The 57,293-nt window shown below is 65.3% G+C and carries 48 protein-coding genes (2 of these 48 running past the window's edge); 19 read left to right on the forward strand and 29 right to left on the reverse strand.

Translation table 11 applies throughout. The features are described from left to right. On the forward strand, positions 1–6 hold the end of the coding sequence (locus tag ABDB87_RS16285; protein WP_345928991.1) for a dihydrofolate reductase. It extends 492 nt beyond the left edge of the window; 6 of the gene's 498 nt are visible here — the last part of the coding sequence; the start codon falls outside the window, past its left edge; it ends in the stop codon at positions 4–6. Positions 7–47: 41 nt separating this feature from the next. Here the strand turns inward: ABDB87_RS16285 and phoU are convergent, their stop codons facing one another. Together phoU and rpiA are read right to left on the reverse strand one after the other, a co-directional pair. Beyond that, positions 48–758 carry a phosphate signaling complex protein PhoU gene (gene phoU, locus ABDB87_RS16290; RefSeq protein WP_345928992.1) on the reverse strand — a complete coding sequence of 237 codons (711 nt, stop codon included), beginning with the start codon at positions 756–758 and terminating at the stop codon, positions 48–50. A gap of 63 nt (positions 759–821) precedes the next feature. Then, entirely contained in the window at positions 822–1,487 is a 666-nt protein-coding gene (gene rpiA, locus ABDB87_RS16295) for a ribose-5-phosphate isomerase RpiA (RefSeq protein ID WP_345928993.1), read from the reverse strand. A 103-nt stretch (positions 1,488–1,590) separates the two neighbouring features. Here rpiA and ABDB87_RS16300 point away from each other — a divergent pair, with 103 nt between their 5' ends. Beyond that, positions 1,591–2,007 carry a YidB family protein gene (locus ABDB87_RS16300; protein ID WP_345928995.1) on the forward strand — a complete coding sequence of 139 codons (417 nt, stop codon included), beginning with the start codon at positions 1,591–1,593 and terminating at the stop codon, positions 2,005–2,007. A 66-nt stretch (positions 2,008–2,073) separates the two neighbouring features. Here ABDB87_RS16300 and ABDB87_RS16305 read toward each other — a convergent pair whose 3' ends face one another. The 4 genes from ABDB87_RS16305 to aceE form a co-directional block, all read right to left on the reverse strand. After that, positions 2,074–3,249 carry an acetyl-CoA C-acetyltransferase gene (locus ABDB87_RS16305; RefSeq protein ID WP_345929172.1) on the reverse strand — a complete coding sequence of 392 codons (1,176 nt, stop codon included), beginning with the start codon at positions 3,247–3,249 and terminating at the stop codon, positions 2,074–2,076. Positions 3,250–3,462: 213 nt separating this feature from the next. Beyond that, entirely contained in the window at positions 3,463–5,232 is a 1,770-nt protein-coding gene (gene lpdA, locus ABDB87_RS16310; RefSeq protein ID WP_345928996.1) for a dihydrolipoyl dehydrogenase, read from the reverse strand. 16 nt (positions 5,233–5,248) lie between these two features. Further along, positions 5,249–6,889: a dihydrolipoyllysine-residue acetyltransferase gene (gene aceF / locus ABDB87_RS16315; RefSeq protein WP_345928999.1), complete on the reverse strand. Its 1,641-nt coding sequence runs from the start codon at positions 6,887–6,889 to the stop codon at positions 5,249–5,251. An 80-nt stretch (positions 6,890–6,969) separates the two neighbouring features. Continuing rightward, the gene (aceE, locus tag ABDB87_RS16320; RefSeq protein WP_345929001.1) at positions 6,970–9,642 is read right to left on the reverse strand and encodes a pyruvate dehydrogenase (acetyl-transferring), homodimeric type; all 2,673 of its coding nucleotides are present in this window, start codon (positions 9,640–9,642) and stop codon (positions 6,970–6,972) included. 506 nt (positions 9,643–10,148) lie between these two features. Here aceE and ABDB87_RS16325 point away from each other — a divergent pair. Together ABDB87_RS16325 and ABDB87_RS16330 are read left to right on the forward strand one after the other, a co-directional pair. Then, entirely contained in the window at positions 10,149–12,227 is a 2,079-nt protein-coding gene (locus ABDB87_RS16325; protein ID WP_345929003.1) for a PAS domain-containing sensor histidine kinase, read from the forward strand. Continuing rightward, on the forward strand, positions 12,214–12,846 hold the full coding sequence (locus ABDB87_RS16330; RefSeq protein WP_345929005.1) for a response regulator transcription factor: 633 nt from the start codon (positions 12,214–12,216) through the stop codon (positions 12,844–12,846). Before ABDB87_RS16325 ends, ABDB87_RS16330 begins: the two co-directional genes overlap by 14 nt. Before the next feature lie 67 nt (positions 12,847–12,913). On the opposite strand, the gene trpC is transcribed toward ABDB87_RS16330, so the two are convergent. Continuing rightward, positions 12,914–13,744, reverse strand: coding sequence for an indole-3-glycerol phosphate synthase TrpC (trpC, locus tag ABDB87_RS16335; RefSeq protein WP_345929007.1), 831 nt, complete (start codon positions 13,742–13,744; stop codon positions 12,914–12,916). 117 nt (positions 13,745–13,861) lie between these two features. On the opposite strand from trpC, the gene ABDB87_RS16340 reads away from it, so the two are divergent. Further along, positions 13,862–14,650 carry a hypothetical protein gene (locus ABDB87_RS16340; RefSeq protein WP_345929010.1) on the forward strand — a complete coding sequence of 263 codons (789 nt, stop codon included), beginning with the start codon at positions 13,862–13,864 and terminating at the stop codon, positions 14,648–14,650. 43 nt (positions 14,651–14,693) lie between these two features. On the opposite strand, the gene trpD is transcribed toward ABDB87_RS16340, so the two are convergent. The 4 genes from trpD to ABDB87_RS16360 all read right to left on the reverse strand — a co-directional run bounded on the left by trpD (position 14,694) and on the right by ABDB87_RS16360 (position 17,780). Further along, complete coding sequence (gene trpD, locus ABDB87_RS16345) at positions 14,694–15,719, reverse strand: anthranilate phosphoribosyltransferase (RefSeq protein ID WP_345929012.1); 1,026 nt, start codon at positions 15,717–15,719, stop codon at positions 14,694–14,696. Further along, positions 15,716–16,933 carry a cation:proton antiporter gene (locus ABDB87_RS16350; protein ID WP_345929014.1) on the reverse strand — a complete coding sequence of 406 codons (1,218 nt, stop codon included), beginning with the start codon at positions 16,931–16,933 and terminating at the stop codon, positions 15,716–15,718. The genes trpD and ABDB87_RS16350 overlap by 4 nt, the downstream gene beginning before the upstream one ends. A gap of 36 nt (positions 16,934–16,969) precedes the next feature. After that, positions 16,970–17,533 (reverse strand): aminodeoxychorismate/anthranilate synthase component II, encoded by a 564-nt coding sequence (locus ABDB87_RS16355; RefSeq protein WP_345929016.1) that lies wholly within the window; start codon positions 17,531–17,533, stop codon positions 16,970–16,972. A 115-nt stretch (positions 17,534–17,648) separates the two neighbouring features. Continuing rightward, a complete protein-coding gene (locus ABDB87_RS16360; protein WP_345929018.1) occupies positions 17,649–17,780 on the reverse strand; it encodes a hypothetical protein in 132 nt (43 codons plus the stop codon). A gap of 99 nt (positions 17,781–17,879) precedes the next feature. Here ABDB87_RS16360 and ABDB87_RS16365 point away from each other — a divergent pair, with 99 nt between their 5' ends. Beyond that, entirely contained in the window at positions 17,880–18,296 is a 417-nt protein-coding gene (locus ABDB87_RS16365) for a PKD domain-containing protein (protein WP_345929020.1), read from the forward strand. 47 nt (positions 18,297–18,343) lie between these two features. Here ABDB87_RS16365 and ABDB87_RS16370 read toward each other — a convergent pair whose 3' ends face one another. The 5 genes from ABDB87_RS16370 to rpe form a co-directional block, all read right to left on the reverse strand. Further along, a complete protein-coding gene (locus tag ABDB87_RS16370; protein WP_345929022.1) occupies positions 18,344–19,501 on the reverse strand; it encodes an iron-containing alcohol dehydrogenase in 1,158 nt (385 codons plus the stop codon). Positions 19,502–19,596: 95 nt separating this feature from the next. Next, entirely contained in the window at positions 19,597–21,099 is a 1,503-nt protein-coding gene (gene trpE / locus ABDB87_RS16375) for an anthranilate synthase component I (protein WP_345929174.1), read from the reverse strand. 190 nt (positions 21,100–21,289) lie between these two features. Then, positions 21,290–21,958, reverse strand: coding sequence for a phosphoglycolate phosphatase (locus ABDB87_RS16380; protein ID WP_345929024.1), 669 nt, complete (start codon positions 21,956–21,958; stop codon positions 21,290–21,292). Positions 21,959–21,993: 35 nt separating this feature from the next. Continuing rightward, entirely contained in the window at positions 21,994–22,500 is a 507-nt protein-coding gene (locus tag ABDB87_RS16385) for a TonB family protein (RefSeq protein ID WP_345929026.1), read from the reverse strand. Next, positions 22,497–23,204 (reverse strand): ribulose-phosphate 3-epimerase, encoded by a 708-nt coding sequence (rpe, locus tag ABDB87_RS16390; RefSeq protein ID WP_345929028.1) that lies wholly within the window; start codon positions 23,202–23,204, stop codon positions 22,497–22,499. The genes ABDB87_RS16385 and rpe overlap by 4 nt, the downstream gene beginning before the upstream one ends. A 65-nt stretch (positions 23,205–23,269) precedes the next feature. Here rpe and apaG point away from each other — a divergent pair, with 65 nt between their 5' ends. The 5 genes from apaG (at position 23,270) to ABDB87_RS16415 (ending at position 30,014) form a co-directional block, all read left to right on the forward strand. Next, positions 23,270–23,650, forward strand: a complete 381-nt coding sequence (gene apaG / locus ABDB87_RS16395; RefSeq protein WP_345929030.1) for a Co2+/Mg2+ efflux protein ApaG — start codon at positions 23,270–23,272, stop codon at positions 23,648–23,650. Positions 23,651–23,685: 35 nt separating this feature from the next. Continuing rightward, complete coding sequence (locus tag ABDB87_RS16400; protein WP_345929031.1) at positions 23,686–25,506, forward strand: heparinase II/III domain-containing protein; 1,821 nt, start codon at positions 23,686–23,688, stop codon at positions 25,504–25,506. Positions 25,507–25,595: 89 nt separating this feature from the next. Continuing rightward, positions 25,596–26,852: a DEAD/DEAH box helicase gene (locus ABDB87_RS16405; protein WP_345929032.1), complete on the forward strand. Its 1,257-nt coding sequence runs from the start codon at positions 25,596–25,598 to the stop codon at positions 26,850–26,852. A gap of 184 nt (positions 26,853–27,036) precedes the next feature. Then, on the forward strand, positions 27,037–28,569 hold the full coding sequence (locus ABDB87_RS16410; protein WP_345929034.1) for a pectinesterase family protein: 1,533 nt from the start codon (positions 27,037–27,039) through the stop codon (positions 28,567–28,569). Positions 28,570–28,664: 95 nt separating this feature from the next. Beyond that, on the forward strand, positions 28,665–30,014 hold the full coding sequence (locus tag ABDB87_RS16415) for a pectate lyase family protein (RefSeq protein ID WP_345929036.1): 1,350 nt from the start codon (positions 28,665–28,667) through the stop codon (positions 30,012–30,014). A gap of 226 nt (positions 30,015–30,240) precedes the next feature. Here ABDB87_RS16415 and ABDB87_RS16420 read toward each other — a convergent pair whose 3' ends face one another. From ABDB87_RS16420 to ABDB87_RS16450, 7 genes are all read right to left on the reverse strand, one after another. After that, positions 30,241–31,107 carry a type 2 periplasmic-binding domain-containing protein gene (locus ABDB87_RS16420; RefSeq protein ID WP_345929038.1) on the reverse strand — a complete coding sequence of 289 codons (867 nt, stop codon included), beginning with the start codon at positions 31,105–31,107 and terminating at the stop codon, positions 30,241–30,243. 161 nt (positions 31,108–31,268) lie between these two features. Then, the gene (gene argJ, locus ABDB87_RS16425; RefSeq protein WP_345929040.1) at positions 31,269–32,507 is read right to left on the reverse strand and encodes a bifunctional glutamate N-acetyltransferase/amino-acid acetyltransferase ArgJ; all 1,239 of its coding nucleotides are present in this window, start codon (positions 32,505–32,507) and stop codon (positions 31,269–31,271) included. Between the two features lie 83 nt (positions 32,508–32,590). Continuing rightward, positions 32,591–34,024: an HDOD domain-containing protein gene (locus ABDB87_RS16430; protein WP_345929042.1), complete on the reverse strand. Its 1,434-nt coding sequence runs from the start codon at positions 34,022–34,024 to the stop codon at positions 32,591–32,593. 73 nt (positions 34,025–34,097) lie between these two features. Next, on the reverse strand, positions 34,098–35,987 hold the full coding sequence (locus ABDB87_RS16435) for a potassium transporter Kup (RefSeq protein WP_345929044.1): 1,890 nt from the start codon (positions 35,985–35,987) through the stop codon (positions 34,098–34,100). A 22-nt stretch (positions 35,988–36,009) separates the two neighbouring features. Then, entirely contained in the window at positions 36,010–36,690 is a 681-nt protein-coding gene (locus ABDB87_RS16440; RefSeq protein WP_345929046.1) for a response regulator, read from the reverse strand. Next, on the reverse strand, positions 36,683–38,212 hold the full coding sequence (locus tag ABDB87_RS16445; protein WP_345929048.1) for a DUF4118 domain-containing protein: 1,530 nt from the start codon (positions 38,210–38,212) through the stop codon (positions 36,683–36,685). Before ABDB87_RS16445 ends, ABDB87_RS16440 begins: the two co-directional genes overlap by 8 nt. 46 nt (positions 38,213–38,258) lie before the next feature. Continuing rightward, positions 38,259–39,371: a patatin-like phospholipase family protein gene (locus ABDB87_RS16450; RefSeq protein ID WP_345929050.1), complete on the reverse strand. Its 1,113-nt coding sequence runs from the start codon at positions 39,369–39,371 to the stop codon at positions 38,259–38,261. Positions 39,372–39,481: 110 nt separating this feature from the next. Here ABDB87_RS16450 and nudC point away from each other — a divergent pair, with 110 nt between their 5' ends. Both nudC and dctP read left to right on the forward strand, forming a co-directional pair. After that, entirely contained in the window at positions 39,482–40,303 is an 822-nt protein-coding gene (gene nudC / locus ABDB87_RS16455) for an NAD(+) diphosphatase (RefSeq protein ID WP_345929052.1), read from the forward strand. 119 nt (positions 40,304–40,422) lie between these two features. Continuing rightward, the gene (dctP, locus tag ABDB87_RS16460; protein WP_345929054.1) at positions 40,423–41,400 is read left to right on the forward strand and encodes a TRAP transporter substrate-binding protein DctP; all 978 of its coding nucleotides are present in this window, start codon (positions 40,423–40,425) and stop codon (positions 41,398–41,400) included. A 6-nt stretch (positions 41,401–41,406) separates the two neighbouring features. Here dctP and ABDB87_RS16465 read toward each other — a convergent pair whose 3' ends face one another. Next, positions 41,407–42,807, reverse strand: a complete 1,401-nt coding sequence (locus ABDB87_RS16465) for an MFS transporter (protein ID WP_345929057.1) — start codon at positions 42,805–42,807, stop codon at positions 41,407–41,409. Between the two features lie 130 nt (positions 42,808–42,937). Between ABDB87_RS16465 and ABDB87_RS16470 the strand changes: the two genes are divergently transcribed. The 4 genes from ABDB87_RS16470 to ABDB87_RS16485 all read left to right on the forward strand — a co-directional run bounded on the left by ABDB87_RS16470 (position 42,938) and on the right by ABDB87_RS16485 (position 47,800). Further along, positions 42,938–44,734, forward strand: coding sequence for an ABCB family ABC transporter ATP-binding protein/permease (locus ABDB87_RS16470; RefSeq protein ID WP_345929059.1), 1,797 nt, complete (start codon positions 42,938–42,940; stop codon positions 44,732–44,734). Positions 44,735–44,741: 7 nt separating this feature from the next. After that, the gene (locus tag ABDB87_RS16475; protein ID WP_345929061.1) at positions 44,742–45,947 is read left to right on the forward strand and encodes a GGDEF domain-containing protein; all 1,206 of its coding nucleotides are present in this window, start codon (positions 44,742–44,744) and stop codon (positions 45,945–45,947) included. A 238-nt stretch (positions 45,948–46,185) separates the two neighbouring features. After that, complete coding sequence (locus ABDB87_RS16480) at positions 46,186–47,388, forward strand: ammonium transporter (protein WP_345929063.1); 1,203 nt, start codon at positions 46,186–46,188, stop codon at positions 47,386–47,388. Positions 47,389–47,611: 223 nt separating this feature from the next. Beyond that, positions 47,612–47,800, forward strand: a complete 189-nt coding sequence (locus ABDB87_RS16485) for a hypothetical protein (RefSeq protein WP_345929065.1) — start codon at positions 47,612–47,614, stop codon at positions 47,798–47,800. A gap of 6 nt (positions 47,801–47,806) precedes the next feature. On the opposite strand, the gene ABDB87_RS16490 is transcribed toward ABDB87_RS16485, so the two are convergent. After that, positions 47,807–49,075 carry an EAL domain-containing protein gene (locus ABDB87_RS16490; protein ID WP_345929067.1) on the reverse strand — a complete coding sequence of 423 codons (1,269 nt, stop codon included), beginning with the start codon at positions 49,073–49,075 and terminating at the stop codon, positions 47,807–47,809. 274 nt (positions 49,076–49,349) lie between these two features. On the opposite strand from ABDB87_RS16490, the gene ABDB87_RS16495 reads away from it, so the two are divergent. Beyond that, on the forward strand, positions 49,350–50,651 hold the full coding sequence (locus tag ABDB87_RS16495; RefSeq protein ID WP_345929069.1) for a pectate lyase family protein: 1,302 nt from the start codon (positions 49,350–49,352) through the stop codon (positions 50,649–50,651). 63 nt (positions 50,652–50,714) lie between these two features. Here ABDB87_RS16495 and ABDB87_RS16500 read toward each other — a convergent pair whose 3' ends face one another. The 4 genes from ABDB87_RS16500 to ABDB87_RS16515 are packed head-to-tail and all read right to left on the reverse strand — an operon-like array spanning position 50,715 to position 55,432. Beyond that, positions 50,715–52,280, reverse strand: coding sequence for a DHA2 family efflux MFS transporter permease subunit (locus ABDB87_RS16500; protein WP_345929071.1), 1,566 nt, complete (start codon positions 52,278–52,280; stop codon positions 50,715–50,717). A 9-nt stretch (positions 52,281–52,289) separates the two neighbouring features. Then, positions 52,290–53,465, reverse strand: coding sequence for an HlyD family secretion protein (locus ABDB87_RS16505; protein ID WP_345929074.1), 1,176 nt, complete (start codon positions 53,463–53,465; stop codon positions 52,290–52,292). Positions 53,466–53,489: 24 nt separating this feature from the next. Then, positions 53,490–54,953 (reverse strand): efflux transporter outer membrane subunit, encoded by a 1,464-nt coding sequence (locus ABDB87_RS16510; protein WP_345929076.1) that lies wholly within the window; start codon positions 54,951–54,953, stop codon positions 53,490–53,492. After that, complete coding sequence (locus ABDB87_RS16515; RefSeq protein ID WP_345929078.1) at positions 54,950–55,432, reverse strand: MarR family winged helix-turn-helix transcriptional regulator; 483 nt, start codon at positions 55,430–55,432, stop codon at positions 54,950–54,952. The genes ABDB87_RS16510 and ABDB87_RS16515 overlap by 4 nt, the downstream gene beginning before the upstream one ends. A gap of 539 nt (positions 55,433–55,971) precedes the next feature. Here ABDB87_RS16515 and ABDB87_RS16520 point away from each other — a divergent pair. Next, on the forward strand, positions 55,972–57,293 hold the 5' portion of the coding sequence (locus ABDB87_RS16520) for a circularly permuted type 2 ATP-grasp protein (protein WP_345929176.1). 70 nt of this gene lie beyond the right edge of the window; the window shows 1,322 of its 1,392 coding nt (coding positions 1–1,322); it begins with the start codon at positions 55,972–55,974; its stop codon lies off the right edge, out of view.

The following is a 57,293-nucleotide window of genomic DNA, read 5'->3' on the forward strand; positions in this document are numbered from 1 at the left end:
AAATGAAAAAGGGCGGCCAGGCCGCCCTCTCCAGCTACAGCAGGCGCTCAAACCGGCGGACGGTAGCCAACTTCCTTGAGCACTTCATTCACGCCGATGTAGCGCACGTCACGGCCGCGGACCAGGAAAATCGTGTGTTCGGCAATGTTCTTCGAATGGTCCCCGATGCGCTCGAGCGCCTTGGCTGCGAACACCACGTCGATGCCACGCGAGATCGTGCGCGGGTCTTCCATCATGAAGGTGATCAGCTGACGCATCACGGCCTTGAACTCGGCATCAAGCTCGTGATCGTCCTTGACGACCTCGGCCGCGGCATCCACATCAAGGCGAGCCAGTGCATCCAGCGCCTTGCGCAGCGCATCCACGGCCTGGCGCGCCAGGTGTTTCATCTGTACACGGGGCGGGCCGGCATGCTCATTGGACAGCAAGGAACGGGCGGCCTTGGCGATTTTCTTGGCCTCGTCACCGATACGCTCGAGATCAGTCACCACACGTGACACGCTCATGATCGTGCGCAGATCGTTGGCCGCCGGCTGACGACGCGCAATGATCTGCGTGCAGGACTCATCCAGCTCGACCTGCAACTCGTTGATCTTGTGATCGTTGTCGATCACATGCTCGACAGTGGCGAGATCGCCATCAAACAGGCCATCCATGGCCTGGACCACCTGCTGTTCGACGAAACCGCCCATCTGCAGCACGCGCGTGCGGATGCCGTCGAGCTCTTCGTCGTACTGCTTCACGGTATGTTCAGTCATTGCATTCCTTCTGCCAGCGACAATTAGCGGAGCATTATTCCCGCGGATGATGACAGGAATATGTCAGTTGTAACGAACGGTCGTCACAACACCTTCAGGCGTCCCCAGAAGCAGCACGTCAGCCGGCCGGCGTGCAAACAGGCCGTTGGTCACGACCCCGACGATGTGATTGATCGTGGTTTCGAGCCCGACCGGATCAGTGATTTCCAGACCGTGCACATCAAGAATGACGTTGCCATTGTCGGTCACCACGCCTTCACGCCACACCGGACGGCCGCCCAGCGCTTCAAGCTGCCTTGCCACGCTCGCACGTGCCAGCGGAATCACTTCGACCGGCAGCGGGAAACGGCCGAGCACAGCCACTTTCTTTGAACCGTCAGCAATACACACAAAGCGCTTCGCCACCGAAGCCACGATCTTTTCGCGTGTCAGTGCCGCACCGCCGCCCTTGATCATGGCAAACGAGGCGTCCACTTCGTCTGCGCCATCCACGTAAACAGACAGGCTATCCACCTCATTGAGGTCAAACAGACGGATGCCCTGCGCCTCGAGCCGCTTTGCACTGGCCTCGGAACTTGCTACCGCCCCTTTGATCCTGTCGCGCATGCCAGCGAGGCCATCTATGAAGAAGTTGGCCGTCGAGCCGGTGCCGACGCCGATGATTTCGCCCTCCGGCACGTAGGCCAGAGCAGCCTTGGCAACGGCCTGTTTGAGCAGATCCTGATTCATTCTGTATCAATCCGAAAAGAGAAGCCTCGGTATTGTAGTGGACTGCCGGCCTGCACAGCGGATGAGTCGCGCCGGCCACCAACCATCGGGAAAGGAGAACGTCATGGGCTTACTGGATCAGGTCATCGGATCGCTCGGCAACAGACAAGAGGCCGGCGGCGCAGGCGCGCTGGTCGAGATCGCTGCCAGCCTCCTGCAGCAGCACGGCGGACTGGAGGGCCTGCTCGGCCGCTTCCAGCAGGCCGGGCTCGGAGATCATGCGGCTTCCTGGGTCGGCACCGGGCAGAACATGCCGATCGACGCTACGGAAGTGACCCGCGCGCTGGGCAGTGAGCTGATCGGAACCCTCGCGGGCCGGGCTGGGCTCGATCACTCGGAACTCGCGTCCGGGCTTGCCCGGGCCCTGCCCCAACTCATCGACCAGATAACGCCCCAAGGCACGACTGAGGGTTCCTCAGCACTGCTTCAGCAAGGGCTTTCGGTGCTGGATGGCCTGCTGGGGAGCAGCCCGGCGCGCTGAGTTCCGGATCGGACAAGCGCGTCGCTCAAGCCGGGCGACGCGGCTATCGACAGCCCCTGCAAGACCTCAGCGTTCAACGGTCAGCGCAACTCCCATGCCGCCGCCGATGCACAGCGTCGCGAGACCCTTGCGAACATCGCGCTTCTGCATCTCGTGCAGGAGCGTCACCAGGATGCGGCAGCCGGAGGCGCCAATGGGATGGCCGATCGCGATCGCGCCACCGTTGACATTGATCTTGCCGGCATCCCAGCCCATGTCCTTGTTTACCGCGCAAGCCTGGGCAGCAAAAGCTTCGTTGCCTTCAATGAGATCCAGCTCCTGATGCGTCCAACCGGCTTTTTCGAGCGCGCGCCGCGAAGCCGGCGCCGGACCGATTCCCATATAGGCGGGATCTACCGCGGCAGAGGCGAATGACCGGATCCGGGCCATTGGCTTCAGCCCCAGCGCGGCAGCTTTTTCCTCGCTCATCACCATCACCGCCGCAGCCCCGTCATTGATGCCCGACGCATTCCCGGCGGTCACCGTACCCGCCTTGTCAAAAGCAGGCTTCAGCGCCGCCAGCTGCTCGGCCGTCACGCCCGGCTTGATGAATTCGTCTGTATCGAAAACCACATCACCCTTCTTGGACGGGATGACCACCGGCACGATTTCGTCGCGGAAACGGCCCGAAGCCTGCGCTGCTTCGGCCTTGTTCTGTGATGCCGCCGAGAAAGCATCCTGCTCTTCACGCGAGATTTCGTAGCGCTTGGCCAGATTTTCGGCGGTGATGCCCATGTGGTAGTTGTTGAACGCGTCCCACAAGCCGTCATTCACCATCGTATCAACCAGTTTCGCATCCCCCATGCGGAAGCCATCGCGCGAACCATTGAGCACATGCGGACTGGCCGACATGTTTTCCTGGCCGCCGGCAATCACGATTTCCGCGTCGCCGCACTGAATGGCCTGGGCTGCCAGCATGACGGCCTTGAGCCCCGAACCGCACACCTTGTTGATCGTCATCGCCGGCACGGTTTCGGGCAGCCCGGCGCGGATCACCGCCTGCCGTGCCGGGTTCTGACCTACCCCTGCCGTGAGCACCTGCCCCAGGATGACATCACTGATCTGATCAGGACTGACACCCGTCCTGCCCAGCAAGGCTCGGATCACCGTCGCGCCCAGCTCTGCCGCGGGCACCCTGGCCAAAGAACCGCCGAACTTGCCTACCGCCGTACGCACCGCTGCAACGATCACCACATTTGTCATCATCCGCTCCCGTTGGTTGTACAGATCTCTTGCACCATTACGCAACGGAACACTCCAGCAAGGAGCACGCCCTCGTCCGGTGCCATCCCGTCAGATCTTAATGGCCTCATGTTGCAGCGCCAGAAGGGCATACCCCTTAGACCAGCGTCTGAGCAAAGAATGAAAAAGGGCCGCACAACGGCGGCCCTTTCCCTCTCCGGCATACCGCGCGGATTACTTCTTCTTTTGCGGAGGCAGGTCGGTACACGAACCTTCAAACACTTCCGCCGCCATGCCGATCGATTCGCCCAGGGTCGGGTGCGGATGGATGGTCTTGCCGATATCCACCGGATCGCAGCCCATTTCAATCGCCAGCGTGATTTCACCGATCATGTCGCCGGCATTGGGGCCAACGATGCCGCCACCGATGATGCGATGGGTTTCCTCATCGAAGATCAGCTTGGTGAAACCGTAGTCGCAACCGTTGGCAATCGCGCGGCCCGAAGCGGCCCACGGGAACTTGCCCACGCCGATCTTGCGGCCCTTGGCTTTCGCCTCGGTTTCAGTCACACCGACCCACGCCACTTCCGGCTCGGTATAAGCCACACCCGGAATGACGGAAGCATCGAAGTACGACTTCTGACCGGCGGCCACTTCAGCCGCCACATGCGCTTCATGCACGCCCTTGTGAGCCAGCATCGGCTGGCCGACGATGTCGCCGATGGCGAAGATGTGCGACACGTTGGTGCGCTGTTGCTTGTCGACCTGAATGAAGCCGCGATCCGTCACGATCACGCCAGCCTTCTCGGCACCGATCTTCTTGCCGTTCGGGCTGCGACCGACGGCCACCAGCACCATGTCATATTTCTGCTCGACATCCGGTGCCTGCTCGCCATCGAACTTGACCAGTACTCCATCCGGACGGCAGGTCACGCCCACCGTGCGGGTCTTGAGCATGATCTTGTCGAAGCGATGCAGGTTCTGCTTCTCCCACACCTTCACCAGATCACGGTCAGCACCCGGCATCAGGCCGTCACCCATTTCAACCACATCGATCCGGGCTCCCAGCGTGGAATACACGGTCGCCATTTCGAGACCGATGATGCCGCCGCCGATGACCAGCATGCGCTTGGGAACACTGCGCAGCTCAAGCGCGCCGGTCGAGTCGACAATGCGCGGATCTTCCGGGATGAAGGGCAGATTCACGACCGACGAACCAGCCGCGATGATGCACTTCTGGAACTTGATGACCTTCTTCTCGCCGGTACGGCCCTGGCCTTCACCTGCGGTGAGCTCGACCTCGACGTGATTCGGATCGATGAACATGCCGTAGCCGCGCACGACATCCACCTTGCGCGCCTTGGCCATGCCGGTCAGGCCGGTCGTCAGCTTGTTGATGACCTTCTGCTTGTGCGCACGCAGACGATCGATGTCGATCTTCGGCGCATCAAAGGCCACGCCGACATCCGCAAAATGCGAAGCCTCGTCAATGACGTTGGCAACATGCAGCAGCGCCTTGGAGGGGATGCAGCCCACGTTCAGGCAGACGCCGCCCAGCGTCGCGTAACGCTCGACGAGCACGGTCTTCATGCCGAGGTCGGCCGAACGGAATGCCGCGGAATAACCGCCAGGGCCTGCGCCCAGCACCAGCATCTCGCACTCGATATCTGCAGCGCCGCTGTGGCTGCCTGCCACCGGCGCAGCAGCCGGCGCAGTGGCTGGGGCCGGGGCTTCAGCCTTGGGCGCTGCCGCCGCTCCTGCAGACACGGCATCCAGCATCAGCAGCACGCTGCCTTCGGACACACGATCCCCGACCTTGACCGAGACGGACTTCACCACGCCTGCGGCGGGAGAAGGCACATCCAGCGTGGCCTTGTCGGATTCGAGCGTAGCGATGCTGTCATCAACACCGATGGTGTCACCCGGCTTCACGAACAGCTCGATGACCGGCACATCCTTGAAGTCCCCGATATCGGGAACCTTCACTTCAATCAGTTGGCTCATTGTTCAGTTCCTCGCCTCAGAGCAGCACGCGGCGGAAATCCTGCAGCACGCCGGCAAAGTAGGCATTGAAGCGGGCCGCGGCAGCGCCGTCGATCACGCGGTGATCCCAGGACAGCGACAGCGGCAGCATCAGGCGCGGGGCGAACTGCTTGCCGTCCCAGACCGGGCGGATCTGCGACTTGCACACGCCCATGATCGCGACTTCCGGTGCATTGATGATCGGCGTGAAATACACGCCGCCGATGCCACCCAGCGAGCTGATCGAGAAGCAGCCGCCCTGCATCTGGTCAGGCTTGAGCTTGCCGTCGCGAGCCAGCTTGGCCAGATCGCCCATTTCCTTGGCAATCTCGATGACACCCTTCTTGTCGGCATCCTTGATGACCGGCACGACGAGGCCATTCGGCGTATCTGCAGCGAAACCGATGTGGAAGTATTTCTTCAGCACCAGGTTGTCGCCATCGAGCGAAGCATTGAACTCGGGGAACTTCTTCAGCGCAGCCACCGCAGCCTTGATCATGAAGGCCAGCATGGTGAGCTTGGTGCCGGACTTTTCCAGCTCCTTGTTCATCTGCACGCGGAAGGCTTCCAGTTCGGTAATGTCAGCATCATCATGGTTGGTGACGTGCGGGATAACCACCCAGTTGCGATGCAGGTTGGCACCGGAGATCTTCTTGATGCGCGACAGCGGCTGGGTTTCGACAGCGCCGAACTTGCTGAAGTCGACCTTCGGCCAAGGCAACAGGTTGATACCGCCTACGCCTGCACCGGCGGCGGGCGCCGCTGCCACGGCGCCGGAAGCCACCTGGGCAATCACGCCCTTGATGTAGTTCTGGACGTCTTCCTTGAGGATGCGCCCCTTGGGACCGGTGGCAGCGACCTTGGTGATATCGACACCCAGTTCGCGTGCAAAGCGACGCACGCCCGGGCTGGCATGCGACATGGCGGCCGATGCGGTCGCCGCCACGGCCGAAGCCGCAGCAACAGGAGCAGCGGCGGGCGCCGGAGCAGCGACCGGAGCCGGCGCTGCAGCAGCAGGCGCCGGTGCGGAGGCGGCAGCAGGCGCAGAACCCGCTGCGGCAGCACCTTCGAGGATCGCCAGCACGGCGCCTTCGGCAACACGGTCACCCACCTTGACGAGCACTTCCTCGACCACGCCTGCGGCAACCGCCGGCACTTCCATGGTGGCCTTGTCGGATTCGAGCGTGGCCACCGGAGCGTCCAGCGCAATGGTGTCGCCCACCTTGATGAACACTTCGATGACCGGTACATCCTTGAAGTCGCCGATATCAGGCACCTTCAGTTCGATCTTGCCCACGGCTGCGGGCGCAGCCGGTGCAGCAGCGGGGGCCGGTGCTGCGGCAGGCGCCGGTGCCGGTGCCGGTGCAGCAGCGGCCGGAGCGGGCGCGGCGGCTTCCCCAGCGGCCTCCAGGACGACCACGACTGCGCCTTCGCCGACACGGTCACCCACCTTGACGCGGACTTCCTTGACCACGCCGGCGGCCGAAGACGGCACTTCCATGGTGGCCTTGTCGGACTCCAGGGTCAGCAGCGGATCGTCGATCTTGACGCTGTCACCCGGCTTGACGGACACCTCGATGACCGGGACATCCTTGAAATCGCCGATATCGGGGACTTTGACTTCGATGAGTTGGCTCATTGTTTTCTCCGTGAGAAGGCCGGCCTGCAAGCGGGGAGCCGCGTCATGCGGTCCTCCCCTGCCCGGCCTTCACTGATTCATCAGGCAAACAGCGGGTTCGGCTTGTTGGCGTCGATGCCGTACTTGGCGATGGCTTCCGCCACCTTCGCACGTTCGATCTTGCCTTCTTCGGCCAGTGCAGCCAGAGCGGCCACAGTCACCCAGCGGCGATCCACCTCGAAGTGGTCGCGCAGTGCCTCACGGGTGTCGGAACGACCGAAACCATCGGTTCCCAGCACCACGAACTTGTTCGGCACGTACGGACGGATCTGCTCGGCGTAGAGACGGATGTAGTCGGTCGCCACCACCACCGGGCCCTCGGAGCCCTTGAGCTTGGCTTCGACATGCGACACACGACGCTCTTCGAGCGGGTGCAGCATGTTCCAGCGGGCGGCGGACTGCCCGTCGCGTGCCAGCTCGTTGAAGCTCGGCGCACCCCAGATGTCGGACTCGATACCCCAGTCGGCACGCAGCAGCTCGGCCGCAGCGATCACCTCGCGGAAGATCGTGCCGGAACCCATCAGCTGAACGCGCGGGCCCTTGCTCTTGGCGCCGTCACGGAACTTGTACAGGCCCTTGATGATGTCGGCTTCCGAGCCTTCCGGCATGGCCGGATGCTCGTAGTTTTCGTTCATCACCGTGATGTAGTAGTACACATCTTCCTGCTCGGCATACATGCGGCGCAGGCCGTCCTGGAAGATCACCGCGACTTCGTAGGAGAAGGTCGGGTCATAGCTCACGCAGTTCGGGATGGTGTGAGCCAGCACATGACTGTGACCGTCTTCGTGCTGCAGGCCTTCGCCGTTCAGCGTGGTGCGGCCGGCGGTACCACCGATCAGGAAACCGCGGGCGCGCGAGTCGCCGGCAGCCCAGCACAGATCCATCGTGCGTTGCAGGCCGAACATCGAATAGAAGATGTAGAACGGAATCATCTGCACGCCATGCGCCGAGTAGGCGGTGGCGGAGGCGATCCAGTCGGCCATGGCGCCGGCTTCGTTGATGCCGTCCTGCATGACCTGGCCGTCCTTCGATTCCTTGTAGAACATGAGCTGGTCATGGTCTTGCGGAATGTATTTCTGACCTTCCTGGTTCCAGATGCCGTACTGGCGGAACATGCCTTCCATACCGAAGGTACGCGACTCGTCCACCACGATCGGCACGACGTTCTTGCCGATCGCCTTGTCCTTCAGGATGGTGTTGAACATGCGCACGATGGCCATCGTGGTCGAGAATTCACGCCCTTCGCCGGAAGCCTTGAGTTGGGCGTCGAAAGCGGTCAGTGCCGGCACATCCAGTTTGGCAGCCTTGCGACGGCGTGCCGGCAGATAGCCACCGAGCTCCTGACGACGGGCACGCATGTAGTTCAGTTCGGGCGAGCCCTCCTCGAACTTGATGAAAGGCATCGACTCGAGCTGGTCGTCCGACACCGGAATGTGGAAACGGTCGCGGAAAGCGCGCAGCGAATCCAGCGACATCTTCTTCTGCTGGTGGCTGGTGTTCTGGGCTTCGCCCGACTCACCCATGCCGAAACCCTTGACGGTGTGCGCCAGGATCAGCGTCGGCTGGCCCTTGGTCTCGACAGCGGCCTTGTAGGCCGCGAAGACCTTGAACATGTCGTGGCCGCCACGATTGAGCTTCCAGATATCGTCGTCGGTCCAGTCGGCGACGAGTTCCTTGAGTTCCGGCGTGTTGAAGAAGTGCTCGCGCACCCAGGCGCCGTTCTTCGACTTGTAAGTCTGGTATTCACCATCGACCACTTCAAGCATGCGCTGCTTGAGCAGCCCCTTCTTGTCGCGCTCGAACAGGGCATCCCAGTTGGAGCCCCACATCAGCTTGACAACATTCCAGCCGGCACCGCGGAACTCGGATTCCAGCTCCTGCACGATCTTGCCGTTGCCACGCACCGGGCCGTCCAGACGCTGCAGGTTGCAGTTGATCACGAAGATCAGGTTGTCGAGCTTCTCGCGCGAGGCCAGACCCAGCGCGCCGCGGGACTCGACTTCGTCCATCTCGCCGTCGCCCAGGAAGGCCCAGACCTTGCGGCCTTCGTTGTTCTGGATGCCACGGTCCTGCAGATACTTCATGAAGCGGGCCTGATAGATGGCCTGCAGGGGCCCGAGCCCCATCGACACGGTCGGGAACTGCCAGAAATCCGGCATCAGCCAGGGGTGCGGATAGGACGACAGGCCCTTGCCGCCAGCTTCCTGACGGAAGTTGTCGAGCTGCTCTTCGGTCAGGCGACCAAGCAGGAAGGCACGGGCATAGATGCCGGGAATCGAGTGCCCCTGGAAGTAGATCAGATCGCCTTCCTTGTCGGCCGTCGGCGCCTTCCAGAACCAGTTGAAGCCAACGTCATACAGCGTGGCGGACGAAGCGTAGGAGGCGATGTGGCCGCCGACGTTGGTGTGCTTGTTGGCACGCACGACCATGGCGATGGCATTCCAGCGCAGGTAGGCCTGGATACGCAGTTCGATTTCGGGGTCGCCCGGATAGTTCGGCTGGTCCGCAGTCGGAATGGTGTTCTGGTAGAGGGTGTTGGCACTGTAGGGCAGCACCACGCCGGAATCGCGCAGATCTTCGATCAGACGTTCGATCAGGTAGCGCGCGCGCTCCGGACCTTCATTCTTGACCACGGCATCAAGGGCGTCCAACCATTCCAGGGTCTCCTGCTGATCCGCGTCGGATTGCAGAAGAACGTGCGGCACTACTGCCATGTTTCTCTCCTAACCAGGGGTCGATGAAGCAGCCCGGCAGGAAGCACTCCGGGCAGCCGTTTTATTTGAAGCCTGCGCGAATCACGCACAAACCGAAGCATGAGGAGAGTGCTGAAGGTGGCAGAGATGACACAGGGACAAACCCGGATACCCTCGAAACGCCCGTACAGACAAGCACACGCAGGATTCTTCGATCGGGCAATATAAAAGAAGCCCCAGCCCGGTGCAATGTCAAAGCCCCATCAAATTTGGTTCAGGCCCTATAAAAAAACTTGAATAATCATCGTGTTGCAGCGCACAAGTATTTATTCGTCATCATCTTTCCTGAGCGTAATCAAGGGTCGGCACCTTTTCGGGGCTGAATGAAAACTTGCCGTGAGCGTGGACGCCAAATGTCATCAGCATGGACCGGATGCCCCGCTGTCCGTTTTTCCGGGCACTTGAGCGCCCTCCCCCTGGCGCTGCATGCGCGATAATGGCGGGCACAACCTCCCTGCGGATCAAGAATGGGTACCAAGGACGAATCCCGCCGGCTCGCCGTGCGCTGGCCGAAGTCATTTTCGTCAGCGCTTTCGGTGCTGCTGCTGATTGTTGCCCCGGCTGTCGCATGGCTGGCAACGGGCGGCAGCAACGCGCCGGGCGACTCCGACCGCCTGCGCCTGTTCATCATCGCGCTGATCACGATCGCCGGCTGGGGCCTCATCATCGCCAAGCAGCAGCGGCAGCGCGCGGGGCGCATCGAGGAAGAACGCGACCTGTTCTTCACCCTGTCGCTCGATATCTTCTGCACCATGAATCCGGCCGGGCTGTTCGAGCGGATCAATCCTGCGGTGCTGAACATCCTCGGTCGCAAACCTGACGCGCTCACCGAAGGCGTCTCCCTGCCCGAAATCGTTCACCCCGACGATGCGGGAGCGGTGCGCCAGAGTCTTGCCGAACTCGGCCAGGGCCGCCCGGCGCAGTTCGAAGCTCGCTGCCGATGCGGTGACGGCAGCTGGCGCTGGCTCAGCTGGAGTGCCACCCCTCGCGTCGAGGAAAAGCGGATCTATGCGGTGGCGCACGACATCACCAACCGCAAGTCACGCGAAGAAACCCTGAGAGCAGACTCCGATTTCCGCAAGGCGATGGAGGATTCGGTCCTGACCGGGCTGCAGGCCGTGTCGCCCGATGGCCGCATCCTGTACGTCAACAAGGCTTTCTCGGAGCTTGTCGGCTGGGGCGGCGCCGAGCTCATCGGCCAGATGCCGCCCTATGTGTTCTGGGATGAAAACGAGCGCGAGGAAAACTGGCAGCGCATGCGCGAGAACATGGTCCACGGCGCAAAGACCGAGGGCGTGGAGCTGGCCGTGCGTCGCCGGGACGGGCGGCCGATGGATGTGCGCCAGCACGTCTCGCCCCTGGTCAACAGCCAGGGCGAGCAGACCGGCTGGATGATCGCGATGACCGACATTACCGAGCAACGCCGTGCACGCGCCGAGCTCCAGGCCGCCAACGAACGGATCACCACCGTGCTCGACGGGCTGGACGCGGCGGTGTACGTCGCGGAAGCCGCCAGCGGCGACCTGCTCTACTCCAACCGCGCCTACGACAGCCAGCACCTGCGTGCCGGCACGACCTCGCGTGACGCGATTCCGGAGCGCGAGCTGGGGGACTACCCGGTCGACCCGCGCAGGCTGCGCAGCGCAGACGTTCCGCGGGAACTCTTCGACGGGGAGCTCCAGCACCCGGTCACCGCGCAGTGGTTTCACATCCGTGAGCGCGCCCTGCGCTGGGTGGACGGCCGCATTGTCCGTCTGGTGGTAGCCACCGACATCACCGCCCTCAAGCGCGCGGAAGAACTCAATCGGGAGCAGGAAGAACGGCTTGCCCGCACCTCGCGCCTGATCACCATGGGCGAAATGGCCTCGACCCTCGCCCATGAACTCAACCAGCCGCTCTCGGCCATCTCGAACTACAGCATGGGTTGCGTGAACCGGCTCAAGAGCGGCCAGTTCAGGCTCGAAGATATCGTCGGCGCCATGGAAAAAGCCAGCGTGCAGGCCAACCGCGCCGGCAACATCGTGCGCCGCATCCGCGAATTCGTACGCAAGAGCGAACCCCGGCGCAGCATCATCAGTCTAAGCCAGGTCACCGAAGAGGCCCTTGGCATTGCGGAAATCGAAGCCCGCCGGCTCGGCACCCGGATCGTCACCCATCTTCCCGACGATCTGCCACCCGTTCTGGCTGACCGCATCATGATCGAACAGGTGCTGATGAACCTCGTCAAGAACGCCGCAGAGGCCATGCAGGACAAACCCCTGGACGAACGGGTCATCCATATCGATGCGTGCGAAAAACACAACAGCATCGAGGTATCCGTCACCGACCGGGGCAGTGGAATCAGCGCGGAACATCTGGACGAACTATTCTCGCCTTTCTTTACAACGAAAAAAGAGGGGATGGGGATGGGCCTGAACATCTGCCGATCCATCATCGAATTCCACAAGGGGCGCCTCTGGGTGGACGCCAACCCCGAAGGGGGATGCATCTTCCGTTTCACGCTGGCACTGGAGAACAAGCTTGAATCCGACCATGACAACAATTAATGCAGCACCAGCCGTCGAACAACTCGTCTACATCGTTGATGACGACGAAGCCCTGCGCGACTCCCTGCTCTGGCTGCTCGACTCGACCGGCATCAAGGCCCAGGCCTTCGACTCTGCCGAAGCCTTCCTGTCCGCCTGGTCGCCACGCATGAGCGGCTGCCTCGTCCTCGACATCCGGATGCCCGGCATGAGCGGGCTGGAACTGCAGGAAAAACTCGCCGGCATGCATTCCACGCTGCCGATCATTTTCATCACCGGTCACGGCGACGTGCCGATGGCCGTCTCGGCGCTCAAGAACGGCGCGGTCGACTTCATCGAGAAGCCTTTCAACGACCAGGACATGGTGAATCTGATCCACCGAGCGCTCGACGAAGACCGCAAGCACCACGACAGCCGCGTGCTGGAGGCGGACGCCCAGCGCCGCATCGACGGCCTCACGCCGCGCGAGAAGGAAGTGCTGGAGCTCATCGTGGCCGGGCGGCTCAACAAGCAGATTGCAGACGATCTCGGCATCAGCATCAAGACGGTGGAAGTCCACCGCGCACGGGTGATGGAAAAGATGGGCGTCAATTCACTCGCCGAACTCGTTCAGCACGTGATGGCGGTCAAGCACGACTGAGCGCTCTCGCGATCCATGAAAAAGGCCTGATCCACGGATCAGGCCTTTTCGTTTCTGCCGGACAGCCTCAGGCAAACAGCCTGGCCAGCTCCTCGCCGGGCTCAGGGGCGCGCATGAAAGCCTCCCCGATCAGGAAGGCGTGCACGCCACGGCTACGCATGGCTGCCACATCCTGCGGCGTAAAGATGCCGCTTTCGGTGACCACGATCCGGCCTTCAGGAATCCGTGCGAGCTGCGAAAAAGTTGTTTCCAGCGTCACGTCGAAAGTGCGCAGGTTGCGATTGTTGATGCCCAGCAAGGGCGTCGTGAGCTGCAGGGCCAGATCCAGCTCTTCGGCGCTGTGCACCTCGACCAGAACCGACATGCCGAGGTCGTGCGCCAGCTGCTCCAGCTCCAGCATCTGCATCACGGCAACCCGTCCGGTGGCCGCAGTCACCACGCCGTCCGGCGGCAGGAAAGCCGCCACGATCAGCAGGATCGCATCCGCCCCCATCGCACGGGCTTCGAAGACCTGATAGGGGTCGACAATGAAATCCTTGCGCAGCACCGGCAGGCTGCAGGCCTCGCGCGCCTCGCGCAGGAAATCGGCCGAGCCCTGGAAATACTGCTCATCCGTCAGGACTGACAGACAGGCTGCGCCCCCCTTCTCGTAGGACCGGGCGATCGCCGCTGGCTGGAAATCCGGCCGGATGATGCCTTTGGAAGGGCTCGCGCGCTTGACCTCGGCAATCACGCCCGCCTGGCCCGCAGCGATCCTGGCCCGGATGGCGCCGGCAAAATCCCGCACGGGTGGCGCTTCGCGAGCCTCCTCCACGATGTCTTCGCGCGAGCGCACACTCAGCGCGGCTTCAATTTCCTGATGCTTGGTCGAGAGGATTTTTTGCAGGATATCGGACATCGGTTGCGGGAACCCGGGCAAGACGAAGGGGGTCCTATGTTAGCCGCAAAGCCGGCGCGCCGGTTCATCGCCGCCGGCCCGGTTTAGAATCACGCCTCTTCAACCTGGAGTGCCCGCATGCGATTCCTTCCCCTTTTCCTCCTCGGGCTGGGCTGTCTGCCCGCGCTGGCGCTGGCCAGCACCCCCGAGGATGCGGCGCAGGCTTTCTACGCCGCGCGCCTTGCCAGCGAAACCATGGGCGCCCCGGGCGGCCTCGAGCTGGCGGATTTTTCCCAATACCTCGGGCCCGAGCTGGTCTGTGTGCTCGGCGCCGCTCGCCGCTACAACGATGCCTATCTGGAAGCCAGGCCGGGCGAAGTACCGCCCTTCGCGCATGGCGACCTCTACTCGGGAGCCGAAGAACGGCCGGCCCGCTTCACCCTGGGCAAGGCCAGCGTGAAGGGCGAGCGCGCCACGATCAGCGCGCGCTTCGAGTACGACGGCGCGGATGGCCATGCCTTCGAGCGCTCGAGTACGCTGCACATGCTGCTGCACAAGCGTCACTGGGTCATCAACGAGATCGACTACACCGAAGCGCCGGTCATCCCGATGCCCAAGCCGGGTCTGGTCGCCGGGCTGCGCGAGGCGCTGGACCACGGCAACCCCGAAATCGGCTGGTCCGCGCGACAGCTCGACGGCTGCCCGGTCGATGGCGAGCTCGCCCGCCTGAAAGCCGCGCAGGTCAAGAAAGAGTCGGCCGGCAAGAAGAAGCATGCGACCGCCAAACGCGGCACGAACCACAGCGCGCGCAGTGCGTCGAGCACGAAAAAGGCCGCAGCGCCTGCCAAGAGCAGTCCGAAGAAAGCCGCGAGCGGCACGGCGCACAAGAAAGCCGCCTCAAGCAGCAAGGCACACGCCAGGAAATAGGTCAGCGCCGGCCAGCGCGGGAAGCCTGGCCGGTTTGCCCTGCTCAGCCCGCGTCGCGCGAGAAGGCGATGAAGTCGTCCAGCTTGCGCCGCGCGGCACCGCTGGCGATGGTGTCCAGCGCAAGCTCGACGCCCCCCGCCAGCGAATCGGTCACGGCCGCTGCATAGAGGCTGGCGCCGGCATTGAAAGCCACGATGTCCCGCGCAGCCGCAATCCTGCCCTCCAGCGCGCCGAGCAGGATGGCCTTCGACTCCTCCACGCTGGTGGCGCGGATCGAAGACGACGCATGCAGGGGCAGCCCGACGTCCTCGGGCGTGATGCGGTATTCGCGCACTTCGCCGTGACGCAGCTCGCCGATCAGCGTGGGGGCTGAAATCGAGATTTCGTCCAGCCCTTCCATGCCGTGCACCGTCAGCACATTGCGCGAGCCCAGTTGTTGCAGCACACGCACCTGGATGCCGACCAGATCGGGATGAAACACGCCCATGACCTGATTCGCCGCACCGGCCGGATTGGTCAGCGGCCCGAGAATGTTGAAGAGGGTACGCACGCCCAGCTCCCGGCGGACCGGGGCAGCATGCTTCATCGCGCTGTGATAGTTCGGCGCGAACATGAAGCCCACGCCGACATCATCAATGCAGCGACCGACCTGCTCAGGCGTGAGCGACAGATTGGCCCCCAGTGACTCGAGCACATCCGCCGAGCCCGACTGTGAGGACACCGAGCGCCCGCCATGCTTGGCCACGCGGGCGCCGGCGGCTGCGGCCACGAACATCGCCGAAGTCGAGATATTGAAGGTATGGGCGCCGTCGCCGCCGGTGCCGCAGGTATCGACCAGCCCGGCCGTATCACAGGCAAGCGGCACGCGGCTGGCAAGTTCGCGCATCACGGTTGCCGCGGCGGCGATTTCGCCGATGCTTTCCTTCTTCACGCGCAGGCCGATGATGATGGCGGCGATCAGGGGCGCAGAGACCTGGCCCGACATGATCTGGCGCATCAGATCCACCATCTCGTCATGAAAGATCTCGCGGTGTTCGATCACGCGTTGCAGGGCTTCTTGCGGTGTCATGTTTGCTCCGGAAATTGGGTCGGATGGGCAGGAACGGGTTCAGTAAGGCCTTCGCCGGATTCGGGACGGATGCGCATCACGCCCCGGGTCAGCAGCAGCGCCCACATCAGGATCACCAGCATCAGCGCAGCGCCGGGGAATCCGGCAATGCCCAGTGCAGGCGGAATGCTCAGGAAAAGCAGCACGGTGATCAGGCCGCGCGGCGCAAACCAGATCAGGGGCTCGGCCTTTTCTCCAGCCACCAGGCGCAGCACCGGCCAGCGCAGGATCACGCAGAGTGCCACGATCAGCACCGCCAGCAGCCAGGCGGAAGGCGCCAGCAGGTCCGCCGGGGCGGTCGCGAAGCCGAGCAGGACGAAGAAAAAACTGCGTACAGCAAAGGTGAATTCCGCGGTCAGATGCTTGAAAGCGTCCAGATCCCGCTCGTAGCTCGGGCTGCTTTTGAGACGCGACCCCAGCAACTGGCTGTTGTTGAGCAGGAGCCCGACCAGCAGGACCATGATCAGCGGCGCCAGATGCAGGATCTTGCCCAGGCCGTAGAGCAGCGTGATGCCGAAAATCATCGGCAGCACCCGCACATGATGCTCGATGCGCTGGATCAGCCAGTAGATCAGCAGACCTGCCACCAGCCCCACCAGAATGGACAAGCCCACCTCACCGGCGAGCCGCAGCAGCATGCTCCCCAGCGGGCCGACTTCACCGATTACGGCATAGAACAGCACCACCCCGACGATGTCGGAAATCGAGCTTTCATAGACCACGAATTCCCGCAGCCGCGGCACCAGCGCCGCGGCTGCGGGAATCGCCACCGCGGAGCTGATCACCGCCAGCGGCATGGCATGCGCCATCACGGCCTGCAGCGGCGCGGCGAACCAGAGCGAAAACAGGCCGGTCAGCGCAGCCGCCACCAGCAGGATGCCCAGCACCGCGCAGGCGCTGCTGCGCAGGATCAGCGGCGTGGCCTGACGCGTCAGCCGCAGATCCAGCGCGCCTTCAAGCACGATCAGGATGAGACCGAAGGTTCCCAGCACCGGCAGCAGGTCGGCCGGCAAGGCCGGCTGCCAGCCCAGGGTGTCGGACACCAGTCGCAGGGCCAGCCCGGAGAAAAGCAGCAGAACGACGGCCGGCACCCGGATGAAGCGCCCGAGAAAGTCGAAGAGGTACGCCACCAGCACGATCAGGCTGATCGCCACCATGGCCCAGGCCTGAGTCATGACGCATGCTCCGGGCGTGTCACGGCCGCGCCCCGATCAGGATTCAAGAAAGTTGCGCAGCAGATGATGGCCACCTTCGGTCATGATCGATTCCGGATGGAACTGCACGCCCTCGATCGGCAGGGTCTTGTGGCGCACGCCCATGATTTCGCCGTCGTCGGTCCAGGCCGTCACCTCCAGACAGTCGGGGCAGCTCTCGCGCTCGATCGCGAGCGAGTGGTAGCGCGTCGCGGTGAAAGGCTGCGGCAGGCCGCGGAAGATGCCGACATCGGCATGCCGGATCGGCGAGGTCTTGCCATGCATGAGTTGCTTGGCGTGGATGATCCGGCCGCCGAAAGCCGCACCGATACTCTGGTGCCCCAGACACACGCCGAGGATCGGCAGCTTGCCGGCGAAATGACGGATGGCCGCCACCGAAATACCGGCCTCCGCGGGCGAACAGGGTCCGGGCGAAATCACGATTTTTTCCGGCGCAAGCGCCTCCATCTGCTCGAGGCTGATCGCGTCATTGCGGAAGACGCGCACGTCGGCCCCCAGCTCGCCGAAATACTGCACGAGGTTGTAGGTAAAACTGTCGTAGTTGTCGATCATCAGCAGCATGTCATTCTCCAGGGCATTCTTCGATCTTGTTTCAGCCGGCCGGGCGGGCGTCAGGCGCTCAGCCACTTCAGCCGGAAATCCCCATGTGCTCGGGTCGCGCGCCGGGGAACGCGCATCAGGCCTCGATTGCCGGCTTGCGCCAGGCGTTGCGGACGCCGCCTGCCAGCGGCGCATCCGCCATCCGGATGATGACATCCGCATCACCCCGGATGTCCGGCCCCCTACTCTCCATTCGTCCTACACGCATCTCGGTTCCTTCCGACATCGACACGCCTGCCGACTCCCTAGACTCGCTTCAACGATCAGCTTCAGAGATCGTCACTCAACGCAAACCGGGAGAACAGTCATGAACACTCATTCCATCCTTGCCCGCCGCACCCTCCTGAGTAGCGCAGCGGCCCTGTCCGTGGCGGTCCTGCTCAGCGCCTGCGGCGGCGGTGGCGGCGACTCCGGCGACGAAGGCATCCTGGGCGACTCGATCACCGTGGCCAGCATCACCGGCAACAAGGACGTCAAGGTCGGCCAGACTGCCACGCTGAAGGCCGAGGCCGTGACCACCGGCGACATTCCTGCGGATCAGGTCAGCTTCGAATGGACGCAGACCGCCGGCACCACGATTCCCTTCACGGCCAAACAGGATAACTACACCTCCACCATCACCTTCGTGCCGCTCGCCTCGGGCACCGCGAAATTCCAGGTCACCGCGAAAACCAGGAGCGGCAAGAGCAACAGCCGCGACCAGGAAATCACCATCACCAACTGATTGCCGGTCTGCCGGAAAGCCCCTCGAAAAGGGCTTTCCGGCCACACTCAAACCCTTTCGGCGAGAATGGACTCCACCACCTCGGGCGTCACACGGCCATGCTCGCCCAGCTTCAGGAAGCCATGCGCACGCAGCCGCGCACTGATCTTCACCGGCGCCTCGGCAGCCGCCACCTCATAAGCGGACAGCCGGGTTCCGACACCGAGTGACTCGAAGAAGGCTTCGGTCCGCGCAATCGCCGCTTCGATCCGTTCCGCGTCGCTGCCTGCCGAAATTCCCCATATCCGTTCTGCATACTGCAGCAGCTTCTCGCGCTTCATCTCGCGCTGGCTTCGCAGCACGCCGGGCAACACCACCGCGAGCGTCTGGGCATGGTCCAGCCCGTATTCCGCTGTGATTTCATGACCGATCATGTGGGTCGCCCAGTCCTGCGGCACGCCGCAGCCGATCAGGCCGTTGAGCGCCATCGTGGCCGACCACATGATGTTGGCGCGCACGGTGTAGTCATCCGGACGGGCGAGCGCCAGCGGCCCCTGCCCGATCAGCGTATGCAGGATGCCTTCGGCAAAGCGGTCCTGCAGCGGCGCGTCGGCCGGATAGGTCAGGTACTGCTCCATCGTATGCACGAAGGCATCCACGATGCCATTGGCCACCTGGCGAGGCGGCAGGCTGAAGGTGGCTTCCGGATCCAGCACGGCAAACACCGGATAGCAATGCTCGCTGCCGAAGCCCAGCTTTTCGCCGGTGGATTCGCGCGAAATCACCGCGAAGGTGTTCGACTCCGACCCGGTGGCCGGCAGGGTCAGCACCACACCCAGCGGCAGCGCGGCGTTCACCGTCGCACGCTTGGCAAGGATGTCCCAGGGTTCGCCGTCGAACTTCGCTGCCGCGGCGATGAACTTGCTGCCATCAGCCACCGAACCGCCGCCCACGGCCAGGATGAAATCGACCTGCTCGCGACGCACCAGCTCCACCGCACGCATCAGGGTTTCATAGCGCGGATTCGGCTCGATGCCGCCGAACTCGAGAAACTCGAAACCCTGCAGGGCCTGCACCACCTGGGCGTGAATGCCATTGCGGAAAATGCTGCCGCCGCCATACGTGATCAGCACTTTGCTGCCGGCCGGAATCCGTGCGGCAATCGCCGCGATCTGCCCCTTGCCGAAGAGAATCCGGGTCGGGTTGAAATAGCTGAAGTTCTGCATGGCAATGCTCCTTCGTGATTCGGATCAGTCATGACGACCGCATGCTGCCGGTCGCCGTCCGGATGCATGCGGGCCCGCTCCGGCGCCCGCCCGCATCAGCCTTCCAGTTTCGTATCGAGACCGGTTTCGGCAATCTCGGCCGCGCGGATCACCGCACGCGCCTTGTTGAGCGTTTCCTGCCATTCGGCATCGGGATCGGAATCCGCGACGATGCCGGCGCCGGCCTGCACATGCAGTTTGCCGTTGGCAATCACCGCGGTGCGGATCGCAATCGCCACATCCACGTCGCCATCGAAGCCGATGTAGCCGCAGGCGCCGGCGTAGATGCCACGCTTGACGGGCTCCAGCTCATCGATGATCTGCATCGCCCGCACCTTCGGTGCGCCGCTCACCGTGCCGGCCGGGAAGGTGGCGCGCAGCACGGCCAGCGCGGCGGCGCGGCGATCCTGGTCGGCCGGCAGCGTGCCTTCGACGTTCGACACGATGTGCATGACGTGCGAATAACGCTCGATGGTGAACTGCTCGGTGACCTTGACCGTACCGGTCGCAGCCACACGACCCACGTCATTGCGGCCAAGATCCAGCAACTGCAGGTGCTCGGCCAGCTCCTTGCGATCGGCGAGCAGATCGCGCTCGAGCGCGAGATCTTCCTCCTGCGTGGCGCCGCGCTTGCGGGTGCCGGCAATCGGGCGCACCGTCACGCGTTGCGCGTCGCCTTCGTTTTCGAGCTTGACCAGGATCTCCGGCGAGGAGCCGACGACCTGGAAATCCTCGAAATTGAAATAGAACATGTAGGGCGAAGGGTTCAGCGCCCGCAGGCTGCGGTAGAGCGCCAGCGGGCTCGCCGCAAACGGCTTGCTCATGCGCTGCGAGAGCACCACCTGCATGATGTCGCCCTCCACGATGTAATCCTTGGCGCGACGCACGGCGGCCTTGAAGGCCTCCTCGCCAAAGCTCGACACCGCGGCTTGCGGCTCGACACGGGTGTCAGCCGGAATCGCAACCGGCTCGCGCAGCCTCGCCACGAGTTCGGCCAGGCGTTTCTGCGCACGCTTGTAGGCGCCCGGCACTTCCGGCTCGGCATAGACCACCAGGGTCAGCTTGCCGGAGAGGTTGTCGACGATCGCGATCTCTTCGGACAGCAGCAGGATGATGTCGGGCGCGCCGATTTCATCCTTCGCTTGATGTGCTGCCAGCTTGGGCTCGATGTAGCGCACGGTGTCATAGCCGAAACAGCCGACCAGACCACCACAATAGCGCGGCAGGCTGAACTTGCCGGGTACCTTGATGCGCTGCATGTATTCGCCGACATAAGCGAGCGGATCACCGTAATCACGCCGCTCGACGATGCGGTCGTTGGAAAGCAGCAGCACGCTGCGGCCGCGCACCTCGATCCTGGTGGCGGCGCGCAGGCCGATGATCGAGTAGCGCCCGAAGCGCTCACCGCCCTGCACCGACTCGAGCAGGTAGGTATTGGCCTCGTTGGCGAGCTTCAGGTAGATGGAGAGCGGCGTGTCGAGATCGGCAAAGGTCTCGACCGTGAGGGGTATGCGGTTGTAGCCCTGGGCGGCAAGCACCAGGAATTCCTGTTCGGTCATCATCACTCCGGTTTCTGCACTTCGGGAAGAACCTGACCGGCTGCGTGAGCCGGCCCGCAACGCTGCATCAGAGTGCGCGCCACGAACGCCCGTTGCGAAGCCAGGCTGCGGCGACGCAAATCGGGAAGGTCTCCTCTGCGAGAAACAGGGTGTCGAAAGTCAAGATGAGGGAATTCCGTTGGGCCGGCGCTCAGGCCAGAAGTGGCAGGAGCCCGGTGAGCGACGATAGTAACCCGTCGCAATCTTCGCTGTCCACGGCCACGCCCTCGTTGTAACCGTAGGTCATGAGCAGTACCGGAATGCCGGCGCGGCGAGCGCAGAGCGCATCATTGCCGGAGTCCCCGACCATCAGCGCGGCCTCCCGCGTCACGCCCAGCAGCTCGCAGCCATGCCACAGCGGCTCCGGATCGGGCTTCTTCTTCGCCAGCGTGTCGCCACCGATGAAGCAGTCGAAATAAGCCGCCAGGCCGAGTTCTTCAAGCAGCGGAGCAATGAAGGCCTCGGCCTTGTTGGTGACCACGCCCAGCTTCAGCCCGCGCTCGCGCAAGCGCGGCAGTGTTTCCGCCACACCGGGATAAGCGCGGGTCAGCTTGCCGTTGGTGTCCTCGTAATGACGCATGAAGGCGGCCACGCCTTGCGCGAGGCGTTCCGCCGACACCGGCGAACGGCCAACGCTGAGCGCCCGCTCGACCATGGTCGGAATGCCCTTGCCCACGAAGGTGGCGACTTCCTCGTCGGTGCGCGTGGGCTCGCCCAGCTCGGCAAGCATGCGACGGGCGGCTTCCGCCAGATCGGGAACGGAATCGACCAGCGTGCCATCCAGATCGAAAAAAATCGCCCGCGGAGAAAAGGTTTTCATGCTGCAGTCATCCTGTTGAATCTTGCCGGACGGCTTTACTTCTGCGCCGGGCGGAAGCGGAGCCTGAGCAGCTCGGAGGCGTCCTTCTCGCGCATGGCCGGCGTGACCGGCAGCGGCTGGGCGCGCCGCAGCGCATCCATCACCGCCTGGTCCAGCGCCTTGTAGCCGCTGCTGCGCGCCACCCGGGGCGACATGACGTAGCCGCGCGGCGAGAGCATCGTCTCGATGGTGACTTCCGCATGCGGCGGAAACTTGCTGCCGCGAGGCAGCCGGATATTGCGCCGGACGCGGTCCGAAATCGCCCGCACGATGTCTGCGCCGGAGGCGGCCTCGTGGTACTCGAGCACGGTGAAGCTGGGGCGCACGAAACGCGGATCCAGCGTCTCGGCTGGCTCGGACGCGGCCGGCGCAGGCGTCGTCCTGGCCGTCGCGGCGGGCCGCCGCACCGGCCCCTCGCCCTCTTCCGGCAAGGGCTGGAAATAGGCACAGCCTCCCGCCAGCAGGATCGTGCCGGCACTCAGCCAGAGACTGCGTCCGTTCATCGTGTGACCCCCGCCAGTGCCTCGCGCATCGAGCGAATCACCGTGTCATAACGGTTCGGATCGCTGTCGCGGCCGGCTCCGAAAACGGCGGAACCCGCCACGAAGGTATCGACCCCTGCCGCGGCGATCTCGGCAATGTTGGCGGGTTTCACGCCGCCATCGATTTCAAGGCGGATGCGGCGGCCGGACTCGCGCTTCCAGGCGTCGAGCTTCGCACGTGCGGCACGGGCCTTGGGCAGGATGGAAGGAATGAAACTCTGGCCACCGAAACCCGGGTTCACCGACATCAGCATGATCAGATCGATCTTGTCCATGACGTGATCGAGCCAGTCCAGCGGCGTGGCCGGGTTGAACACCAGGCCGGCCTGACAGCCGTGATCACGGATCAGCTGCAGCGTGCGATCGACATGGCGCGAGGCTTCGGGGTGGAAGGTGATGATGTTGGCACCGGCCTTGGCGAACATCGGCACCAGCGCATCCACCGGCTCCACCATCAGATGCACATCGATCGGCGCTGCAGTGCAGGGCCGGATCGCCTCGCAGACCAGCGGGCCAATGGTCAGGTTGGGCACGTAGTGATTGTCCATCACGTCGAAATGCAGCCAGTCGGCACCCGAGGCAATGACCTTTTCCACTTCGTCACCAAGGCGCGCGAAGTTGGCGGAAAGCAGGCTGGGGGCGAGGATGAAGGACGTGTCAGACATGTTGAACTCAGGCGGGGGCAAAGCGTTATTATCCCAGTCGCCCCCGACTCGAAGCCAGCAAAAAAATGAATCCGCCCATTCCGCGCATCCATGTCGAAGCCCAGCCCCAGTACCTGCCGGAGCAATCCGACCCGGCCGAGCCGCGCTTCACCTTTGCCTACCACATCACCATCCGCAACGAAGGCACGGTGCCGGCACGCCTGATCAGCCGGCACTGGATCATCTCGGACGCCCATGGCAACACCGAGGAAGTCCAGGGTGAAGGCGTGGTCGGCGAAAAGCCCCTGCTCGGCCCGGGCGAGAGCTATCGCTACACCAGCGGCTGCCCGCTCAGCACGGCGTTTGGCAGCATGCGAGGCAGCTATCGCTTCGTCACCGAAGACGGCACCGAATTCGATGCGGAGATCCCCGAGTTCTTCCTCGTGGGCCCCCGCACGCTGCACTGAACCCGGGCGCATCGGGCGCCCCGTCTGGAGCTCACATGCGCCTGCCCCGCCCTGCCACGCTGGCCATCGCCACCCTCGCCACGTTCTGCCTGCTCGCGGCCTGTTCGAGTCTGACGCCGCAAGCGCAAGGGCCGGCCGCGCCGCACAGCGACGAAGCCGGGCTGCCCGCCCATCCGCGCCTCATCGCACTTGACGCCGACTGGCAGGCGCTGGCCCTTCGGCGCAGCCAGGACGCCGACCTGGACCGGCTGGTCGTGCAACTCCTCGCCCGCGCCCGCAAGGATCTCGCCCTGCCGCCGCTCAAGCGCCAGCTCGAAGGCAAGCGCCTCCTGGGTGTCTCGCGCGAATTCATCCGGCGCAGCCTGCTCTGGAGCTTTGCCTACCGGATAACCCTTGAACCGCAGTTCGCGGACCGTGCCCGGCGCGAAATGCTGAATGTGGCAGCCTTCAGCGACTGGAATCCGGCCCATTATCTCGACGTGGCCGAAATGACCGCCGGGCTCGCGCTGAGCTATGACTGGCTCTTCCAGGCGCTTCCGCCACAGGACCGCGCGACGCTCCGCCGCGCCATCGTGGACAAGGGCATTGCCCAGGCCCGGCACGGCCACAAAACCTTCACGCTGACCAACAACTGGGGCCAGGTCTGCATCGGCGGCATGGTGCTGGGCGCCCTGGCAGTAGCCGAAGACGAGCCCGCACTCGCACGCGACCTGCTCGCCGCCGCACGGAAAGACGCTTTCATCGCGCTGGACGCCTACCGGCCGGACGGTGTCTATCCGGAAGGCCCCGGCTACTGGTCCTACGGCACCGCCTACGAAATGCTGCTGATCGCCGCGCTGCGCAGCAGCCTCGGCGCCGACTGGGGCCTGATGGATGCACCAGGCCTGAAGCAGAGTGCGAACTTCATGGCGCAGTCACTCGGCCCCAGCGGCAAGAGCTTCAACTTTGCCGACGGCGGCGAGGGCGCGGAACTGGCGCCGCCACTTTTCCTGCTGGCCCGCGAACTGCAGAGCCCGGACCTGATCGCGGCCCGGCGCGAGATGATCCGCAAGGGCCAGGGCCTGAGTGATCGCTTCGCGCCGCTGGCGGCACTCTGGTGGCCCGCCCCCGGCAGCACGCAACCGGCCGCACTGCATTTCTCGGGTCAAGGCCCGCAACCCGTCGCCATCTGGCGCTCGGCGTGGAATGATCCGGACGCGCTCTACTTCGCAATCAAGGGCGGTGGCGCCGGCCACAATCACGCGCACATGGACGCCGGCGCCTTCGTGCTGGACCTCGATGGCGTGCGCTGGGCAAAAGACCTCGGCATGCAGGACTACAACTCACTGGAGAGCCGCGGCATCGATCTCTGGAACATGAAGCAGGGCTCGCCCCGCTGGCGTGTGTTCCGCCTCGGCAGCGATGCCCACAACACGCTCACCCTCGACGGCACCCTGCATGACGCGCAAGGCATGGCGACGCTGGAGATGGCGGGCCAAGACGAGGCGCGGATCGACCTGACGCCGGTCTTCCTGCCCGGCCAGCTCCGCCGTGCCACCCGCAGCGCCCGCGTGGAAGGCCGCCGCGTGCAGCTCACGGACCAGCTCTCCGGCGCCCGGCCCGGCAGCACGATCCGCTGGGCAATGATGACGGACGCCGACATCACGCTCGCCGGCAGCGAAGCCCTGCTGCGCAAGGGCGGCAAGACGCTGCATCTGCGCTTTGCCGGCTCGCCCGTCGAGCTGGAAGTTCTGGATGCGTCGATGCCCCGCGCCGAGTGGGACAGCCCCAACCCGGGCAATCGCCAGCTCGTCGCGCGCGGCCGGGCCGACGCGTCCGGTCAGTGGCAGCTGAGCGTCCGCTTTTCATCCGACTGAGCCTGCGCGGCCCGCACGACGGGCCAGGCGAATCTGACGGCAAGGCCGGACTTGCCTATCATCCGGGCCTGACCCCGCATCCCGACACCATGTCCTTCTCCACTACCGGCCTCGCCCCCGCCCTGCTCGACGCCCTTGCCGCGCAAGACATCTTCGAGCCCACCGCCATCCAGGCCGCCGCCGTGCCGGTCGCACTGCAAGGCGCAGACCTCCTCGCCTCCGCGCCGACCGGCTCCGGCAAGACCCTGGCCTTCGGCCTGCCGATCCTGCAGCAACTGGCCGGCATGAAGCGTACCGGAGCCGGGTCGGCGAGCCGCTCGCCACATGCGCTGATCCTGGCGCCGACACGCGAGCTGGCCGGGCAGATCGGCGAAATCCTGCAGACGCTGGCGCGCAGCCTGGCAAGTCCGGTAAAAACGGTGACCGCCTTCGGGGGCGTATCGATCAATCCGCAGATGATGGCGCTGCGTGGCGGCGCCGACATCGTGGTGGCCACGCCAGGCCGCTTGCTGGACCTCGTCGCCCACAACGCGCTGCGGCTGGATGCGCTGCGCGTTCTGGTGCTGGACGAAGCAGACCGTCTGCTGGACGCAGGCTTCGCCGAAGAACTGCAACGCGTCATCGCCCTCCTGCCAGCACGGCGCCAGAACTTGCTGTTCTCGGCCACCCTGCCGCCGGCCGTGCAGGCGCTGGCCGATCAGATCCTGCAGTCGCCGGTCCGCATCGCCGAAGCGGCCGACGTGCCACAGATCGAGCAGCACGTCATCACCGTGGATGCCCCTGCCCGCACAGCACTGCTGCAGCACCTGATCCGCGAAGAGCAATGGCAGGACATCCTGGTCTTCGTCGCCACCCGCCATGCCTGTGACATGCTGGCCGACAAGCTGACACGACGCGGCATACCGGCCGCCGCCCTGCATGGCGACCTGAGCCAGGGCGCACGCACGGCGGCCCTCGACGCCTTCCGGGAAGGACGACTGCAGGTACTGGTCGCCACCGATGTCGCGGCGCGCGGGCTGGACATCGCCGGCCTGCAGGTCGTGATCAACTACGATCTGCCGCGCGCCGCTCCCGATTATGCGCATCGCATCGGCCGCACCGGTCGCGCAGGCGAAGCCGGCCTCGCCATCAGCTTCGTGAGCGCCGACACCGAGGCCCACTTCCGCCTGATCGAAAAGCGCTGCGGCATCCGCCTCGAACGCGAATTCATCGAGGGCTTCGAGCCGCGGGAAACCCCGCGCCCCGGCGCCGGCACGGGCGGCATCAAGGGCAAACGGAAAAGCCGCAAGGACAAGCAGCGCGAAGCCGCGGCAGCGGCCAACCCGGAGGCTTCCGGCGAGGACTGAAACACGGCTGTCATCTGAACCTGTACGGAAGTGCGGCATGCCATCCGCATGTCCGGTGCTCCTTGTCGATCACGGAATCGTGACCTAGCTTGAGCGGGACTCCTCCTGCTTCGCGGCGGGCGGATCCACGACACACAGAAGAAGCGGCCCGCCAGGAGCCGCACACGCTCAGGAGACAGACATCATGCGTTACATCCTCGCGCTGTCCGCAGCAGGACTGCTGCTGTCCGCATTCCCGGCCTTGGCGGCCAACCGGCCCGCCGGCTACGTCACGCTCTGCAACGAAGGCAAGACCTGCTCGGTCGCCATCACGACCAGCGTGGCTTTCGGCCGGGCCGACCAGTTCCTCTACAAGACCCTCAGCGGCAGCTTCAGCTGCAGCGAAGCCACGTTCGGTGGCCGCATCGCCGGCGGCGTGAATGAATGCTCGGTGCCCTCGGGCAGCGCGAGTTCGGCCAGCTCCGCCAGCAGCACGCCAGCCTCGTCTTCATCTTCAGCTTCGTCCTCGCCTTCTTCCGCGTCTTCCTCGCGCGCGTCATCCTCGTCGCCGGCTGCGTCCAGCAGCCTGTCATCGACGAGCTCGGCCAGCAGTGGCTCCAGCGGCTGGCCCGCCAGCACCGCCACCCGGCCCCAGCTCAGCGACGCCGTCGCCGCGGCGTACGACGTGGACGCTTTCCTTGCCGCGGCGGGAACCGTCGGCAGCCTGGTCACGGACAACTGGAAGCCCCGCTCGACCGTGATCACCATGCCCGGCACGCCGGATTTCCTCGTCGCCAAGTCGGGCGCGACCTACAGCACGGTGCAGGCCGCCGTGACCGCCGCCGCGCTGACCGGCAAGACCACGCGGCAATACATCAAGCTCATGCCCGGCACCTACAACGAGCTGGTGATCGTGCCCAAGGGCGTGACGCTCACGCTCTACGGCGGCGGCAGCGATCCGGCCGAAACCGTGATCGCACTGCCGACGGCCGCCAAGCTCACCGGCGCGCAATATGCGGCGCTGGCCAACCCGGGCGGCGCGGTCTTCACCGGCACGACGCCCGCCAGCATCAAGGCCACCTACGACGCCTGCGCGAGCAAGAGCAGCAGCATCGGCACCACCTGCTCGGCACTCTTCGTGGTGAATGCCGACAACTTCGAAGCGCTCAACCTCACCATCCAGAACACCTGGAGCGAATCCGCCAATGGCGAATCACAGGCTGTCGCCCTGATGGTGGTGGGCGACCGCAACCTCTTCTACAAGACCCGCCTGATCGGGAATCAGGACACGCTCTATGTGAAGAGCACCGCCGCGGACGTGGTGGCGCGCAGCTACTTCGCCGAGAGCTTCATCCAGGGCGACACCGACTTCATCTTCGGACGCGGCACCGCGGTGTTCGACAAGTCGGCCATCTACTTCACCCGCGAGCGCAAGAACAGCAGCACCATCGGAGCCCCCAGCACCTGGGGCGCCCACCCCTACGGCTTCCTGTTTACCGGCTGCACCTTCACCGTGGACGCCGGCGCCAGCACGGTGTCGCTGGCCCGCCAATGGCCGGAATCCTCCAGCGCCGGCGCCACGATCGGCAAGATGATCGTGCGCGACTCCTGGCTTGGCGCCGAGATCATGAATCCGCCCTGGGCCGCCTGGAGCAGTAGCAACCCGGTGCAATACGGCACGGCTGCCAAACCCTATCTGGCCGAATACCACAACACCGGCCCCGGCGCCGCCCGCTAGGCGAGCGCCGCCCCTTCCCTTCCGCAACAGATCCCCGGCACGGACTCGTGCCGGGGCAACGCCGCCGGCATATCGCCGGCAAATACTGGGAGACCATGATGAGCAGACGCATCCTTCTCGCTGCCTTGCTGGCACTGGGCAGCCTGTCCGCGACGGCGGCCAACCGCCCGGCCGGCTACACCACGATCTGTACCGAAGGCAAAACCTGCAGCGTTGCCACGAACACCAGTGTGGCCTACGGCCGTGCGGATCAATTCACCTACCGGACGCTCTCTGGCAGCTTCGTCTGCGGCGAGGTTACCTTCGGTGCCGGCAGCAAGGTCGCCGGCGGCACCAATGAATGCTCCATTCCGTCGGGAGCGACGAGTTCCTCATCGAGCGCGGCATCGTCGGCGGCGAGCAGCAGTTCGTCGGCGCCGGCCTCGAGCGCATCCTCCTCACGCGCGTCCTCGTCGGCCGTCTCCTCCGCCAGCAGCAGCGCGGCGCCATCGAGCAGCTCAAGCAGTGCCAGCAGCGGCACGGCGACGCTCAACCAGGTCGATGGTTTTGCCGCGATTCCCGCTTTCGGGCTGGCGACTACCACGGGCGGCGCGGGTGGCCGCGCGGTGAAGGTCAGCACACTGGCCGACCTGAAGGCTGCGACCGACAGTAACGAGAAACTGATCATCCTGATCAACGGGGTGATCGACCTGAACGGCATGGTACCGCTGCGCTCCGACAAGACCGTGGTCGGCCTGCCCGGCGCCAGGCTCGTCAATGGCGGCTTCGAGATCTACAAGCGGCAGAACATCATCATCCGCAACGTATTCTTCCAGGGCGCGCCGGACGACACGCTCAAGATCAACCAGAACACGCACCACGTCTGGGTGGATCACTGCAGCTTCTCGGATGGCGACGTGTATCCGGACGGCAAGGAGCATGACGGTCTCTTCGACATCACGCGTCAGACCTCCTACATCACGGTGAGCTACAGCCACTTCAAAAACCACAGCAAGACCATGCTGATCGGCCACAGCGACGGCGCCAGCACCGACACCGGCTACCTGAAAACCTCGATTCACCACAACTGGTTCCAGACCGACCAGCGCCATCCGCGCGTGCGCTTTGGCGAAGTCCACGTCTACAACAATTTCTATGACGGCAACGCGCTCTATGGCATTGCCTCCACCATGGAAGCCGACGTGGTGGTCGAAGGCAACTACTTCCGCAATGTGCTGCATCCGGCCTATGTCGGTTACGCCGAGTCGGCGCCGGGAGACCTGGTCCAGCGCAACAACATGCTGGAAAATTCGGGCACGATCCCGACCCGCGGCAGCGCCTTCGATCCGGCCAGCTACTACAGCTACACGGTCGAAAATCCCGCCGGCATTCCGCCGAAGGTGATGGCCAATGCGGGCGTTGACCGGATCGATCCGTGGCAGGCAGCAGGCGTGGCACCGTTCTGATCCCGTGGCAGGGCAGGCAGGTCGCTCTTGCCGGGCGCCCTGCCTCCGCAATGCCACCGGCATTCATCCAACATCAGAGCGGTCACTCCGCTCGACGCTTTCCGGAAGTTTGCGCCGCGCGCCCGGCCGACACTGAAAGCCACGGCGGCCGGAATTTTTCCCGGCCGCTCCCAGGCTCCACGTGGCATGCTGTGCCTGCATGCCTCCGTGCGGCAGAGCCTCGCCCTCAGCCACCTGTCTGCGGATTGAGCAGGGTCCAGTCCCGCACATGGCGGTTGATGAAGCCGGAGTCGACCAGGATCCGCCGCAACTCCCCGCTCTGGCGCATGACCCGGAGCCCTTTCTGCAAGGCCTCGTAAATCTTCGGCCCGTCCGGATGAGTGCGGCTGATGAAGAAATGCCGCGTGCCCAGCAAGGCAATCTTCACGCCCGGCACCGGATAGAGGGTGACGCCCTGCTCTTCGGCACTCATGCCCGGGTTCGCGGTGAAGTCCTGCAAGGTCACATCGGCCCGGCCGAACTTCACCATGCTGAACTGCTGCGGACGCGTGGGCGCGGAATAGAGTGCCCTGAACGGCAGGCGCTCCAGCGTGCCCCAGTCGATCACCCAGGTATTGCTGGACACCGCCCGCAGCGCGCGCAGGTCTTCGGCACGCGCGAGCTTCAACCGGGCGAGATTCTCTTTCGTGGTATAGAGCCCTTTTTCATAGCCCCCCTGACCGATCACTTCGTCGGACTCGAACATGCGTTCGGCGTCCTTCTGGAAGTAGAGATGCCACTGTGCCGCGCCGCTGCAGCAGACGGCGCCGCTCGCAACCAGTTCGCGCGCACGGGCCGAATTCGGCACCAGGAAGTTCTCGAAGCGGGCATCGAGCCCGCCCAGCAGCACGGCCTTGCGGAAGATGAAATGCTCCACCGGCCCGACCGAGTCGAGTTGCATCGAGCCGAAATCACTGATCTTCAGGATTTCCCGGCCATTGATGAAGGCATCGAGCTTGCCGCGCTCGCCTTCGGTGATCGGCTCCCGGATCACCGTCTGCGCCAGCACTGCGGGCGCCGCACAGAGACACAGCAGCATCGCCAAGCTTCTCATCACGCCTCCCGGAAAGGACCGCGCACGGCCTTGGGCGGAGCCTAGCATCGGCACGCCACGTCCTCGCTCAGGGAAAGTCCGCAGACGCCCTTGCGGCCGCTCCCGTCCAGGCATGAAAAAGCCCGCGGCAGGCGCGGGCTTGTGTGTGCGGCAGAGGAAGCTCAGGAGCGGTAGTCGGCGTTGATCTTCACATAGTCGTAGGAGAAGTCGCAGGTCCACACCGTGGCGGCGGCGTCACCGCGCGCGAGGTCGGCCCGCACGGTGATTTCGGCGCTCTTCATGATGCGCGCACCGGCTTCTTCAACATAGCTCGCCGCGCGACCACCGTTTTCAGCCACCAGCACTTCTTCCCGGCCATCGCCCAGCCACACGCGCAGCGCGTTCACATCGAGATCCGTGACGCCGGCATAACCGATCGCGGCAAGGATGCGGCCGAGGTTGGGGTCGGAGGCGAAAAAGGCGGTCTTCACCAGCGGCGAATGGGCCACGGCGTAGGCCACCTGGCGGCACTCGTCTCGGTCCTTGCCGCCTTCGATGACGATGCTCATGAACTTGGTCGCCCCCTCGCCATCGCGCACGATCGCCTGCGCGAGCCAGATCGCCAGATCGACCACGGCATCGCGGAGCTGCTTGTAGTCGCCTGAGGCCGCATCGGTGATCGCCGGCGCGCCCGAGGCGCCGGTGGCGATCAGGATGAAGCTGTCATTGGTCGAGGTATCGCCATCGACGGTGATGCTGTTGAACGACAGGTTCGCCGCTTCCTTCACCAGGGCGTCAAGCAGCGGCTGGGCCACGTCGGCATCGGTGGCGAGGAAGCCGAGCATGGTGGCCATGTTCGGGCGGATCATGCCGGCCCCCTTGCTCATACCGGTCAGGGTCACGGTCTTGCCACCGATGACGATCTGGCGCGAAGCGCACTTGGGCTGGGTGTCGGTGGTCATGATCGCGTGGCAGGCTTGATACCAGCCATCGCTCTTCAGTGCGCCCTTCGCGGCAGGCAGGCCGGCGACGAGCTTGTCGACCGGCAGATGCTCGAGGATCACGCCGGTCGAGAACGGCAGCACTTCGCGGGCAGCAAGGCCCAGCGCAGCGGCCACGGCCTCGCAGCTCGCACGCGCATTGGCAATGCCCAGCGCGCCGGTACCGGCATTGGCGATGCCAGTATTGATCACCAGCGCACGGATGCCACCGCTTGCAAGATGCTCCTTGCACACCGTGACGGGCGCCGCACAGAAGCGGTTCTGCGTGAAGACCCCCGCCACGCGGCTGCCCGGCGCCAGCTCGATCAGGCTCAGATCGCGGCGACCCAGCTTGCGGATCGCGGCCTCGGCCGTCCCCAGGCGCACGCCGGCAACCGGCAGAAGTTGATCGGCGACTGGCAGGGGCAGATTCACGGGCATGGCACTTCCTTTTCTGATCGGGTGCGGAGGGAAGCGCGGATTTTACGGCATTGCCGGGCTCCCTACACGCCGCGCAGCAGGGCTCAGCGCTTCATGCCGGCCACATGTTCGAAGGAGAGGCTGGCCTGCTGCACGAAGTGGAGGAAGCCGTGCCAGGTTTCTTCGTCTGCGGGGTTGCCGGGGGCGCGGTCAGCGTAGAAGAGGCCGATGACGCGACCGCTGGCCACGATGGGCGCCAGCATGCCGTCGCGCCGGCCGGTGACGGCCTCCAGACGCTCGAGCCGCAGGCCTTCGGGATTCTCGCCGCGCAGCCAGACCGGCGCCGCACGGTTGAAGAGCTGATTCACGATCTCGCCGGGACGCTGATCGAGCGGAAAGTTGAAGCGGCTGGCGAGCTGCTCGGCTTCGCGCCCCAGCGCCAGTTTGCCGATGACCTTGGTCCGGTCGGCGGATTGCAGGGCGAACACGGCCCGGTTCATGCCGAGGCCGCGATAGATGCCTTCGAGCACGAGTTGCAGGACTTCGTTGAGACTGGGCCGGGCGGCCAGCAGCATCGACAGGTCGCGCAGGATGCGCAGCTGCAGCAGCGGGTCGGGGACCGGATCGGCTTCCTCCAGCTCGGCTTCGATATCAACCAGTTTGCCCTTGGGCAGCGGGATCAGGCGGGCGGCTTCCTCGGCGCCGAACTGGGCCGCGACCAGCGCCGCCTCGCCGGCATTGGCGGCCAGCTCGTCGGTGATCTCGGCGAGCACCTGACCGGTGAAGTCTGCAAAGGCGGCCAGCGCGGCACGGGCCTGCGGCGTTTCCCAGCCGGCTTCGACCGCGCGGGCCAGGCGGTAGCCCTCGATGATCGCCCGCTCTTCTTCGCCCGGGCTGCCGGAAGGCTGGGCAGCGGCGATGACCAGCGGCCCCAGCCGCCACTCGCGGGCGAGTGCGCCGGAAAGGCTCGCCAGCCGGAAACCGAGAATGTCCATCTGCAGCTCTTCCGGCTTTTCGTCGGGCTGGCCGCGCAGCGCGGCGTCCAGCGCATCGGCCTGCGGACCGCCGAAGCACCAGAAGGCCATCTCGCCCACATGCCCCAGGAGGGCCGCGATGAACACCTCTTCGCCGAGCTTGCTGCCGCGAGCGAGCGCCGCGGTACGGGCCTGCACGGCGGCATGGAAGCAGCGCGCCATCTCGGCCACCACGCGCTCGCGCAGGCCGCCGGCGAGCAACGCGTCGATGAGCTGGATGGAGAGCACGATCTGGCCGACCAGATCGAAGCCCAGCACGACCACCGCGCGGCTGATGGTATTCACCACCTGCCGCGAAGGATTGAAGGTGACGCTGTTGGAGAGCTTGAGCACCTTGGTGGTCAGCGCCGCATCCTGCAGGATGGCGCGCGAGAGCCGCGAAGCGGAGGCCATGTCGTCTTCGGTCACGCTGCGCACTTCCTGCACCGTGCGACCGAAAACCGGCATGTCACGTTCGCGGATGCGATCCACCCAGTCCTGCAAGCTTGCCCTGCCCTGTGTCATGAGTCCGCCCGTGTGCTTGGCTTTCGTCATGGTTCTACGGCAGGGGGCGAACGCCTCTTGAGTCGTGGAAAACTCAGATCATCACGCGGCTGCCCAGCTCCACGACGCGGGCGGTCGGCAGCTTGAAGAAGTTGGCGGCGCTCGAGGCGTTGCGGAACATGAATTCGAACAGCCGCTCACGCCACAACGCCATGCCACGCACTTCGATGGAAGGCAGGATGGTTTCCCGGTTCAGGAAATAGGAGACCTGCTGCGCATCCAGCGGCAAGCCTTGCGCCGCGCAGTGCGAGAGGGCTTCCGGCAGGTCGGGCTCCTCCATGAAGCCGAAGCGCACCAGCACCCGCGAGAAGGTCTTGCCCAGATGCTGGACTTCGACCCGGTCTTCGACCGGCACCCGCGGCACCGACTCGATGATCACCGATACGAAGACCGTGCGCTCGTGCAGCACCAGGTTGTGCTTGAGGTTGTGCAGCAGCGCGCCGGGCATCTGGGCCGGCCGCGGATTCAGGAAGACGGCGGTGTGCGGCACGCGATGAATGGGCTCGGAATCCAGCATGCGGGCAAAGGATTCGAGCGGCACGGTATCGCTGCGCTGCGCCTCGGCCAGCAGCGCACGGCCGCGCCGCCAGGTGAAGAGCAGCAGGCTCAGGAAGGCACCGAAAACCAGCGGAAACCAGCCGCCATCGAGAATCTTCATGCCGTTGGACGCCAGAAAGATCAGCTCGATGGCCACCAGGGGCGCGAACACCAGCACGACTAGCGCGCGCGGCCAGCGCCAGTCGCGCAGGGCCACCGAAATCGCCAGCGCGGAGGTCACCAGCATGGTCAGGGTCACCGCGATGCCATAGGCCGCCGCCAGGTTACCCGAGCTGCGAAAGCCCGCCACGGTGGCCAGCACGAGCAGCAGCAGGGTCCAGTTCACGAAAGGCATGTAGATCTGGCCCATCTGCGCGCCGGAGGTGTGCTTGACCGACATGCGCGGCGCCATGCCCAGCTGGATCAGCTGGAGCGTGACCGAGTAGGCCCCGGTAATCAGTGCCTGCGAGGCGATCACCGTGGCGGCGGTGGCCAGCCCCACCATCGGATACAGCGCCCAGCCCGGCACCGCGAGATAGAAGGGATTCGCGGCCGCGGCCGGATCGCTGATCATCAGCGCGCCCTGACCGAGATAGTTCAGCAGCAGCGCGGGCATCACGAAGAGCAGCCAGCCGTAGCGGATCGGCCGTGCGCCGAAGTGCCCCATGTCGGCATACAGCGCTTCGCCGCCGGTCATGGTGAGGAAGACCGCGCCCATGGCGAGGAAGGCGAGTTTCGGACTCTCCAGCGCGAAGCCCAGCGCATGATGCGGCGAGAGCGCGGAGAGCACCTGCGGATGCGCGATGATGTTGATCACGCCGATCACCGCCAGACTCAGGAACCAGATCACCACGACCGGGCCGAAAAAGCTGCCGACCTTCTCGGTGCCGTGATGCTGGATGAAGAAGAGTCCGCAGAGGATGGCGATGGTCAGCGGCAGCACGAAAGGCTTCATCGCCGGCGTGGCGACCTCCAGCCCTTCGACCGCGGAGAGCACCGAGATGGCCGGCGTGATCATGCCATCGCCATAGAACAGTGCCGCACCGAGAATCCCCAGCGAGATCGCGATGGCCTTCTTGCGCGGCGTGTCGGCCGCCTTCGAGAGCACGCGCGCCATCAGCGCCACCACGCCGCCCTCGCCGTGGTTGTCGGCACGCAGCACGATGCTGACGTACTTGAAGGTCACGATGATCAGCAGGCTCCACACGATCAGCGAGAGCACGCCCAGCACGTTCTCCGGCGTCACCGGCAGCGCATGCGGACTGTCCGGCGCGAAGGCCTCCTTGAGGGCGTAGAGCGGACTGGTGCCGATGTCGCCGTAGACCACGCCGAGCGCGGCAAGGACGAGTTTGGGGAGCGCTTGCGCAGGGGCGCCGTCTTGACTCATGGTGGGGAACTCCGGGGAAGGATCAGGGAAGGAAGCGGTAACCGGTTCCGGTCTCGGTAATGAAGTGGCGCGGCCGGGCAGGCTCGGCCTCAAGCTTGTGGCGCAGGTGGCCGACGTAGATGCGCAGATAGTGGGCGCTGTCCGCAAAGGCCGGCCCCCAGACCTCGCGCAGCAGCTGGCGATGCGTCAGCACCCGCCCCTGGCCGGCAATCATCGCGCAGAGCAGGCGGTACTCGATCGGCGTGAGCTTCACTTCCTCGCCGCCGCGCGTCACGCGCCGGTGCACGAAGTCGATCTCGTTGTCGCCGAAGCGCAGCAGGGATTGCTCGGCGCGCACCGCGCGGCGCAGCAGCGCCCGCACCCGGGCCAGCAACTCGCCCTTGGAAAAGGGCTTGGTCAGATAGTCGTCGGCACCGGCGTCAAGCGCATCGATCTTGTCGCGCTCCTGGCTGCGCGCCGAGAGCACCAGCACCGGCAGCTCGCTCCAGGCGCGCAGCTCGCTGACGAAGCGCTTGCCGTCACCATCCGGCAGACCAAGATCCAGCACCACCAGCTGCGGCAGCTCCGCCGCCAGCGCATCGCGCGCAGCAGCCATCGAGCCACTGGCCGCGCAGCGCATGGGCAAGGCCGCCAGCGCATCGCAGAGCAGGCTGCGGATCTGCGGCTCGTCTTCGACCACCAGGGCCAGCGGCAGCTCAGACATGGGCCGACTCGCTTTCCGGCAGCATCGGCGGCTGGGCGCTGCATGGCAGGGTGAAGCTGAAGCGGGCGCCGCCCTGCGCGCGGTTTTCGGCCTGGAGCGATCCGCCATGCGCCTCGACGATGATCCGGCAGATCGACAGCCCCAGACCCAGCCCGGTCACTGCGCCCTGCGCCTCGCCACGCACGAAGGCTTCGAACAGACGCTCCGGATGCTCGGCCGGCACACCGACGCCCTCGTCGGCCACCGCGATCTCGATCACCTCACCGCGCCCCAGCGCCTCGATGCGGATTTCCCGGCCGGCCGGGCTGAACTTGGCCGCGTTCTCGAGCAGATTGCACAGCACGCGCTCGATCAGCACGGCGTCGAACTCCAGCAGGGGCAGATCCGGCGCGAGGGCGAGCGTGATGCGGTGGGCCGCCAGAGCTTCACCCAGATGCGCCAGCGCCGCCCCGACGATCTCCTCCACCGACTGCCAGTCGCGCCGCAGACTGACGCCGCTGGCCTGCAGCCGCGCCATGTCGAGCAGCTTGTTGACGAGCTCGCTCATGCGCAGGGCCTGCTCGCGCAGCGCCTGTGCCTGCTCGCGCACACGCCCGGCCGGTGCTTCGGCCAGCGCTTCGGCCTGCCCGACCATCACCGTGAGCGGGGTGCGGATGTCATGCGAGAGTGCGGAGAGCAAGGTGCTGCGCAGGCGCTCGCGCTCCATCTCCACCGTTGCCTGCTGCGCCACGCTCACATAATGCAGACGCTCCAGCGCAATCGCGGTGACCAGTGCCACGTTGCCGAGCGCCAGAGGCAGTTCGGGTGACCATTGCGCTTCGGGCACGCACAGCACCAGCACGCCGCGCCGACGCATCGGCGCGTCCAGCGGCAGCATCAGCAGGTGTTCGCCCGGGCTGGCCAGGTCTTCCTGGTCATGCGCGCGGCCCTCGCGCATCACGGTCTCCACCAGCGCACGATAGAGCGCCTCGTTGCCGGCCGTATGCGGCGGCCCGATCCGGCCCAGCGCATGGCTGGAGCTCTGCCACCAGAGCTCGGCGCGGCCACCGAAGCGCTCGGCAGCAAAGGCCGCGAGCAGCGCGCAGACCTGCTCCGGCGCAATGGTGCCGGACAAGGCCCGTGCGAGTTCGTACTGCCGCTGCGCCGCCAGCTCGCCGGCCCGGGCCGCCACCGCATGCAGGCGCAGCCGGGTGGTGAGCTGGGCCAGCAGCAGGCCGACGATCAGCATCACCGCAAAGGTCAGCAGGTATTGCACGTCGCCGACCTCGAAAGACAGGCGCGGCGGCACATGGAAATAATCGAAGGCCAGCACGCCGGCAATCGCGCTCCAGGCGGCCGGCCCGTGGGGATAGCGCAGCGCGACGGCCACGACCAGCAGAAGGTAGAGCATCACCATGTTGGTGGGCTCTACCTGCCCCACTAGGGGGTGCGACAGCGCGGTCAGCAACGCGACCCCTGCCGTGGCAACGAGGTAGCCGCGCAGCGCGGGCCGGATGAGGGAGGCGGGACATGCCGTGTTCATGCCCCGCAGCTTAGCGAAGCGGGTGTAAAAAAGATGAAAAAGCTGGCTATCGCCCCGCCAGGTGCGCCAGCTCGCCGCGCGCCGCCCGCGCGCCGGCCTCGTAACCGGCGTGGTAGAGGTATTGCAGGTTGCTGCGCGACCAGTCGAAGACCTGCGGCAGGCGCTCTTCCGGAATGCTCTCGACGAGCCTCACGCGGTGCGGCCGGTGCAGGCGGGGATACTTGGCGAGGTGCTCCGACTCGAAGATCTTGACGTCGTCCCGCGCGATTTCGACCAGCGGTGTCAGGATGGACATCACCCAGGCGTCATAGAGGTCGCGCGGTGCCCGCAGCAGGCAGTCCGCCCCGAGAATGTCGAAGATCACGATCTCCTCGAGGTCCGGCTCGCGGTCGAGCAGGCCCTGGAAGTTGAGGCAGTCGAAGGTCGCCCCTTCGATGAAGAGCCCGCCATCGTCTCCAGGAATTTCGGTCGGCGGATACAGGAAGAGGAAGGACAGCGCAGCCTGCAGGTGCAGGAGTGTCAGCTCCGTCTTCTTGAAGTTGCGCATCTTGCGCTGACGCAGGTCGAAGGCGTTCACGAAGAACTCGGGCGTCATCGTGGCGATGCCGGCGAAGTCGATCACTTCCTCCGCAAAGGGCACATGCGCACACAGCCCCAGCGAGCTGGCGTTGAGGTCACTCGGGCAGGCGCTCGCGAACATCAGCGCGGTGCTGTCCTTGACCAGTTGGGAGAACGGGTCGTGGGCCGGCCAGTCCATCAGCTTCTGGATGAAGGGATTGAGGCCCAGCGCACGCCGGTAGGCGTCCGCCATGACGCCGGGCTTGTTGAACACCTTGAAATTGACCGGAAAGCGGTCGTAGAGCGGATCAGCGACACCCATGTCGCAGAGGCCCTCAAGGGTTTTCACCGGATCACCATTCTTCGGCGCGCAATACATCAGCCCCAGCAAGGCACCGGCCCCTGCGGTGGAGATCACGTCAAACACCAGACCATGCTCGTGAAAGGCCGCCAGGGCGCCGGCCACCAGCGTCGCATTCGGCGCGCCACCGCTGATGATCAGGGCGCTGCGCGGCTTGCGGGCGCCTGACGGCGGAGCGCCGGCCGGGGATTTGCGACGCCGGGCAGGCGCTGCGGGACGGGATTCGCTTGACTCGGCCATGACAATCTCCTCGTGCGCAACAGGGGTTCGACAAGGATAATCGCCGTTCATGACATCCGATCCGGCCTGCCGCTCGAGTGCCCGGATATCCACCGCCCAAATACCGATTCATGTGGCCAGAAAACTTCATCCCGCTATTCCAGGCGACGCCCGCCGCCTCCGTTGCCGGCCATGAGTTCGCCTTTGCCGACGACGCCCTCATCCTCAATCACGACGGCAGCTTGCCCGACACCGCCACGCTGGAAGCCCTGGGGCCTGCGCGAGCCGATTTCCTTTTTGGCCGTGCCGGCGAGTCGGGCTGTCGCGCCCGGCGCTGGGATGCCCCCGCGCTGCCGGAAAAGCTCCAGGCGCTGAACCTGCGCGCCTGCCACGGCGTGCTGCAGGAAGGGCAATGGTTTCTCGCTGCCCGGGCCAAGCAGTTGCTGGGCTGGGATCTGGCCAGCCGGCATTGCGGCGCCTGCGGCACACCGACCGGCACGGCGCCCGGCGAGCCCGCCAAGCTCTGCCCGGCCTGCGGCCATCGCCACTATCCGCAGATTGCGCCGGCGGTCATGTGCCTCGTGCGCCGCGGCGACCGCCTGCTGCTGGCCCGCTCGCCGCATTTCGCGCCCGGCATGTTCAGCGCGCTGGCTGGCTTCGTGGAGGCCGGCGAAAGCGTGGAAGGCTGCCTGCATCGCGAGGTGTTCGAGGAAACCGGCATCCGGATTACCAACCTGCGCTGGTTTGCCAGCCAGCCCTGGCCCTTTCCGCAATCGCTGATGCTGGCCTTTCATGCCGACTATGCCGGCGGCCACATCACGCCGCAGGCCGATGAAATCGAGGCGGCAGACTGGTTCGGCGTGGATGCGCTGCCCGGCCTGCCCTCGCCGGTCAGCATCGCCTCGCGACTGATTTCGGACGGTATCGAGCGGATTCGCAAGGGTTTGCCCTGATGGTCTGTTGTGTTTGTACGACGCTTGTACTTGCTCAACAAGGCGGCTGTGGGCATTCTGATGGGATAAGTGGCAATTTTGGCTGTTTGTTTCTGAACGCGAAGCGAGGATCTTGAACGATGGGCATGAAGAAAATCACGCTGGGCCTGCTGGCAGGCCTGATGCTGGGAATGTCGGCCACAGCGGGGGCGACCGAACTCAAGGGCTGGGTCCGCGAGGCGGTGGATTACCCGCAACACCAGGGCCTGCAGTATTTCTTCGACCGTCTCAAGGTCACGACCGGCGGCAAGTACACCGGCAAGGTCCTCTGCTGCAACGAGATTGGCGAACAGAAGGAAGTGCTCCCGAAGTTCCAGAAGGGCGAAGTCGATATCGCGCTCTTCACCTCGTCCGCGTTCGAAAAGGATGTGACCGAAATGCGCATCCTGAGCCTGCCTTTCCTGTTCCGCGACCCCGAGCAGATGATGCACTCGCTCAATGGCGAAGTCGGCCGCGACCTCAAGGTCATGATGGAGAAGGAAGGTTACATCGCGCTGGGCTGGTATGACGGCGGTGCCCGCTCCTTCTACTCGCGCAACAAGCTGCTGCCCTACGCGTCGGACTTCAAGGGTGTGAAGATCCGCCTGCCCAACCGCAAGGACCTGATCGCGATGGCTCAGGCGCTCGGCGCGGAGACCTCGACCCTGTCCTTCGACAAGGTGCCTGCGGCGCTCAAGAGCGGTGACATCGACGTCGCCGAAAACGACCTGGTGTCCTACTACACCTCGGAGCACTACAAGGTCGCGCCCTACTACACCTTCAGCTACCACCTGGTGTCGCCGATCGCGATGGTGGTCTCCAAGCAGCTCTGGACGAAGCTCTCCGACAAGGAGAAGTCCGAGTTCCAGCAAGCCGCGACTGAATCCGCTGCTCACGCCGCCAAGCTGCGCGCGGCCACAGATGCCGAGTTCAAGGCCAAGCTCGAGAAGGCCGGCGTGAAGTTCTCGCCCTTCCGCGGCTCTGCCACGACCATCGCACTGATGAAGGACGCCTACGCGCCAGTCGCCGCGAGCCCCAGCGCCACCGCGCTGATGGTCAAGATCATGACCGGCAAGTAATTCGCTTCACCCTGCAGGCCGGTGCCCCGAAATCGTGGCGCCGGCCTGCTGCCCCAACTGGACCAGCCACAGCAGCGAGCAGGCTGAAACCAGCGCCACACACAGGAACGCAGGCGGAAAATCCGCCGCCATCACCGTTCCATGCCCCTGCAGCCAGCCCGAGGCCTGCAGCGCAAAAGCCCCCACCGTGACCCCTGTCCCGGCCGCAAGTTGCTGGATGACGCTGGCCAGACTCGTCGCCCGGCTCATCAGCGGCTTCTCGATGTCGGCATAGGAGAGGGCATTCAGACTCGTAAACTGCAGCGAGCGGAAGCAGCCGCCCAAGAGCAGCGTGGCGGTGATCAGCAAGTGGGGCGTATGGCGGGTAAAGCCCGCGATCAGCGCCAGCGAGAGGGCCGCACACACGGCATTGCCGATCAGCACGCGGCGGAAGCCGAAGCGCTGCAGGATGCGGGCGGCCAGCGTCTTCATGAACATCGCGCCGGCCGCCGACGCGCAAGTCAGCATGCCGGACTCGAAGGGGTTCAGGCCAAAGCCCAGCTGCAGGAACAGCGGCAGCAGGAAGGGAATGGCGCCGATCCCGATCCGGAACAGAAAACCGCCGAACACGCCGACGCGGAAGGTGGTAATCCGCAGCAGTCCGAGATCGAGCACCGGATGGGCTTTCCGGCCCGCCGAGCGGACATAGCCGACCATCATCGCGGTCCCCAGCACGATGCCGGCAAGCGAGACTGGCAGCGACACCAGATGCCGGCCCGCGGTCGCCAGGCCCAGCATGAGAAAAGAAAGCCCGAAGGCCGAGAGCAGGAAACCGCTCCAGTCCAGCGGCGGCACGACCGGCTCGCGGATGTTTTCGACATGCCGTCCCGCCAGCACCAGCCCGATGATGCTGATCGGAATATTGATGAAGAAGATCCAGCGCCAGTGGAACCAGGTGCTGATGAAGCCTCCCAGCGGCGGCCCGATCACCGGCCCCACCAGCGCCGGAATGGTCAGCCAGGAGAGCGCGCGGACCAGATCATCCTTGCTGGTGCTGCGCAGCACGACCAGCCGCCCCACCGGCACCATCATCGCGCCACCCATGCCCTGGATGAAACGCGCCAGCACGAAGCCTTCGAGCGTGCCGGACAGCGCACACAGGATGGAACCGCCCATGAACACGCAGATCGCGCTGCGGAACACCGTTCGCGCACCGAAGCGGTCCGCCATCCAGCCGCTCACCGGAATGAACACGGCCAGGCTCAGCAGGTAGGAGGTGAGCGCAAGCTTGAGCGCAATCGGATCCTCGTTCAGATCGCGGGCAATGGCCGGAAGCGAGGTGGCGATCACGGTCGAGTCCATGTTTTCCATGAACAGGGCGCAGGCAATGATCAGCGGCAGGAGAATGCGTCGCGGAATACGAGGCATGGGCAGAACGGAAACGAGCGGAGGAGAACCGGAATTCTGCGCCGCACGGCCGCGGCCCGCCTTGCCATTTACCAAGGCTTACCTCGGCGGGCAAACGTTCTGCTGCAGGGACTTCGCCTACAATCGGCGCATGCGACGCCCCGCCTCCTTCCTGCCCGAGCCACCCCGCCCCGGCGAATTCAAGCCGATGGACACCCTGAACCAGCTCGCCCCCTATCTGTGGCGCTGGCGCGGCCGCATCGGCGCCGCCCTGCTCTGCCTGGTGGCTGCGAAAGTGGCGAACGTGTGGGTACCGCTGGTGTTCAAGCGGATCATCGACGCCCTGACGCTCACGCCCCAGCAGGCGCTGATCGTGGTGCCTGCGGCCCTGCTGCTGGCTTACGGCCTGCTGCGCTTCTCGACCTCGATGTTCACCGAGCTGCGCGAAATCCTTTTTGCGCGCGTCTCCCAGGGCGCGATCCAGTCGGTCGCACTGAGCGTGTTCCGCCATGTTCACGCCCTCTCCCTGCGTTTTCACCTCGAGCGCCAGACCGGTGGTCTCACCCGCGACATCGAGCGCGGCAACCGCTCCATCGGCACGCTGATCAATTTCGCGATCTACAGCATCCTGCCGACCCTGGTCGAGATCGTGCTGGTGCTGGGCATCCTGCTGCACCAGTACGAGCCGGTCTATGCACTGATCTCCGCCCTCACGCTCGCGGCCTACATCGCCTACACCATCCGGGTGACAAACTGGCGCGCGGTGCTGCGGCGCAAGGCCAACGAGCTCGAATCAAGCGCCTCCTCGGCCGCCATCGACAGCCTGCTGAACTACGAGACGGTCAAGTATTTCAACAACGAGGACTGGGAAGCGCGGCGCTACGAGGCTCAGCTCGATGCCTACAGCAAGGCGGCGGTACGCAATCAGCTCTCGCTCTCGGCACTCAACATGGGCCAGGCCGCGATCATCGCCTGCGGCGTCACCGCCATGATGTGGCAAGCCGCAGCCGGCGTGGCAGCAGGCCGCATGAGCATCGGCGACATCGTGCTGGTGAATGCCTTCCTGATCCAGCTCTACGCGCCGCTGAACTTTCTCGGTGTGCTCTACCGCGAAATCCGTCAGGCCTTCACCGACATCGAACGCATGTTCCGGCTGCTCGGCACCGAACGCGAGATCCGCGACGCGCCCGACGCCTGGCCGCTGCCCTCCGGCCCGCTGGATGTGCGTTTCGAGCATGTGAGCTTCGCCTATGACCCGCGCCGGCAAGTGCTCGAAGACCTTTCGCTTGAAATCCCCGCGGGCCAGACGCTCGCGGTGGTCGGGCATTCGGGCGGCGGCAAATCCACGCTGGCGCGCCTGCTGTTCCGCTTCTACGACGTCTCCGCGGGCCGCATCCTGATCGGCGGCCACGATCTGCGCACGCTCCGCCAGGACAGCCTGCGCCGCGCCATCGGCATCGTGCCGCAGGACACCGTGCTGTTCAACGACAGCATCTTCTACAACATCCGCTACGGCCGGCCCGACGCGAGTGAGGAGGAGGTGTTCGCCGCGGCCCGTGCGGCCCAGCTGCATGACTTCATCAGCGCCCTGCCCGACGGCTATCACACCACGGTAGGCGAGCGCGGCCTGAAACTCTCCGGCGGCGAAAAACAGCGGGTCGCCATTGCCCGGACCCTGCTCAAGAATCCGGCGATCCTGATTTTCGACGAAGCCACCTCAGCGCTGGACTCCCGCACCGAGCAGGCCATCGCCGCCCAGCTCGAGGCGGCCGCAGTGGGTCGCACCGCGCTGATCATCGCGCATCGCCTGTCGACCGTCATGAATGCCGACCGGATCGTGGTACTCGAGGCGGGCCGCATCGTCGAGCACGGCACCCATGCCGGCCTGCTCGCACGGGACGGTCAGTACGCCGCCATGTGGCGCCTGCAGCAGCAGGAACAGGACTGAAACCTGCTTGACTTCCCGCATGGAAGCGCTGTTCGACATCCGCACGGTCATGATGAGCGTCGGACTGATGCTGGTGGCAGCGTCGGTCGGCATGGCTACGGCTGCGCGCATGATGCCGCGGTTCGCCTCGCTCCCGCTCTGGACCCTGGTATTCCTGCTCCAGGGCTGCGGCATGCTGCTCTCCAGCCTGCGCGGGGCGATCGCCACCCTGCTGGCCATCCTGCTCTCGAATCTGCTGATGGGCGCGGGCCAGGTCCTCATGCCCTTCGCACTCGCCCGCGACCTGGCCCAGCCCTGCCCGGTGCGGCGCCTGGGCCTCGCCACGCTGGCAGGCGCGCTGCTGTATGGATACGCCTACTGGATTACGCCCTGGACCGAGCTGCGCACGGGCGCCGTTTCGATTCTCGGCACCGCGGCCTTCCTGCTCTGTGCGCAGATGGTGCGCGCGCATCTGCGCAAACCGGCGTCCCCCGGCGTTGCCTGGGGCATGCTCTTCCCCCTGCTGATCATCGGGCTGATCCATCTGGTCGGTCTGACCCTCTCCGGCTGGCATGTGCTGCACAACCCGCCAGCGCCGGAGGCCTATCCCGGTGCGGCGGTGCTCACCAGCGGCCCGGCCCGCATGCCCCTGCTGCTGGTAGGAGCCCTGTGCATCGTGGCCCTCGCCTTCAGCGTGATCCTGCATGTCGCCTTGCGGCTCAATCTCGAATTGCAGCATCAGGCCACCCATGATGCACTGACCGGTCTGAGCAACCGCATCGGCTTTGAACAAGCCGCGACGCGCCTCCTGGCTGCTCATCAGCGCCAGCAGAAACCCTGTGCGCTGCTGTTCATGGATCTTGATCACTTCAAGCAGATCAACGATCAGCACGGTCACGCCGCGGGCGACCATGTGCTGGGCAGTTTTGCCGCCCTGCTGCGACGCGAACTGCGTCAGGACGATCTGGTCGCCCGCTTCGGCGGCGAGGAGTTCTGCGTCTTCCTGCCCGAAACCACGCCCGCCCAGGCCGGGCAGATCGCCCAGCGACTGTGTGACGCCGCCCTGCAACTCCAGCCGGTCTGGCAGCAGGTGCCCATCCGGCTCAGCATCAGCGTCGGACTGGCACTGCCCGGGGAGCATCACCGCACGCTGCACAGCCTGCTCGTCGCGGCTGACCACGCCCTCTATGCCGCCAAGGATGCCGGCCGCAACCGTGTGGTCCTCGCCGCCTGAATCAGAGGCGCCCGCTTGCCGTGCAGCGACACGCACGGATTGATGCATCCACCCAGGCGGCCGTGCAGAAACCAATCACCAAAACGGCGCACACATCCATCATTTCGCCCCAATAATGCGCATACCCGAAAGCGCATAGTATTTTTTACAAAGCATGATTCCATTTAATTCAACAACTTGAGAAAACAGGCCCGACTGATGCTTCAAGCTCCGCCATCGCGCAAAACGGAGTTCCATAATGGAGCAACTCAAAACCTCGGTTGATGTTCTTTTCATCCTTCTCGGCGCCATCATGGTGCTTGCCATGCACGCCGGCTTCGCCTTCCTGGAGCTGGGCACGGTGCGCCGGAAGAACCAGGTCAATGCCCTGGTCAAGATCCTGGTCGATTTCTCGGTCTCGACCATCGCCTATTACTTCATCGGCTACGGCGTGGCTTACGGGATCCACTTCTTCACCGGTGCCGACACGATGACGGCCGACAACGGTTACGGCCTCGTCAAGTTCTTCTTCCTGCTGACCTTCGCGGCCGCCATTCCGGCCATCATTTCAGGCGGCATTGCCGAACGCGCGCGCTTCTCGCCGCAACTGGCCGCCACCTTCGCGCTTGTCGGCTTCGTCTATCCCTTCTTCGAAGGCATCGCCTGGAACGACAACTTCGGCATCCAGCCGGCCATCGAAGCGGCGCTGGGCGCGAAATTCCATGACTTCGCCGGCAGCGTGGTGGTCCACGCGGTGGGCGGCTGGATCGGGCTGGTCGCCGTGCTCCTGCTGGGCGCGCGCCACGGCCGCTACAGCAAGGAGGGCGCTGTCTTCTCGCACCCGCCCTCAAGCATCCCCTTCCTGGCGCTGGGTGCCTGGATCCTGACGGTGGGCTGGTTCGGCTTCAACGTGATGAGCGCTCAGAAGATCGACGCCATTACCGGTCTGGTGGCGGTGAACTCCCTGATGGCGCTGGTGGGCGGCACGCTGACCTCGGTCGTGATCGGCCGGAACGACCCGGGCTTCGTCCACAACGGCCCGCTCGCAGGCCTCGTCGCCGTCTGTGCCGGCTCGGACATCATGCATCCGCTGGGCGCACTCGTCGTGGGTGGCGTGGCGGGCGCGCTCTTCGTCTACATGTTCACGCTGGTGCAGAACCGCTGGAAGATCGACGACGTGCTGGGTGTCTGGCCGCTGCATGGCCTCTGCGGCGCCTGGGGCGGCATCGCTGCCGGCATCTTCGGCCAGCACGCGCTGGGCGGCCTCGGCGGCGTGAGCTTCTGGGCGCAGGTGATCGGCACGCTGGGCGGCATTCTGGTGGCCGTCGTGGGTGGCGGCATCGTGTACGGCACGCTGAAGAAAGTCGTGGGACTGCGCCTCGATCAGGAAGAGGAATACAACGGAGCCGACCTCTCGATCCACAAGATCAGCGCAACGGCCGAAAAGGAATCGATGTTCTGAAAGCGGTCCGGATGCCGGGTGCCATGCTCCGCGTCTGAACACGCTGAAGCCCGCAGCCTGCTGCGGGCTTTTTCATGTCCGGCGCGTCCGGGCCAACCGCATCGCGCCCGGCCGGGGACACGAATCCTGACAGCGCAGCACCGCGTGGCTGACTAGACTGCGAAGCCTCTGCTGCGACGAAGGCAAGCCGGCCTGATCCGCAGCCCTTGCCTGGAATCCTGTCATGAAATCCCTTCTCGCCCTGAGTGCCTTGCTGAGCCTGCTCGCCGGCTGCGCCGTCCACGGCCATTCCCGGACGGTCCTCATCGACCCGGTCGGTGCGCACGAGCATCCGGCACATGAGCATGATCATGGCCGCGCTCATGAAGGCGACTTCTGTCCGCCGGGGCAGGCAAAGAAAGGGCGCTGCTGAGCGCTCTCAGCCGGCGAGGCGCTCGGCCCGCCAGCGCTCGAAGGCAGGCGCCGGCAGAGCCCGGGCGTAGTAATAGCCCTGGGCAAACTCGCAGCCCAGGCGGGCCAGTCGGTCACGCATGGCGGCGGTCTCCACGCCCTTGGCGATGATCTGCTTGCCACGCCGGCGGCCGTGTGTCAGCAGGGTTTCGAAGATTTCGGCGTCTTCCTCGTTGCCGCAGGCGCCTGTGCTCAGCGGGATATCGAACTTGAGCATCTCGACCGGCAGGTCACGCAGCGCAAACAGCGAGCCCTCGCCGCGCCCGAAATCGTCAATGCACAGGCCGACACCACTGGCGGCGAGGCCGAACAGCGCCTGCCGGGCGGGTTCTGAGAGGCGGGAGAGTGCCGCATCCTTGATCTCGAAGCAGAGGCTGCGGGCGGCGAGTCCGCTGGCAGCCAGCCGCGCGGCAACGAAGTACTCGAAATCGGCCATTTCGAGCATGGAGGCGGAGAGGTTGATTGAAATCCGCATCCGGATCCCCTGCTTCTGCCAGCAGGCAAGCTGCCGCAGCGCCTGCTCGATCACGCGCAGATTGAAGGTTTCGGCGTACTCCGGCTGCTCGGCATAGGCCAGAAACTCACCCGAGTCGAGCGCGCCAAGCCCGGGATGCTCCCAGCGCGCCAGCACTTCTGCCGCAACCGGCAGGCCGGTCCGCAAGCTGACCACCGGCTGGAAACCGAGCACGATTTCATCCTGCCGCAAGGCTTCGCCCAAGCGCTGGCGAAGCTGCCGCCGGAGCTCTTCAGCCGTGCTGCAACAGACTTTTGCCTGCTGCAGCCCGCCGCCCTGTGCGGCCGAACGGGCCAGCGCCTCGCTCGCCAGGCTGAAGAGTTGCCCGGCATCGCTGCCATGAATCGGGAAGATGGCCAGCCCGGCGGCCACCGGCTGGTCGCCCGCCCTTGCCCGGCTGAGCGCGGCATGCACCTTGTTGCTCGCCGCGCAGGCGCCCTGGAAATCATCAACGGCCAGCAGGATGCCGAAGCGCTGGTGGTCGAGCAGCGCCATGCAATCGGTGATCCGGACCGCGCAGCGGATCGCCCTGGCGCACTCGCGCCATGCGGCGGTCTGGCCGGGATCGAGCGCCGGCACGGAGAGCAGCAGCAAGGCAACCTCCTGCCGCTGTCGCCCTGCCATTTTCACTGCCATCTCGAGGCGGCGGGCGAATGCCTCGCCATCCAGCATGTCGGGCAAGACCGGCGACGGCGCCGGCCGCGTGTCGTCCACGTATGCCATGCATGACCTCCGCTCCCCTGAGGAGGGCCTCCAGCGTTATTGTTTTCAATGACATACGCTATGCCTTATGCCAGACCGGCTCAAGCGACGTGCGTCGGCAAGATTGTGCACTTGCACCAAAACCCGCCCGTTCGGCCCATTGACCGCGGCGATCACGGCCTCGTGGATCTTGTGCAGCGCACTTCACCGGCGTGGCAAAAATACGTCACCGCCGCCGGCGCCCGGCCCGACGGGGCACAATGGCAACCCTCCGTCTGACAGGAATCCTGCCCTCATGCGACCGTTTCGCCTGCTCCCCCTTCTTGCCCTGCCCCTCCTGATCGGCGCCTGTCAGCAGGCCCCCGCACGACCGGAAAACCCTGCGACACGCCCGCAGGCCGAGCAGTCCGCACCGGGTGCCGCCACACGCGGCGGGCTGGGTGGCACGGTCATCCGGGTGACGAGCCTGGCAGCAAACGGCCCCGGCTCGCTGCGCGCGGCGCTCGAAGCCGCCGGCCCCCGCGTCATCGTCTTCGAAATCGCGGGCGTGATCGACCTCAACCGGCAGGATCTGGTGCTCGACCAGCCTTTCGTGACCATCGCCGGGCAGACTGCACCGAGCCCCGGTATCACGCTGATCCGGGGTGGCATGAAGATCCGGGCGCATGATGTCGTCATGCAGCATCTGCGTTTCCGGATGGGCGACGCCGGTCTGCCCAAAGGCAACGGCTACGAAGTCGATGTGTCGATCGAGGGACGCAATGCCCACAACGTGTGGGTCGATCACTGCTCGGTCGCCTGGGGCACGGACGAGAACCTCTCCATCTCCGGCCCCCGCTACGACGGGCCGGAAGGCACAGCCCGCCGCGTCACGCTGTCGAGCAACATCATCGCCGAAGGACTGGTGACCTCGACCCACAAGAAGGGCGCGCATTCGATGGGCACGCTGGTGCACGACGACGTGCGCGATGTGCTCATCCAGGGCAACCTCTACGCCAACAACGCGGACCGCAATCCATGGTTCAAGGGCGGCAGCACCGGCGCGCTGATCAACAACTACATCCACAACCCCGGCAAGTGGGCGATCCGCCTGGGCTACAACCCGAAGGAATGGGAAGGTCGTACGCCGCCGCCCGCGCCGCGCCTGGCCCTCATCGGCAACGTGATGCAGCACGGTGCAGACACGCCCGCCACGCTCTCGATGATCGGCAGCAATGCGCCGGACCGCCAGGGCGAGGCCTTCATGCAGGACAACCTCGCCTTCCTCAAAACGGGTGCGCCGGCGCCGCTCGTGTCGGGCGGCATCTCAGCACTCGCGGCCTCACCGGTCCGGCTCGACACGGCCCCGATTCCGGCCGCCCGGCTGCGTGAGGCGATGCTGGCCAGCGTGGGCGCCCGCCCCGCCGACCGCGACAGCGTGGACAAGCGCCTGCTGCGCGAGATTCTGAACGGCACCGGCCGCCAGATCGACAGCCAGAATGAAGTCGGCGGTTATCCCGAGGCCAGCCCGGTGCGCCGTGCGCTCGATGTGCCGGCCGAGCCGGCCCGCCAGCAGGCCTGGCTGGAGGCTTACGCGCGGGAAGTGGAAGGCCGCTGAATCCGGCCCGGCAGACAGCACAAGGGGCGCCGCGGCGCCCCTTGTTTTTGCGTGCAGGTGCGCTCAGTGCGCGCCGGCGTCAGCTGTGCCCGGTCCGCCGCCACCGATCTGGCGCCGCTGGGCGAACCAGACCACCGCGATCAGGGCAATGAACACATAGCCCGAGAACCAGAAGAACTCGGTGGCCGACAGCGTGGCCGCCTGCTGGTCAATCAGCCGGTTGATCATGGCCAATGCCTGCTCCAGCGAATAGCCCTGCGACTGCAGGCCGTCGAGCGCGGCCCGGGCGGTCGGGTTGTAGGGATCGATCGCCTGAGCGAGCTGGGCATGATGAAGCGTGGCGCGGTCCTGCCAGAGCGTGGTGAAGATCGAGGCTCCGAAGGCGCCGGCGGTGATCCGCACGAAGTTCTGCAGGCCGGTGGCGCTGGCGATCTGCTGGGGCTTGAGCCCGGAGAGGCTGATCGCCGACAGCGGCACGAAGAAGGTCGCCATCGCCGCGCCCTGGATCAGCTGCGGCCAGACGAGGTCCATAAAGGCCAGGTTCACCGTGAAGTGCGAACGCATGAAAGAGGTCAGCGCGAAGACCATGAACGCGACCGAGGCCACCATGCGCGGATCCATCTTCGGCAGGTTCTTGCCCACGATGGGTGACAGGATGATCGCCAGCAGCCCGACCGGAGCAGTCGCCAGGCCGGCCCAGGTGGCGGTGTAGCCGAGGAACTGCTGCATCCACAACGGCATGATCACCACATTGCCGAAGAAGAGGCAGTAGCCCAGCGAGACGGCCGCCGTACCGATCAGGAAGTTGCGTCCCTTGAAGAGCCGCAGATCCACCACCGGATGCTCGTCGGTCAGCTCCCACACCAGGAAGAAACAGAAGCCGATGAAGGCGACTGCCGCGAGCGCGATGATCAGGCCGGAATCGAACCAGCCTTCATCCTTGCCCTTGTCGAGCATGATCTGCAGCGAGCCGACCCAGATCACCAGCAGCGCCAGCCCGATGTAGTCCACCGGCTTCTGCTGGGTCGGTGACTCGCGCGTGCGGAACACCCGCCAGCACAGCCAGGCCGCGATCAGACCGGTCGGAATGTTGATGTAGAAGATCCACGGCCAGGACATGTTGTCCGAAATCCAGCCGCCCAGAATCGGCCCCATGACGGGCGCGACCAGCGTGGTCATGGCCCAGATCGCCAGCGCCACGGCGGATTTCGCGGGTGGATAGCTCTGCAGCAGCAAGGCCGATGACAATGGGATCATCGGCCCGGCCACCAGCCCCTGCAGCACGCGGAAGGCGATCAGCATGCCGATGCTGTTGGCCATGCCGCAGAGCGCGGAGGCCAGTACGAAGAGCAGCACCGAGGTGACGAAGACGCGCACCTGGCCGAAGCGCTGCGCAAGCCAGCCGGTCAGCGGCACGGCAATGGCGTTGGAGACGGCAAAGGAGGTGATGACCCAGGTGCCCTGGTTGGGGGACACGCCCAGATCCCCTGAAATGGCGGGAATCGAGACGTTGGCGATGGTGGTGTCCAGCACGTTCATGAAGGTCGCCAGCGCCAGCGCCACCGTGGCGATGACGCGGGTCGAGCCTTCAAGCGGCGGATGCGAGTGCGATGCCTGGGGCGCAGCCATGTCGGATGCTCAGCTGTGGGCCAGATTCTGCTGGATGATTTCACGCACCCGCGCACGCGCCTGCTCGATGTCGGTGTCGGCCGTCTTGATGCTGGCTACCGGTGTCACGGCAGACGGAGCAGGCTTCGCGCCCTCTTCGTCACGGGTATTCACTTCCGCCACCATCGACAGGCCAATGCGCAGCGGATGGCGCGCAATCTCTTCCGGGTCGAGCGCGATGCGCACCGGCACACGCTGCACCACCTTGATCCAGTTGCCGGTGGCATTCTGCGCCGGCAGCAGGGCAAAGGCGGCGCCGGTACCGGCCCCCACACCGGCGATGCGGCCGTGGAATTCCACATCCGAGCCATAGACGTCGGCACGCAGGGTAACCGGCTGACCGACCTTCATGTGGCGCAACTGGTTTTCCTTGAAGTTGGCATCCACCCAGACCTGATCCAGCGGAATCACCGTCATCAGCGGCGTGCCGGCGGCCACGCGCTGGCCGACCTGCACATTGCGGCGGGCGACCATGCCGCCCTGCGGGGCCGTGACCTGTGCGCGCTGCCAGGCCAGCCAGGTTTCCTCATAGCGCGCAGCGGCGCGCTGCACTGCCGGGTGCGCTTCAACCTTGATGCCATCGGTCTGGCTCTTGCTCGCCGCCAGCTGCTCCTGCGCGGCAGAGAGCGTGGCTTCGGCGGTCTTCAGTGCGTCACGCGTGTGATAGAGCTCTTCCATCGCCAGCGCGCCGGTGTCGGCGATGGCCTGACGGCGGACCAGATCCTGACGCAGGCGATCCACCTCGGTCTGGCGGGCACGCACCTGCGCCGCCAGCGTGTTGTTACCGGCGAACACGCCGCGCATCTCGCGCACGGCTTGCGCCAGCGCAGCTTCGGCCTGCTCCATGGCCACGCGCGCATCGGCCCGGTCGATCTCGACCAGCAGGTCGCCTGCCTTGACGCTGTCGGTATCCTCGACACGCACGCTCAGCACGGTGCCGCCCACCTGGGGCGTGATCTGCATGACATGGCCATTCACATAGGCGTCATCGGTTTCCTGGAACCAGCGGCCGTGGACCAGCCACCAGGCCGCCCAGGCCAGACCTGCCAGCACGAATACGGTGGCCATGACCGCGAGCAGGGCCTTGCGCTTGCGCGGCTGACCCTGAACGGTCTGGATGGAAGGGGAGGGAGTGTTATCGCTCATGGTCGTCTTCTCTTTTCAGGACGTTCAGGACTTGGATTCGGTACTGCCGGTCTGGCCGGCACTGCGGGAGAAAGGATCCTGCGCGGCGGTGAAACCGCCCCCCAGCGCCCGCGCCAGCCCTACGGCGGCATCGAGACGATGGGCGCGGACGTCGATATCGGCGCGGTCCTGCCCGAGGCGCTGCATGCGGGCGGAGAGCAGCTGGATGCGGCTCGCCAGGCCCTGCCCCATGCGGGTCTCGACCAGCTTCACGCCACGATCGGCCGCGGCCTGCGCTTCCCTGACCCGCTCGCCCTGACGGGCTGCACCGTCGAGGCTGCGCGCCTGATCTGCCACCTCGCGCATCGCATCGACGAGATTCGCGTTGTACTGCTCGACGGCGGCGTCATAGTCGGCCGCCTTGCCCGCCAGGCCGGCACGCAAGCGGCCGGCCTCGAAGATCGGCAGGCGCAGCGTCGGCCCGATGCCGTAGATGCGGGAAGCCGGGTCGAGCAGATTGTCGAGACCGATTGCGCTGAAGCCGGCGAAGGCGGTCAGATTCACGCTCGGGTAGAACTGTGCGCGCGAGTAATCGACGTCGGCGGCCGCAGCTTCAACCCGCAGGCGGGCTGCCTGCAGATCGGGCCGGTTGGCCAGCAGATCGGAGGGCAGTTGCGAGGGCAGGTGCGCATCCAGTTCGCCACTGATCGCTGGCGGCGTCAGCCGGCTGCCGGCTTCCGGCCCCTGCCCGGCCAGCGCGGCCAGCGCGTTGGCCTGCAGGCTGATGCGTTCCTCGATCTGGGCGCGTTCGCTGCGCAGCTGGGCAATGCCCTGATGCTGCAGGTTGCGGTCAATCTCGGCATCCAGCCCGGCCTTGAAGCGCACGCCCTGCAGGCGCTCGGTTTCCTGACGCAGGCCGATCTGCTGGTCGATCAGCGCGATCTGGCGGTGCAGGCGGTCGAACTCCAGATAGGCACGCGTCACGGCAGCGGCCAGGGCCACACGCGCCGCGCGGGCCTCAAGCTCGCTGGCGGCGCGTGCCGCCTTGGCGCCTTCGAGCGCACGGCGATACTTGCCCCACACGTCGAGCTCGATACCGGCATCGAGCGCGAGGCGGTTGTTGGTGCGCGTCTTGCCGGCATAGGTCGGCGAGACCATGCCTTTCTCGCTGAAGCGCTGATCGATGGATTCGCCGTTGAGCGCCAGCTGCGGCCACAGCGCGCTGCCGGCCGCATCGGTCATCGCATTGGCGCGGCGAATGCGGGCGTCTGCCAGCGCAAGATTCGGCGAGTCCGCCAGTGCGCTGCTCACCAGCGCGTCGAGCTGCGGATCGCCAAAAGCCTGCCAGTAATTCTCGCGAACCGTCCATTCAGCGCTGTTGGCGGCGCTGAGGCGGCCCAGGCTGTCAGCCTGCTTCAGCCTGGAATGCGGCTGGATGTCGCTGTGCGTGGCACAGGCAGCCAGCCCGATACCGGCGCAGAGCAGCGCCAGCGTGCGGACCTTCATCATGATGTGATCTCCGTCGAGCCGAGATTGCTGAGCATGCGTCGCAGCATGCCCCGGAAAACTTCAACTTCCTCCGGCCCGAAGCCTTCGGTCATCCTGGCAATGAGCCGCTTGCCCACCACGCGCAGCTGTGGATACAGCGCCTCGCCCTGCGGCGTGAGGCGGATCACCACCACGCGGCGGTCGTCCGTCGAGCGCTCGCGCGCGATCAGCTGCTTTTCCTCGAGCCGGTCGAGCATGCGTGTCATCGCGCCGGTGTCCTGCCCCTGAAAGCGCGCCAGATCCGCGCAGGTCGGCGTGCTGCCGCCCGCGATGTGCATCATCACGACCCATTGCGCATGGGTGATGTCCAGCCCGACGAGTTCTTCGTCGAGCGTGGCCGACATCCGCCCCTTGATGCGGGCGATGAGGTAGCCCAGGCTGTCTTCCAACCGGAAGGGGTCAGTCTGGAGCGCCGGATCGGTGGGCTGCACATCGGTCATCGGGATACGTTCCTGTGGAAACACTGCCGCGTCACTATCTGCCACGGCATTCACTGCCTAGGCAGTTAAAATTACGCGCCCGATACGGCGGCGTCAAGCTCACATGAAAAATAAACACACCGCGCAGTCATGCCGCGATGCCGCCCTGCCGGGAAGACGCTGGCGCATGCACCACCCGGTGGGGCGCATGCACCAGCTCGGACCTGCAGGAACGTATGATCCCGATGCCTGCGCAGCCCCGAACTCGCTGCAACACTCGTGGTCTATCGTGCCGACCGGGGGCTCTCCGATCCGGCAGCAGGCACGCAGGTGCGAGTGCTGCGGCCGGTCCATGCACCATGCCGGACAGCACTCCGCCCGGACGCACCACCAAGGGGACGTCGCCCGCCCAATCGACGGCCGGAGGCCCGCCATCAGTTGGCACAGTTCTCGCAACAGGGACAGCGCCGATAAAACAGCTCCATCAAGGGGGAAAATGAGTGGCACCGATCCAGAGTCAGATTTCCGCCCCCGCGTCCAGCACGCGATTCTTCGATGAAATGAACGCCGCCAGCGGCGAGATCCGGCCGCACTACCAGGGCTATGTGGACTGGTTCGACGGCATGAGCGCCGAGCGCATGGCGCGCAAGCGACAGGAAGCGGATGCGCTCTTTCATCGCTCGGGCATCACCTTCGCGGTGTATGGCGACGAGGAAGGCGCCGAGCGCCTGATTCCCTTTGACGTGATCCCGCGCATCATCCCGGCCCGGGAATGGACGAACCTCGCGGCGGGTCTGCGTCAGCGCGTGAAGGCGCTCAATGCCTTCATCCACGACATCTACCACGGCCAGGAAATCCTCAAGGCCGGCAAGATCCCCGCCGAACAGGTGCTGAACAACGCGCAATACCGGCCCGAAATGCAGGGCGTGGACGTGCCCAAGAACATCTATGCGGCGATTGCCGGCGTGGACATCGTGCGGGCCGGCGCGGGCGAGTTCTATGTGCTGGAAGACAACCTGAGGGTGCCTTCCGGGGTGAGCTACATGATCGAGAACCGCAAGATGATGATGCGGCTCTTCCCCGAGCTCTTCGCGAAGAACCGCGTCGCGCCGGTCGATCATTACCCCGACATGCTGCTCGACACCCTGCGCGCCGTGGCGCCGAAGGGCGTGCCCGATCCCACCGTGGTGGTGCTCACGCCGGGCAGCTTCAACAGCGCCTACTTCGAGCACGCCTTCCTCGCCCAGCAGATGGGTGTCGAACTGGTCGAGGGCAAGGACCTCTTCGTGCGCAACGAGCAGGTTTTCATGCGGACCACGCAAGGCCCGCAGCGGGTGGATGTGATCTACCGCCGCATCGACGACGACTTCCTGGACCCGCTCGCCTTCCGGCCCGACTCCATGCTCGGCGTACCGGGCATCCTCTCGGCCTACCGGGCCGGCAATGTCACCCTGTCGAACGCCATCGGCACCGGCGTGGCCGACGACAAATCCATCTACCCCTATGTCGGCGACATGGTGCGCTTCTACCTCGGCGAGGAGCCCATCCTCAACAACGTGCCCACCTACATGCTGCGAAAGCCCGATGACCTCGCCTACACGCTTGAGCACCTGCCCGAGCTGGTGGTGAAGGAAGTGCATGGCGCGGGCGGCTACGGCATGCTGGTCGGCCCGGCTTCGACGAAGGCGCAGATCGAGGACTTCCGCCAGAAGATCCTCGCCGCGCCCGAGAAATACATCGCCCAGCCCACGCTCTCGCTGTCGACCTGCCCGACCTATGTGGACACCGGCATCGCGCCCCGCCACATCGACCTGCGCCCCTTCGTGCTCTCCGGCGACGAAGTGCGCTTCGTGCCGGGCGGACTGACCCGCGTCGCACTGAA

The sequence above is a fragment of the Uliginosibacterium paludis genome (assembly GCF_039631355.1).
Classification (GTDB): domain Bacteria; phylum Pseudomonadota; class Gammaproteobacteria; order Burkholderiales; family Rhodocyclaceae; genus Uliginosibacterium; species Uliginosibacterium paludis.

Coding starts and splice junctions, on each gene's coding strand:
- ABDB87_RS16485 (WP_345929065.1), top strand. CDS start 47,612: ATGAAATCCCTTCTCGCCCTGAGTGCCTTGCTGAGCCTGCTCGCCGGC.
- phoU (WP_345928992.1), bottom strand. CDS start 758: ATGACTGAACATACCGTGAAGCAGTACGACGAAGAGCTCGACGGCATC.
- ABDB87_RS16355 (WP_345929016.1), bottom strand. CDS start 17,533: ATGCTGCTGATGATCGACAACTACGACAGTTTTACCTACAACCTCGTG.
- ABDB87_RS16515 (WP_345929078.1), bottom strand. CDS start 55,432: ATGACCGATGTGCAGCCCACCGATCCGGCGCTCCAGACTGACCCCTTC.
- lpdA (WP_345928996.1), bottom strand. CDS start 5,232: ATGAGCCAACTGATTGAAGTGAAGGTTCCCGATATCGGGGACTTCAAG.
- ABDB87_RS16510 (WP_345929076.1), bottom strand. CDS start 54,953: ATGATGAAGGTCCGCACGCTGGCGCTGCTCTGCGCCGGTATCGGGCTG.
- ABDB87_RS16330 (WP_345929005.1), top strand. CDS start 12,214: ATGACAACAATTAATGCAGCACCAGCCGTCGAACAACTCGTCTACATC.
- aceF (WP_345928999.1), bottom strand. CDS start 6,889: ATGAGCCAACTCATCGAAGTCAAAGTCCCCGATATCGGCGATTTCAAG.
- ABDB87_RS16505 (WP_345929074.1), bottom strand. CDS start 53,465: ATGAGCGATAACACTCCCTCCCCTTCCATCCAGACCGTTCAGGGTCAG.
- ABDB87_RS16365 (WP_345929020.1), top strand. CDS start 17,880: ATGAACACTCATTCCATCCTTGCCCGCCGCACCCTCCTGAGTAGCGCA.
- ABDB87_RS16305 (WP_345929172.1), bottom strand. CDS start 3,249: ATGACAAATGTGGTGATCGTTGCAGCGGTGCGTACGGCGGTAGGCAAG.
- ABDB87_RS16400 (WP_345929031.1), top strand. CDS start 23,686: ATGCGCCTGCCCCGCCCTGCCACGCTGGCCATCGCCACCCTCGCCACG.
- ABDB87_RS16420 (WP_345929038.1), bottom strand. CDS start 31,107: ATGAGAAGCTTGGCGATGCTGCTGTGTCTCTGTGCGGCGCCCGCAGTG.
- ABDB87_RS16360 (WP_345929018.1), bottom strand. CDS start 17,780: ATGCGTGTAGGACGAATGGAGAGTAGGGGGCCGGACATCCGGGGTGAT.
- argJ (WP_345929040.1), bottom strand. CDS start 32,507: ATGCCCGTGAATCTGCCCCTGCCAGTCGCCGATCAACTTCTGCCGGTT.
- ABDB87_RS16370 (WP_345929022.1), bottom strand. CDS start 19,501: ATGCAGAACTTCAGCTATTTCAACCCGACCCGGATTCTCTTCGGCAAG.
- trpE (WP_345929174.1), bottom strand. CDS start 21,099: ATGACCGAACAGGAATTCCTGGTGCTTGCCGCCCAGGGCTACAACCGC.
- ABDB87_RS16405 (WP_345929032.1), top strand. CDS start 25,596: ATGTCCTTCTCCACTACCGGCCTCGCCCCCGCCCTGCTCGACGCCCTT.
- nudC (WP_345929052.1), top strand. CDS start 39,482: ATGTGGCCAGAAAACTTCATCCCGCTATTCCAGGCGACGCCCGCCGCC.
- ABDB87_RS16465 (WP_345929057.1), bottom strand. CDS start 42,807: ATGCCTCGTATTCCGCGACGCATTCTCCTGCCGCTGATCATTGCCTGC.
- ABDB87_RS16300 (WP_345928995.1), top strand. CDS start 1,591: ATGGGCTTACTGGATCAGGTCATCGGATCGCTCGGCAACAGACAAGAG.
- trpD (WP_345929012.1), bottom strand. CDS start 15,719: ATGACACCGCAAGAAGCCCTGCAACGCGTGATCGAACACCGCGAGATC.
- ABDB87_RS16430 (WP_345929042.1), bottom strand. CDS start 34,024: ATGACACAGGGCAGGGCAAGCTTGCAGGACTGGGTGGATCGCATCCGC.
- ABDB87_RS16500 (WP_345929071.1), bottom strand. CDS start 52,280: ATGGCTGCGCCCCAGGCATCGCACTCGCATCCGCCGCTTGAAGGCTCG.
- ABDB87_RS16440 (WP_345929046.1), bottom strand. CDS start 36,690: ATGTCTGAGCTGCCGCTGGCCCTGGTGGTCGAAGACGAGCCGCAGATC.
- ABDB87_RS16410 (WP_345929034.1), top strand. CDS start 27,037: ATGCGTTACATCCTCGCGCTGTCCGCAGCAGGACTGCTGCTGTCCGCA.
- ABDB87_RS16450 (WP_345929050.1), bottom strand. CDS start 39,371: ATGGCCGAGTCAAGCGAATCCCGTCCCGCAGCGCCTGCCCGGCGTCGC.
- ABDB87_RS16385 (WP_345929026.1), bottom strand. CDS start 22,500: ATGAACGGACGCAGTCTCTGGCTGAGTGCCGGCACGATCCTGCTGGCG.
- trpC (WP_345929007.1), bottom strand. CDS start 13,744: ATGTCCGATATCCTGCAAAAAATCCTCTCGACCAAGCATCAGGAAATT.
- rpiA (WP_345928993.1), bottom strand. CDS start 1,487: ATGAATCAGGATCTGCTCAAACAGGCCGTTGCCAAGGCTGCTCTGGCC.
- ABDB87_RS16380 (WP_345929024.1), bottom strand. CDS start 21,958: ATGAAAACCTTTTCTCCGCGGGCGATTTTTTTCGATCTGGATGGCACG.
- ABDB87_RS16480 (WP_345929063.1), top strand. CDS start 46,186: ATGGAGCAACTCAAAACCTCGGTTGATGTTCTTTTCATCCTTCTCGGC.
- aceE (WP_345929001.1), bottom strand. CDS start 9,642: ATGGCAGTAGTGCCGCACGTTCTTCTGCAATCCGACGCGGATCAGCAG.
- ABDB87_RS16415 (WP_345929036.1), top strand. CDS start 28,665: ATGATGAGCAGACGCATCCTTCTCGCTGCCTTGCTGGCACTGGGCAGC.
- ABDB87_RS16490 (WP_345929067.1), bottom strand. CDS start 49,075: ATGGCATACGTGGACGACACGCGGCCGGCGCCGTCGCCGGTCTTGCCC.
- ABDB87_RS16445 (WP_345929048.1), bottom strand. CDS start 38,212: ATGAACACGGCATGTCCCGCCTCCCTCATCCGGCCCGCGCTGCGCGGC.
- ABDB87_RS16340 (WP_345929010.1), top strand. CDS start 13,862: ATGCGATTCCTTCCCCTTTTCCTCCTCGGGCTGGGCTGTCTGCCCGCG.
- ABDB87_RS16470 (WP_345929059.1), top strand. CDS start 42,938: ATGCGACGCCCCGCCTCCTTCCTGCCCGAGCCACCCCGCCCCGGCGAA.
- ABDB87_RS16495 (WP_345929069.1), top strand. CDS start 49,350: ATGCGACCGTTTCGCCTGCTCCCCCTTCTTGCCCTGCCCCTCCTGATC.
- ABDB87_RS16350 (WP_345929014.1), bottom strand. CDS start 16,933: ATGACTCAGGCCTGGGCCATGGTGGCGATCAGCCTGATCGTGCTGGTG.
- rpe (WP_345929028.1), bottom strand. CDS start 23,204: ATGTCTGACACGTCCTTCATCCTCGCCCCCAGCCTGCTTTCCGCCAAC.
- apaG (WP_345929030.1), top strand. CDS start 23,270: ATGAATCCGCCCATTCCGCGCATCCATGTCGAAGCCCAGCCCCAGTAC.
- ABDB87_RS16435 (WP_345929044.1), bottom strand. CDS start 35,987: ATGAGTCAAGACGGCGCCCCTGCGCAAGCGCTCCCCAAACTCGTCCTT.
- dctP (WP_345929054.1), top strand. CDS start 40,423: ATGGGCATGAAGAAAATCACGCTGGGCCTGCTGGCAGGCCTGATGCTG.
- ABDB87_RS16325 (WP_345929003.1), top strand. CDS start 10,149: ATGGGTACCAAGGACGAATCCCGCCGGCTCGCCGTGCGCTGGCCGAAG.